This window comes from Nostoc cf. commune SO-36 (assembly GCF_023734775.1).
GTDB lineage: Bacteria > Cyanobacteriota > Cyanobacteriia > Cyanobacteriales > Nostocaceae > Nostoc > Nostoc commune_A.
In genome coordinates this window covers 5,037,143-5,094,813 of sequence record NZ_AP025732.1, presented here as the reverse complement: position 1 = coordinate 5,094,813, position 57,671 = coordinate 5,037,143, and the positions used below count along the sequence as shown (strand labels likewise).

General features: G+C 42.1%; 46 protein-coding genes and 5 pseudogenes (1 of these 51 cut by a window edge). 24 read left to right on the top strand and 27 right to left on the bottom strand.

The window, feature by feature from the left end; genetic code table 11:
* Positions 1 to 29 precede the first annotated feature (29 nt).
* A pseudogene (locus tag ANSO36C_RS23075) lies at positions 30 to 282 on the bottom strand (ISKra4 family transposase); the annotation flags it as partial.
* Between the two features lie 546 nt (positions 283 to 828).
* On the opposite strand from ANSO36C_RS23075, the gene ANSO36C_RS23070 reads away from it, so the two are divergent.
* On the top strand, positions 829 to 1,263 hold the full coding sequence (locus ANSO36C_RS23070) for a pyridoxamine 5'-phosphate oxidase family protein (protein WP_251956399.1): 435 nt from the start codon (positions 829 to 831) through the stop codon (positions 1,261 to 1,263).
* A 108-nt stretch (positions 1,264 to 1,371) separates the two neighbouring features.
* On the opposite strand, the pseudogene ANSO36C_RS23065 reads toward ANSO36C_RS23070, so the two are convergent.
* Positions 1,372 to 4,110 (bottom strand): annotated as a pseudogene (locus ANSO36C_RS23065) (cation-transporting P-type ATPase).
* 161 nt (positions 4,111 to 4,271) lie between these two features.
* Positions 4,272 to 5,063, bottom strand: coding sequence for an ion transporter (locus ANSO36C_RS23060; RefSeq protein ID WP_251956398.1), 792 nt, complete (start codon positions 5,061 to 5,063; stop codon positions 4,272 to 4,274).
* 88 nt (positions 5,064 to 5,151) lie between these two features.
* Between ANSO36C_RS23060 and ANSO36C_RS23055 the strand changes: the two genes are divergently transcribed.
* Complete coding sequence (locus ANSO36C_RS23055; RefSeq protein ID WP_251956397.1) at positions 5,152 to 5,577, top strand: nucleoside deaminase; 426 nt, start codon at positions 5,152 to 5,154, stop codon at positions 5,575 to 5,577.
* 21 nt (positions 5,578 to 5,598) lie between these two features.
* Here ANSO36C_RS23055 and ANSO36C_RS23050 read toward each other — a convergent pair whose 3' ends face one another.
* Together ANSO36C_RS23050 and ANSO36C_RS23045 are read right to left on the bottom strand one after the other, a co-directional pair.
* Positions 5,599 to 6,261 (bottom strand): response regulator, encoded by a 663-nt coding sequence (locus tag ANSO36C_RS23050; protein ID WP_251960422.1) that lies wholly within the window; start codon positions 6,259 to 6,261, stop codon positions 5,599 to 5,601.
* Positions 6,261 to 7,525, bottom strand: a pseudogene (locus ANSO36C_RS23045) (sensor histidine kinase). The gene ANSO36C_RS23050 and the pseudogene ANSO36C_RS23045 overlap by 1 nt, the downstream one beginning before the upstream one ends.
* Before the next feature lie 346 nt (positions 7,526 to 7,871).
* On the opposite strand from ANSO36C_RS23045, the gene ANSO36C_RS23040 reads away from it, so the two are divergent.
* The 4 genes and pseudogenes from ANSO36C_RS23040 to ANSO36C_RS23025 all read left to right on the top strand — a co-directional run bounded on the left by ANSO36C_RS23040 (position 7,872) and on the right by ANSO36C_RS23025 (position 11,128).
* Positions 7,872 to 8,369: a Spy/CpxP family protein refolding chaperone gene (locus ANSO36C_RS23040; protein WP_251960421.1), complete on the top strand. Its 498-nt coding sequence runs from the start codon at positions 7,872 to 7,874 to the stop codon at positions 8,367 to 8,369.
* Positions 8,370 to 8,881: 512 nt separating this feature from the next.
* Positions 8,882 to 9,124 carry a regulatory protein SipA gene (sipA, locus tag ANSO36C_RS23035; protein ID WP_251956396.1) on the top strand — a complete coding sequence of 81 codons (243 nt, stop codon included), beginning with the start codon at positions 8,882 to 8,884 and terminating at the stop codon, positions 9,122 to 9,124.
* A 57-nt stretch (positions 9,125 to 9,181) separates the two neighbouring features.
* Positions 9,182 to 9,737, top strand: a pseudogene (locus ANSO36C_RS23030) (peroxiredoxin).
* Positions 9,738 to 9,961: 224 nt separating this feature from the next.
* On the top strand, positions 9,962 to 11,128 hold the full coding sequence (locus ANSO36C_RS23025) for a calcium-binding protein (RefSeq protein ID WP_251956395.1): 1,167 nt from the start codon (positions 9,962 to 9,964) through the stop codon (positions 11,126 to 11,128).
* Between the two features lie 298 nt (positions 11,129 to 11,426).
* On the opposite strand, the gene ANSO36C_RS23020 is transcribed toward ANSO36C_RS23025, so the two are convergent.
* From ANSO36C_RS23020 to ANSO36C_RS23005, 4 genes and pseudogenes are all read right to left on the bottom strand, one after another.
* Complete coding sequence (locus ANSO36C_RS23020) at positions 11,427 to 12,338, bottom strand: cation diffusion facilitator family transporter (RefSeq protein ID WP_251956394.1); 912 nt, start codon at positions 12,336 to 12,338, stop codon at positions 11,427 to 11,429.
* Positions 12,339 to 12,463: 125 nt separating this feature from the next.
* The gene (locus tag ANSO36C_RS23015; RefSeq protein WP_251956393.1) at positions 12,464 to 12,601 is read right to left on the bottom strand and encodes a hypothetical protein; all 138 of its coding nucleotides are present in this window, start codon (positions 12,599 to 12,601) and stop codon (positions 12,464 to 12,466) included.
* Positions 12,602 to 12,614: 13 nt separating this feature from the next.
* Entirely contained in the window at positions 12,615 to 12,893 is a 279-nt protein-coding gene (locus ANSO36C_RS23010) for a LapA family protein (protein ID WP_251956392.1), read from the bottom strand.
* Between the two features lie 138 nt (positions 12,894 to 13,031).
* Positions 13,032 to 14,459: pseudogene (locus ANSO36C_RS23005) on the bottom strand (phosphoglucomutase/phosphomannomutase family protein).
* A 146-nt stretch (positions 14,460 to 14,605) separates the two neighbouring features.
* Here ANSO36C_RS23005 and ANSO36C_RS23000 point away from each other — a divergent pair.
* Complete coding sequence (locus ANSO36C_RS23000; protein ID WP_251956391.1) at positions 14,606 to 15,481, top strand: PD-(D/E)XK nuclease family protein; 876 nt, start codon at positions 14,606 to 14,608, stop codon at positions 15,479 to 15,481.
* 149 nt (positions 15,482 to 15,630) lie between these two features.
* Here ANSO36C_RS23000 and ANSO36C_RS22995 read toward each other — a convergent pair whose 3' ends face one another.
* Positions 15,631 to 17,307, bottom strand: a complete 1,677-nt coding sequence (locus tag ANSO36C_RS22995; protein WP_251956390.1) for a transglutaminase-like domain-containing protein — start codon at positions 17,305 to 17,307, stop codon at positions 15,631 to 15,633.
* A 492-nt stretch (positions 17,308 to 17,799) separates the two neighbouring features.
* Here ANSO36C_RS22995 and ANSO36C_RS22990 point away from each other — a divergent pair, with 492 nt between their 5' ends.
* The gene (locus ANSO36C_RS22990) at positions 17,800 to 20,658 is read left to right on the top strand and encodes a cation-translocating P-type ATPase (RefSeq protein WP_251960420.1); all 2,859 of its coding nucleotides are present in this window, start codon (positions 17,800 to 17,802) and stop codon (positions 20,656 to 20,658) included.
* A 272-nt stretch (positions 20,659 to 20,930) separates the two neighbouring features.
* Here ANSO36C_RS22990 and ANSO36C_RS22985 read toward each other — a convergent pair whose 3' ends face one another.
* Positions 20,931 to 21,278 carry a hypothetical protein gene (locus tag ANSO36C_RS22985; protein WP_251956389.1) on the bottom strand — a complete coding sequence of 116 codons (348 nt, stop codon included), beginning with the start codon at positions 21,276 to 21,278 and terminating at the stop codon, positions 20,931 to 20,933.
* An 81-nt stretch (positions 21,279 to 21,359) separates the two neighbouring features.
* Between ANSO36C_RS22985 and recF the strand changes: the two genes are divergently transcribed.
* Positions 21,360 to 22,481: a DNA replication/repair protein RecF gene (recF, locus tag ANSO36C_RS22980; protein ID WP_251956388.1), complete on the top strand. Its 1,122-nt coding sequence runs from the start codon at positions 21,360 to 21,362 to the stop codon at positions 22,479 to 22,481.
* Between the two features lie 25 nt (positions 22,482 to 22,506).
* Here recF and ANSO36C_RS22975 read toward each other — a convergent pair whose 3' ends face one another.
* Positions 22,507 to 22,956: an MgtC/SapB family protein gene (locus ANSO36C_RS22975; protein ID WP_251956387.1), complete on the bottom strand. Its 450-nt coding sequence runs from the start codon at positions 22,954 to 22,956 to the stop codon at positions 22,507 to 22,509.
* A 340-nt stretch (positions 22,957 to 23,296) separates the two neighbouring features.
* Here ANSO36C_RS22975 and ANSO36C_RS22970 point away from each other — a divergent pair, with 340 nt between their 5' ends.
* Together ANSO36C_RS22970 and ANSO36C_RS22965 are read left to right on the top strand one after the other, a co-directional pair.
* Complete coding sequence (locus tag ANSO36C_RS22970) at positions 23,297 to 25,627, top strand: putative PEP-binding protein (RefSeq protein ID WP_251956386.1); 2,331 nt, start codon at positions 23,297 to 23,299, stop codon at positions 25,625 to 25,627.
* Positions 25,628 to 25,771: 144 nt separating this feature from the next.
* Positions 25,772 to 26,980: a baeRF3 domain-containing protein gene (locus tag ANSO36C_RS22965; RefSeq protein WP_251956385.1), complete on the top strand. Its 1,209-nt coding sequence runs from the start codon at positions 25,772 to 25,774 to the stop codon at positions 26,978 to 26,980.
* Positions 26,981 to 27,130: 150 nt separating this feature from the next.
* On the opposite strand, the gene ANSO36C_RS22960 is transcribed toward ANSO36C_RS22965, so the two are convergent.
* From ANSO36C_RS22960 to ANSO36C_RS22940, 5 genes are all read right to left on the bottom strand, one after another.
* A complete protein-coding gene (locus ANSO36C_RS22960) occupies positions 27,131 to 27,787 on the bottom strand; it encodes a DUF1361 domain-containing protein (protein WP_251956383.1) in 657 nt (218 codons plus the stop codon).
* A gap of 551 nt (positions 27,788 to 28,338) precedes the next feature.
* Positions 28,339 to 28,818 carry a hypothetical protein gene (locus tag ANSO36C_RS22955; RefSeq protein WP_190942174.1) on the bottom strand — a complete coding sequence of 160 codons (480 nt, stop codon included), beginning with the start codon at positions 28,816 to 28,818 and terminating at the stop codon, positions 28,339 to 28,341.
* A gap of 163 nt (positions 28,819 to 28,981) precedes the next feature.
* Positions 28,982 to 29,746: an energy-coupling factor ABC transporter ATP-binding protein gene (locus tag ANSO36C_RS22950; RefSeq protein ID WP_251956382.1), complete on the bottom strand. Its 765-nt coding sequence runs from the start codon at positions 29,744 to 29,746 to the stop codon at positions 28,982 to 28,984.
* 11 nt (positions 29,747 to 29,757) lie between these two features.
* Entirely contained in the window at positions 29,758 to 30,411 is a 654-nt protein-coding gene (locus ANSO36C_RS22945; protein WP_251956381.1) for an energy-coupling factor transporter transmembrane component T family protein, read from the bottom strand.
* Positions 30,404 to 31,327 carry an energy-coupling factor ABC transporter permease gene (locus ANSO36C_RS22940; RefSeq protein WP_251956380.1) on the bottom strand — a complete coding sequence of 308 codons (924 nt, stop codon included), beginning with the start codon at positions 31,325 to 31,327 and terminating at the stop codon, positions 30,404 to 30,406. Before ANSO36C_RS22940 ends, ANSO36C_RS22945 begins: the two co-directional genes overlap by 8 nt.
* A gap of 1,092 nt (positions 31,328 to 32,419) precedes the next feature.
* On the opposite strand from ANSO36C_RS22940, the gene ANSO36C_RS22935 reads away from it, so the two are divergent.
* A complete protein-coding gene (locus tag ANSO36C_RS22935; RefSeq protein ID WP_251956379.1) occupies positions 32,420 to 33,658 on the top strand; it encodes a glycosyltransferase in 1,239 nt (412 codons plus the stop codon).
* A 136-nt stretch (positions 33,659 to 33,794) separates the two neighbouring features.
* On the opposite strand, the gene ANSO36C_RS22930 is transcribed toward ANSO36C_RS22935, so the two are convergent.
* Positions 33,795 to 34,118, bottom strand: a complete 324-nt coding sequence (locus ANSO36C_RS22930) for a DUF4278 domain-containing protein (RefSeq protein WP_251956378.1) — start codon at positions 34,116 to 34,118, stop codon at positions 33,795 to 33,797.
* A gap of 577 nt (positions 34,119 to 34,695) precedes the next feature.
* On the opposite strand from ANSO36C_RS22930, the gene ANSO36C_RS22925 reads away from it, so the two are divergent.
* Complete coding sequence (locus ANSO36C_RS22925; protein WP_190943372.1) at positions 34,696 to 34,950, top strand: hypothetical protein; 255 nt, start codon at positions 34,696 to 34,698, stop codon at positions 34,948 to 34,950.
* A gap of 3 nt (positions 34,951 to 34,953) precedes the next feature.
* Positions 34,954 to 36,180 carry a murein transglycosylase A gene (gene mltA, locus ANSO36C_RS22920; protein WP_251960419.1) on the top strand — a complete coding sequence of 409 codons (1,227 nt, stop codon included), beginning with the start codon at positions 34,954 to 34,956 and terminating at the stop codon, positions 36,178 to 36,180.
* A gap of 97 nt (positions 36,181 to 36,277) precedes the next feature.
* Here the strand turns inward: mltA and ANSO36C_RS22915 are convergent, their stop codons facing one another.
* On the bottom strand, positions 36,278 to 37,147 hold the full coding sequence (locus ANSO36C_RS22915) for a DUF5895 domain-containing protein (protein ID WP_251956376.1): 870 nt from the start codon (positions 37,145 to 37,147) through the stop codon (positions 36,278 to 36,280).
* Positions 37,148 to 37,630: 483 nt separating this feature from the next.
* Positions 37,631 to 38,314 (bottom strand): haloacid dehalogenase type II, encoded by a 684-nt coding sequence (locus tag ANSO36C_RS22910; protein ID WP_251956375.1) that lies wholly within the window; start codon positions 38,312 to 38,314, stop codon positions 37,631 to 37,633.
* 119 nt (positions 38,315 to 38,433) lie between these two features.
* Here ANSO36C_RS22910 and ANSO36C_RS22905 point away from each other — a divergent pair, with 119 nt between their 5' ends.
* From ANSO36C_RS22905 to ANSO36C_RS22890, 6 genes are all read left to right on the top strand, one after another.
* Entirely contained in the window at positions 38,434 to 40,197 is a 1,764-nt protein-coding gene (locus ANSO36C_RS22905; RefSeq protein WP_251956374.1) for a ScyA-related TPP-binding enzyme, read from the top strand.
* Between the two features lie 26 nt (positions 40,198 to 40,223).
* Positions 40,224 to 41,372 carry a 3-oxoacyl-ACP synthase III family protein gene (locus tag ANSO36C_RS22900; RefSeq protein ID WP_251956373.1) on the top strand — a complete coding sequence of 383 codons (1,149 nt, stop codon included), beginning with the start codon at positions 40,224 to 40,226 and terminating at the stop codon, positions 41,370 to 41,372.
* A 41-nt stretch (positions 41,373 to 41,413) separates the two neighbouring features.
* On the top strand, positions 41,414 to 41,716 hold the full coding sequence (locus tag ANSO36C_RS34390) for an SGNH/GDSL hydrolase family protein (protein WP_323374483.1): 303 nt from the start codon (positions 41,414 to 41,416) through the stop codon (positions 41,714 to 41,716).
* A 64-nt stretch (positions 41,717 to 41,780) separates the two neighbouring features.
* Positions 41,781 to 42,065 (top strand): SGNH/GDSL hydrolase family protein, encoded by a 285-nt coding sequence (locus ANSO36C_RS34385; RefSeq protein WP_323374482.1) that lies wholly within the window; start codon positions 41,781 to 41,783, stop codon positions 42,063 to 42,065.
* A 146-nt stretch (positions 42,066 to 42,211) separates the two neighbouring features.
* Positions 42,212 to 42,472 (top strand): hypothetical protein, encoded by a 261-nt coding sequence (locus ANSO36C_RS34380; protein WP_323374480.1) that lies wholly within the window; start codon positions 42,212 to 42,214, stop codon positions 42,470 to 42,472.
* Between the two features lie 30 nt (positions 42,473 to 42,502).
* On the top strand, positions 42,503 to 43,186 hold the full coding sequence (locus tag ANSO36C_RS22890; protein ID WP_251956372.1) for a class I SAM-dependent methyltransferase: 684 nt from the start codon (positions 42,503 to 42,505) through the stop codon (positions 43,184 to 43,186).
* A gap of 46 nt (positions 43,187 to 43,232) precedes the next feature.
* Here the strand turns inward: ANSO36C_RS22890 and ANSO36C_RS22885 are convergent, their stop codons facing one another.
* Entirely contained in the window at positions 43,233 to 46,808 is a 3,576-nt protein-coding gene (locus tag ANSO36C_RS22885; protein ID WP_251956371.1) for a WD40 domain-containing protein, read from the bottom strand.
* 448 nt (positions 46,809 to 47,256) lie between these two features.
* On the opposite strand from ANSO36C_RS22885, the gene ANSO36C_RS22880 reads away from it, so the two are divergent.
* Positions 47,257 to 47,436 (top strand): RepB family protein, encoded by a 180-nt coding sequence (locus tag ANSO36C_RS22880; protein WP_251956370.1) that lies wholly within the window; start codon positions 47,257 to 47,259, stop codon positions 47,434 to 47,436.
* Positions 47,437 to 47,845: 409 nt separating this feature from the next.
* Here ANSO36C_RS22880 and ANSO36C_RS22875 read toward each other — a convergent pair whose 3' ends face one another.
* The 6 genes from ANSO36C_RS22875 to ANSO36C_RS22850 form a co-directional block, all read right to left on the bottom strand.
* Positions 47,846 to 47,992 (bottom strand): ribbon-helix-helix protein, CopG family, encoded by a 147-nt coding sequence (locus ANSO36C_RS22875; protein ID WP_094348756.1) that lies wholly within the window; start codon positions 47,990 to 47,992, stop codon positions 47,846 to 47,848.
* A gap of 136 nt (positions 47,993 to 48,128) precedes the next feature.
* Entirely contained in the window at positions 48,129 to 49,301 is a 1,173-nt protein-coding gene (locus tag ANSO36C_RS22870) for an RNA-guided endonuclease InsQ/TnpB family protein (protein WP_251956369.1), read from the bottom strand.
* A 53-nt stretch (positions 49,302 to 49,354) separates the two neighbouring features.
* Positions 49,355 to 49,891: an HNH endonuclease gene (locus ANSO36C_RS22865; protein WP_251960418.1), complete on the bottom strand. Its 537-nt coding sequence runs from the start codon at positions 49,889 to 49,891 to the stop codon at positions 49,355 to 49,357.
* Positions 49,892 to 50,301: 410 nt separating this feature from the next.
* Positions 50,302 to 52,593: a 1,4-alpha-glucan branching enzyme gene (gene glgB, locus ANSO36C_RS22860; protein WP_251956367.1), complete on the bottom strand. Its 2,292-nt coding sequence runs from the start codon at positions 52,591 to 52,593 to the stop codon at positions 50,302 to 50,304.
* Between the two features lie 165 nt (positions 52,594 to 52,758).
* Entirely contained in the window at positions 52,759 to 53,091 is a 333-nt protein-coding gene (locus ANSO36C_RS22855; protein WP_251956366.1) for a hypothetical protein, read from the bottom strand.
* Between the two features lie 505 nt (positions 53,092 to 53,596).
* The gene (locus ANSO36C_RS22850) at positions 53,597 to 53,785 is read right to left on the bottom strand and encodes a hypothetical protein (protein ID WP_251956365.1); all 189 of its coding nucleotides are present in this window, start codon (positions 53,783 to 53,785) and stop codon (positions 53,597 to 53,599) included.
* 504 nt (positions 53,786 to 54,289) lie between these two features.
* On the opposite strand from ANSO36C_RS22850, the gene ANSO36C_RS22845 reads away from it, so the two are divergent.
* From ANSO36C_RS22845 to ANSO36C_RS22835, 3 genes are all read left to right on the top strand, one after another.
* Positions 54,290 to 54,964 (top strand): hypothetical protein, encoded by a 675-nt coding sequence (locus ANSO36C_RS22845; RefSeq protein WP_251956364.1) that lies wholly within the window; start codon positions 54,290 to 54,292, stop codon positions 54,962 to 54,964.
* 311 nt (positions 54,965 to 55,275) lie between these two features.
* Positions 55,276 to 57,111 (top strand): peptidoglycan D,D-transpeptidase FtsI family protein, encoded by a 1,836-nt coding sequence (locus tag ANSO36C_RS22840; protein ID WP_251956363.1) that lies wholly within the window; start codon positions 55,276 to 55,278, stop codon positions 57,109 to 57,111.
* 189 nt (positions 57,112 to 57,300) lie between these two features.
* Positions 57,301 to 57,671 carry the 5' end (the start) of an iron-containing redox enzyme family protein gene (locus ANSO36C_RS22835; RefSeq protein WP_251960417.1) on the top strand. It continues 727 nt past the right edge of the window, so 371 of the gene's 1,098 nt are visible here — the first part of the coding sequence; its start codon is at positions 57,301 to 57,303; its stop codon lies beyond the right edge, outside the window.

Below are 57,671 nucleotides of genomic sequence, written 5' to 3'. Positions count from 1 at the left end.
GCGTAGCGTCTCGTAGAGAAGGCGCAGAGGACGCAGAGAGAAGAAAGAGAAGGAAAAAATTGCTTAACTGAACTGTATTGCGTTATTGGTAACTCTCCAAGGATGCTTTTGAGTCGTCGTTGGTATCCTGCGGTTGTCTCTGTAATCGTTTCAATAAAAAAACCCTACTTCTGGCATAACGTACTTCTGCATTTGACTCAGTACTGCTTCTTCAATTCCTGCAAAATTTGTGAGCTTTTCTTTTGACGTATCTTCGTACAATATTTGAGCAATTGCCTGAATATGTTCTTGAAGAGCTTGCTTTTATTCTGGGATCATGGTTAAGTAAATACAGTCATCTTAACTATACTGACTGATTTTCGCCTTCTTTGCAAAAAACTGGGATGCTCCCAGCAAATCTTCACAAGAATTGCTGTTCATAATTCACTTATGTGTGTCTAATTATAGATAACATTCTAATCAAAACTGTTTCTAGCTATAGATGATACTTAAGTATTTTAAGACTAATCTAATATTTAAGGATAAAAAAATAGAATAATTATTTAAATCTATTCTGAAAGTGTGCTGAGATCGGCTGCCTATATTTTCTTAGGTCATGCGCCGATCGCCAAAATTGTCTTTCCATAATTCAATACAGACACTCAATATATAAGTGTCTTTTTATCAGGGTTGTGATCGCGTTTTTGCACAATTTTTTGTACTGGAAACCGTTGCCCGTGTACCCTATTTTGCGAGTTACAAGCCGCGCAAATTATACAGGAAGCAGAAAAAGAACCCGTTCAAATATCGTAATTGCCAAGGAGAATAACTGTGTTAGATATTGATGAAATGAGTACAAAAGAGATCCATGATCTCTTGAAAAAGGTAGGACATGGGCACTTAGGTTGTGCCCTTGAAGGACATCCCTATGTTGTGCCTATGCGCTATTATTTCGACGACTCAGATATTTACATCTTCACAACGGTGGGGATGAAAACTAAGTATATGGATGCCAATCCAGAAGTCTGTTTGCAAGTTGAAGATGTCCACAACCTACAGCATTGGCGCAGCGTTACTGTGACGGGTCGAGCCGAACACATCACAGAGCAGCCAGACATCGATCGCGTGATGCAATTTATCAAAACGGAAAATCCAACGCTTTCGCCTGCTATTAATCGAACCTGGATTGATGCCTGGGGTCGTGCGGAGGAAATTGCAATCTACCGCATTCATCCCAGTGAGATGAGTGGACGAACCACTGATGGAGTCAGCAGTAAGAAGTAAAAAGTAAAAAGTAAAAAGTGCCTAAAGTCGCAGCGAAACACTTTTCAAACAACCTCTTAGAACTAAAGTTTTCATTCATACTTCTTTCCTTCTGCCTCCTCTTGTAAATCAGTTGAGAGGATCAAAACGATTTACCATAATTGATACTCCAATCATTGGCAATCCTATGAGGAAGCAAATTAACCATTGGTTTAAATTCAGTGGAGCAGTAGAAAATAAGCTATTCATTAAGTTCCACTGACTAAAAACAATCTGCAAAACTATTGTAGTAGCAATACCAATTCCCATTGCTGAAGCATCACTAAATGTCTGTCTGACTCCCCGAATCGTATTAACTAGAGCCATTCCTAATTGACTAATACTTAAAAGATAAAAAATTCTCCCAGCTACCAAAGCCTGAATTGCCATTGTTCGGGCTAAATCGATATTTCCTGTAGTTTGTCGTATCCATTCAAATACACCAAAAATCAAAATCCAGTTAAAGAGAGAAACTGTCAGAATCCGCTTGACTAAACTTTTAGAAAGTAACGGTTCGCGGGGGCTGCGTGGTGATTGTTGCATTACCCGTTCAGACTTTGGCTCAAAGGCTAAGGGTACAGTCATGGCAATAGAATTCACCATATTCAGCCACAAAACTTGTAAAGATAAAATGGGCAATTCTCTGGCAAATAAAACACTAATCAAAATCGTCATCGATTCGCCACCATTAACGGGTAGGATGAAGGCGATCGCTTTGAGCAAATTTCGATAAACAGTCCGCCCTTCCTCGACGGCAGCTTCTATTGAGGCGAAGTTATCATCAGTCAAAATCATATCTGAGGCTTCTTTGGCTACCTCCGTACCAGCGCCTCCCATTGCAATACCAATATCTGCTTGTTTCAGGGCTGGTGCATCATTAACACCATCCCCAGTCATGGCAACAACCTCTCCTTTAGCTTGGAGGGCTTCAACGATGCGAAGTTTCTGTTCTGGTGCAACACGGGCAAATACTGCCCCATCTTCTATCGCTGTAGCCAGTGCTGATTTATCCATTTGAGCCAGTTCACTGCCTGTAAAAGCGAGAACTTCACCATTTTTATTAAAACCCATACTTTGAGCGATCGCTCTTGCAGTCACAGCATGATCGCCTGTAATCATTTTGACTTGAATCCCAGCATTTTGACAGGCTGCCACTGCCTTGATAGCCTCGCTTCTGGGTGGATCAATCATCCCTTGCAATCCCAAGAAAACCAAATTCTTTTCGATATCTGCATGATCGAGTGAATCTTGAGCATTGGGTACAGATTTATTCGCAAAAGCTAGCACCCGTAAACCAAGATTCGCCATAATATCAACTTCTTCATTTATGGTTTCTGCATCTACAGGAGTAAGGTTTCCCTCAGCATTTAACATCTGCTGACAACGTTTCAGAATTGCCTCTACCGAACCTTTAACGTAAATAGTTTTAACTCGTGAAGAATTTTCTCTACTCCCATCTTCATGCAAAGTTGCCATGTATTGAAACTCAGATTCAAATGGGATGACATCAAGCCTGGCATTTGGGCTTCTAAGTTATTGCGATTCAGTCCAACTTTATCAGCAACGGCGATCAATGCTCCCTCTGTCGGATCGCCAAAAACCTGCCATTGTCCTTCCTTTTGTTCTAAATACGAGTCATTACATAACAAACCGGCTTTCAGACATTCTGCTAAAGCCGGGAGATTCTGCCAATCTATTGGCTGTTCATCTAATAAAATTTCTCCTTTTGGTGCATATCCCGTACCAGTGGCTGTATATTGTTCACCGCCTACATAAATTGCTTGTACAGTCATCTGGTTTTCAGTTAGCGTACCAGTTTTGTCAGAGCAGATGACTGTAGCACCGCCAAGAGTTTCCACTGCTGGTAATTTCCGAACGATCGCATGTCGTCGCGCCATCCGCGAAACCCCGATCGCTAGTGTCACCGTTACTACAGCTGGCAATCCTTCAGGAATCGCACTCACAGCAAAGGCAATAGCCGCTTCAAACATTCCTGCCCAGGTATTGCCGTATCCCAATCCGACTGCAAATGTCAACGTCGCGATGCCGAGAGATGATGTACAGCAAGGTACGGCTAAATTTATCAAATTTTCGAGTTAAGGGAGTTTTCAGGCTCGTTCCTTGCTCAATCAGTTGGGAAATGCGCCCGGTTTCCGTGGCTTCTCCGATCGCCACCACAATTCCACTACCAGTACCAAAGGTAACAAAGCTACCAGCATAAGCCATATTGAGGCGTTCGGCTAAGGCTGTATCTGTATTCAATGGCTGTGTATTTTTTTCAGTAGCGACTGACTCACCCGTGAGTGCTGATTCATTCACTTGCAGATTTCGGGATTTTATCAGACGTAAATCGGCTGGTACTTTATCGCCAGAAGCGAGTAGTACCAAATCCCCCGGTACTAACTCCATTGAGGGAACTTGTACCTTTTGACCGTTGCGAAGGATAGTTGCATTAGTTTGTACTGAAGAAGCCAAGGCTGCGATCGCACTTTCGGCTTTTGATTCTTGAATAAAACCAATAATCGCATTAATTAGGGTTACACCCCAAATTACCCCAGCATTTACCCATTGTCCAATTAAGGCTTTGATTGCACCCGCAATCAGCAAAATGTACAATAACGGTTGGTTAAATTGCAACAAAAATCTTAATACTGGGCTGGTTCCACGTTTACCCTTAAGTTCATTAGCGCCAAAACGTTCTTGCCGTTTTACCACCTCATCTGAAGTTAAACCTGTTTCTAGATTTGCGTCTAAATGTTGAGCTACCTTAGATGCAGGTAAATTGTGCCATTCATGTGGCTGGATGCTTTTTTCAGATGTTGCTGTCATTTTCTTTACACCAAGATTAATTATTAGCTATTTGGTGATTAGCTGATCAGCAAAATTATGAACAATAAATGTGATGGAAATATGAGCGAAATGCAGCGTTGCATTATTTGCAGGAATTTGGAGCAGATGTAAGAGGATCTCAACGTGGATGCGATCGCATTTCAATCAACCCTGCGACTAGGTAACTTAGTCCCGCACCTTTTACAAAAACCAGCATCTACATCATGGAAAGTCAAGCCACAACCTGAACAAACTGTTTCCACCTGATTAGCAGTTTTCACCACACGCTTAATTAAATCCCCTACTTGCCAAGGAATTAGTGCAATTCCGGTGAAAATCATCAATACTGTTAGCAAACGCCCTAATTCAGAAATTGGAACAACATCGCCAAATCCTACAGTTGTCATGGTGACAACAGAGAAATAAAAGGCATCCAAAAATGTGCCGTAATTTTCAGCATTAACCGGATGCTCGACTTGATAAATTAAACCAGAGTAAATAAAAACAATTGCAAATAACGTAAATAGTATTCGCGCAAAAATCATTCCATCTTCGGTGCTGATACTGGCGAATAAAAACTTTCTATCAATAAATCTAATTAATCGTAAAATCCGAAACCATCTTAGTAGGCGAATAAAACTAATATCCACCATTCCTAGAAAGAAAGGCAAAATCGCCATTAAGTCAATAATCGAATAAAAGCTAAAAATATATTTAATTTTATTTTCCGCACTCCACAAACGGAGTGAATATTCCACCGCGAAGATGATGACGATCGCAGTATCAGCCACATTCAACTGAAACCGCGTAGAATCAGGAATATTATATGTTTCTGCCACAAAGATTCCTGATGATATTAGCACCAAAAAGGCTAGTGTTAAATTAATTGCTTTACCGATTGGTGTTTCTAAGTCTTTTAAGTAAAATTCTGTTTCTTGTCTGCTCAGTAACATATTCGATCATTAATACACCTTAATTCCCAGTTATAGCATTAGAAATACGATATTATTAACCATTATCCTTACGTTAACCTCAGCTTATATGAATCCAGAATATTTTATGCGTTTAGCATTGGCAGAAGCAAAAAAAGGCGATGCGCCTTATGGTGCAGTGATTGTTAAAGATAACGAAGTTGTTGCCGTAGCTCATAATACTGTTAATAGAGACAACGATCCATCAGCCCATGCAGAAATTAACGCCATTCGTAGTTTAACAGCTAAACTTAAAAATCTCTCTTTAGAAGGTTATAGCATATATACAACTGGCGAACCTTGTCCAATGTGTGCAACCGCTTGTGTTTGGAGTGGTTTATCAGAAATTGTATATGGTGCTTCAATTGAAGATTTAATTAGCGTAAATCAATCACAAATTAATATATCTTGCGAAGAAGTGATCGCTAAGTCATTTAGAAACATCAAAGTCACCAAAGCCATTTTAAAAAATGAATGCTTGGATTTATTTAAATAAGCATGATAAATTACAAATTATTTAACTTGATTCATTCAAATAAGATAAATAGGTATTTGCCCAAATTGCAGCTTGAGTGCGATCGCGCAAATTTAACCTGTTTAAAATATTAGTAACATGATTTTTTACCGTCCCCTCAGAAATGTAGAGTTCCTGAGCAATTTCTCGGTTACTAGCACCTGTTGCAATTAACCGCAAAACCTCTTTTTCTCTCGGAGTGAGTTCAGCTAAACTAGACGGTACAGGCGGTGTATGGGTTAGTGTACCATTAGAAAACTGAGTCAATAGTTTTTTAACTATACCTGGCCCTAATTGAGTATATCCTTTATAAACGGCACGAATAGCAACAGCTAATTCTTCTGAGGGTGTATCTTTCAATAAATAACCCATTGCACCATTTTGCAAAGCTGCTGATACATATTCATCATCATCAAAAGTCGTCAGTACTAAAATTTTAGTTTTGGCGAAACGTTTTTGAATCTCCCGCGTGGCTGCAACTCCATCCATAATCGGCATTCTGATATCTAGCAATACTACATCTGGCTGAAATTCAGCAACTAAATTAATCGCCTGTTCACCGTTTTCTGCTTCTCCCACTATCTCTAAATCTGATTCTAATTCTAATAACGCTCTTAATCCTTGACGAATTAAACCTTGATCATCTACCAGCAATACTTTAATCATCATGTCAACCTCGTTAAAGGAATATTAACTGTTATTTTGCAACCAGAACCAGGAGAGCTATTAATGTTAAACTCACCTCCCAGAGCTAAAGTGCGATCGCGCATACTATGAAGCCCAAAACCAGTAGTATTTTGCCCTAAATCAAAACCTCTACCATTATCCTGAATTATTAATCGTAAATTGCCTCTTGTGGTAGTCAGTTCTAATTTAACCTCAGTTGCATAAGCATATTTAGATATATTTGTCAAAGATTCTTGAGTAATCCGGTAAATAGCGGTATTTATTTCAGGTGGTAGAGGATATTCCAGGTGATTTGATAAATTGGTAAAATACCATTAGAGCGATGAAAATTTTCTGAAAGACTAGCGATCGCACGTTCCAAAGACTGTTCTTGTAAGGGATTAGAACGCATAGTAGAAACAGATTGACGGACATCTTTTAGCGCCTTTGAACCTAATTCCTTTGCAGCTGCTAGAAATGTTTCAGCCTTACCTGGGTTAGATTGCCACAATTTTAAAGCAGTTTCTAATTGCAAATTTAAAGCAGTTAGAGAATGTCCTAATGAATCATGAATTTCACGAGCAATGCGGTTGCGTTCTTCTAAAGTAGCTTGATTTTCAACTCGCGTGGCATATTGACGGAGTTTTTCATTAGCAAGAGCTAGCTTTTCTCGACTTTGCCGTTCAGACAATACTGCATTCATCATCAACAACACAAAAACTAAACTCAAGCCAAATACCAGCGACGAATTCAAAATTAAAAATCGATATCGTTCTTGTGCCTGTGGCGATGCTTGAAAATTAAATAACTGATATTTTAGTTGTGTAGTTACTAAAAATAATGCAAATGACAAACTTGTAACGAATAAACGCCCAGGTAACTGAAAAATTAGACAACTACGAGTCACTAAAATTATGTAAAGAAAGGGAAAAAGACGAGAAAATCTCTCTCCAAAAAGCCCAATTATTAAAATTAATAAAAACTCAATCCCTGTGTATATTAACTTAGTTGTCTGGTTCTTCCTGGGTAACTTTAAGCCCATTGCCGCAAAAATAATCAGACTAAAAATTGATAGTTCTGGCAATATACTACAAGCTGAAAAGTCTGGAAATGCACCACAAATTGATAGTTCTGGAGGCTTAGAACGAAAACGACGTAACGGAGGTGGGATAACGGCTGTTAATGCGGTGATTGCTAGTAATGACCACTCCAGATAAAGCAGAGATGGAAAAGGATGCTTCTTAATTTGAATTGGACGACTCATTAGTCGTATTGCTCCATTTATAATTTGTTATACGTTAGATAGAAATTCCGAATATTTGAGTAACAGCTTCTGCCACTTCAATTTTTCGCTGTGTGAAAAATTAAAAGTACGTTACAAGAATAATACCGTTAAGTAATAAGCTAAGTACTGGCTTATAAATTAATCATAATCAAAATTTTCGTGCTTCCTAACTTCTACCTCCTAACTATTTATTGTCAATCATGTTTGTCAAAATTCAATCATGACTTTAGTCATGGGTAAAACCATGACTTTCTCCTCATGTAACTACTAAAGATAAATTCTTATGATGGTGACATCCAACCAGGAAAACCTACAAAAACAAATAATGAAACTCAAAGCATTATCGCTAGTCGCTGGAGCGATCTCTCTAACTTTAAGTGCAACTTCCTTTGCTGTTCACGCCCAAACAGCCTCTCCTTCACCCGTGTTACTGGCACAAACTCCACAAAGACAAAAAGGCCCTTGGAAAGACTTAAATCTAACAGATGCCCAAAAAACTCAAATTCAGACAATTCGCCGCGATAGTCGCACCAAATTTGAAGCAGTTTTGACCCCAGAACAAAAGGCAAAATTAGAGGCGGCAAAGCAAGCACGTCAGGCTCAACGGCAAGCAGGTCAAGGTCAAAGGCAACCCGGTCAACGTCGAGGAAAGGGTGGTTTTGCTGACTTAAATCTGACTGAAGCACAGAAAACCCAAATGCGACAAATCCGCGAGTCTGAAAAACAACAGATTCAAGCAGTCTTCACTCCAGAACAACGGCAAAAATTAGAGCAATTACGTCAAAATGCTCCTTCACGCCGTCAGCAAGGCAACCCCCAATAATCCCGCATTTCTCACAAGCTCAAGGCGTTTGATGGAGCAGAAGAGAAGTAATGAGTAATGAGTAATGAGTAAAAACTTCTTACTTCTTACTCATTACTTATTACTTATTACTTATTACTTCTCCCCGGCACTTGCACAGGCTTTAAGAGGTGTGGTGAGAAATCCGGGTAATAACTTTTCAAAAAATAGTTAACTTAGGGACTTCCAAGTAAAAAAATATTCCATTGCTATTGTTCACTGTTGACCGTTGACGCTTCATGAGTTTTCAGTCAACAGTGAACGACTTTAAGTCGAATAATTTATTTTTTGGAGTTCCCTTAACTAATGTCCAAGGATTGTAAACCATAGTTAAAAATTACATAGACTTCTTGCAGAAGATGCGGAAAGGGGAAAAACTTCATCCCCTTTCCCTTTCCCTATTTATACCAACGCCCATGCCCCATGACCAATTTAGTAGACTTTCAAGCTGGTTATGAGTTATGAGTTAATTCAAAACTCCTAGCTTGATTAAAATGTCCAAAGAATTCGCAATTGGTAGTAAAGTTCGTGTTGTGGCGCTACCAGCTTATGTCAAAACTGCTGAACCTATGCCCATGCTGCGCCCACCTAATGTAATTCAGATTGGTGAAGAAGGTATAGTCATTGACCGCAGACCTGGGGGATATTGGGGTATTCGCTTTGCTAGAGGAGCCTTTCTCTTAGATAGCCAATACATCGAAAGCGCAGATACCCCACCCGAATCTTATTTAGAGTGAGATTTTTCGCAACCAAGAATTGTAAACTTGTGTAAAGTTGTGATTCTGGTTTGCATGATGATTTCCCGCCGCACTTTTTTAAGCATATTATTTGCCAGCTGTATTTCTCTCATCAGCTGGCTGAATTTTATTCCTGCTGCTGATGCTATGGGTGGCAAGCTTCCTACAATTAATCAACCCGCACCAGAGTTTACTTTGCCAACTAACACAGGTGATGGCAAAATTTCTCTCTCTGACTTGCGCGGTAAATGGCTAGTCTTATACTTTTATCCTAAAGACTTCACCTCTGGTTGTACTATAGAAGCTCGTCGTTTTCAGCAAGACTTACCCCAATACCTCGAAAAAAACGCCCAGATTATTGGCGTTAGTGCTGATGATATTGATTCCCACGCTCAATTTTGTGATTCAGAGGGGCTAAAATTCCCTCTGTTAGCTGACACTGATGGTTCAGTGAGTAAAGCTTATGGTTCATGGCTCGCTTTTATCGATGCGCCACAGTTTTATCATCGATCCTCAAGGTGTCTTGCGCGAGACTTTTGTCAAAGTCAACCCCACTATTCACAGTTCAGAAGTACTAGCACGATTAGAAAAATTGCAGTCAACAGCTTCTTAGTACAGAATTTCCTTAATTCGTAGCGAATTAAATTTGGCAATACCCTGCAATGGCAATGAATGCGTCGGCTTGCATTGATTAATGCATCTCAATGCAATGCCAATGCGTTCCCCTGCATTGAAAACGCTACGTTTTTACGCACTCAGCTTCATCTTTCTTTATTGATAACAGGTCACTATAACGCTACTATACAGCAGTTACTTACAAGCAAGTAAAGCAAGATTATGGCACTAATTATAGGCAGTGATGGAGACGACATTTTAGTCGGAACTGATGAAAATGACACATTTATCGCCAGTGGTGGTAATGATACCATTACCGGTGGAAATGGTAACGATATCATTGATTACAGTGACTTAGAACAACCTGTAATAGTCCAGCCAGTGGTTATCCAAAAAGGTGCAATTGGAACTGATACGTTTAAAGATTTCTTTGAAGGTGTGATTGGTGCTACGGGACAGGCTAACAGTATTGATGGTACTTCTGATAGCACCAATGTATCAATAGTAGCTGATTTATCTAAAGAAATATTAGAAATCAAAGTTGTCGGTTCACCACCAATAGTAGTCACGGTGAAGAATTTTGTAAATTTAATTGGTACAAATCAAAATGACGCAATTACTGGTAACGCTCAGGATAATCAATTATCTGGCAGTGGCGGCAATGACATTATTAGAGGCAGTGCAGGCAACGATACTTTAAATGGTGGAGATGGTATTGATACGGCTGATTACAGGAAATTGGGTCAAAGTTCTACCATATTCATTGATGGAACTCTTAGAAAAGGTGGTGGACTAGGTACAGATAACCTTGGCAATATTGAAAAGCTTGTTGTTGATGCTAATGCTGTAAATAATACTATAGACGCCTCAACTGCTCCTTCAATACCTTTTTCATTTTTATCTAATCTCTCAGTCAACGCCAACTTAGAAACTCAAAGTTTCGTAGTAAATAATCTGCCTGGTGGAAACACAGCTAATTTCACATTTATTAACTTTGATAATATCAAAGGTACAAATCAAGGTGACACCCTTGTTGGAGATGGGCAAAATAATCTGTTATTTGGTAATGGTGGTGACGATACGCTTTCTGGCAAAGGTGGCAATGACATACTCTCTGGTGGAAATGGTAACGATACTCTCACGGGTGGAGTAGGTGCAGATAAATTTGTTTTTACCAACGTATTAGAGGGTGTTGACATTATTAAAGACTTCAAAGCTGTTGAAGGTGACAAAATCCAGGTTTCTCAAGCAGGGTTTGGCGCTATTTCAATCAGTGAGTTCAGTTATGATTCCCTAAGTGGTTCTTTGTTCTTCCAAGAATCTAGATTCGCCATTGTTGAAAATAAGTCTGTTGGTTTTCAAGCTAATCTAGACATTCAACTTGTTTAAAAATGCCCTGTTTTAATGTCAAGAAAGAGGAGGCGGAGCTTCCCAGAATGGGTTTCCAGCTTCTAGGCTGGCAATACTTGATCGTTGTTAATGTTGGGTTTCACTGCCGTACCCCTGCGGGGAACTAAGCTAGAACCCAACCTATATTGATAATATTGATAAATTTTATTATAACTAATCACCCAAACTTGATATAATCGCCCCCTGGAAGCGATCGCAAGTTAACCAACTTGCTTGAGTTTGGAAATTAGCGATCGCTAATCGGATGATTGAGCTTTGATCGTTTCGGCCATCCCGTTTACTGATTGCTCGAACGCTCCAACTCCAAATCTTGCCAAGAAACTGGATCTTCTACAGGTTCCAGGTGAGTTGTAACGTTGGTTAAAGGCAGCACCCGAAGAATAGCAAGCTCAATTGCTTCACACAAATCATGCCCTTGTTGCACTGTCCAAGATCCAGGCACAAGAACATGAAAGGAAACAAAGCGGCGGGTTCCAGCAGTGCGGGTTCGCAAGGCATGAAACTGGATATCATGACGTTTATACTCGTTAAGGATGCTCTTGATTTCGTCAATTTCTTTTTTAGGCAAAGCTGCATCCAGTAACGCGCTACTGGTTTCGCGCAGCAAACGAAATCCTGTCCAAGTAATATTTGCTGCTACTATCAGTGCAATAATTGGATCAAGTACGAGAGCGCCTGTTAGCTTGACGAGTAAGATTCCCACTATCACACCACCCGAAGTCACCACATCGGTAAACAGGTGGTGAGCATCAGCCCTCAGTGTAATGGAACGCAACCGTCGCCCTGCCCCTAGCAAGATAAAGGCAACAACGCCATTGATTGCAGTTGCAAGTAGTGAGAGTGCTAACCCTAATCCAAGCTGTGTTAATGGTTCTGGATGCAACAAGCGTCCCCAAGCTTCAACAGCAATGCTAATGGCTGCCACTATAATCAACGCACCTTCTGTACCACTAGAGAAGTATTCGGCTTTAGAATGCCCAAAGGCGTGTTCGGCATCGGCTGGTTTCTCAGCATAGGTCAATGCCCATAGAGCGACCAATGCTGCTACGAGATTTACAATTGACTCAATAGCATCTGAAAGCAAACCTACTGACCCGGTTAGCTGGTAAGCGCTAAATTTTATGCCAATAGTGACGATTGCCGCTGCAATCGATAAGAAAGCGTAGGAGCGGGCTGTTGGACGACTCATCTCGGTAACAAATGTAATTACAGTGATTCCGAGTTAAGAGTACCAAATTTTACTTGACTTATCATTAGTCCTGAGACTTCTACTGATTTGTTTTAGCTTATCATTGCTGCGGATAAACTTCTTGCTCATACTGGTAATATAGCGATCGCCAATCGTGTGATTGAGCTTTTATCGTTTCGGCGATCGCAATTCATTGCAATTGCGATCAAAGCCACAAATAAACTTATCAAATATCGCTTTGTAATAATGTTTTGATACTGCACAGCTATTCAAACCTCAAAAGTCTTCATCATCAACAAAAAATTCGGCATCCTCTTCTAATCGAGAATTACGCTGCCCAATACCAGCAAGTCCCCACAGAGGTTGCAGCAGTGCCATGCCAATTAACCCGACAACGGCACTAAATGCCAGCACTAAACCCATTGGTATCTGAATCGATTGGAATGTTAAGAATTTTAACGATACGGGCGTGGCATTTTGGACTGAAATAACTGCGATCGCGATTACCCAAACCGCTATAACTAGAGATGTCAAAAAAGGAGCCAAAGTTTTCATTCTTGGATTGAAGTGAGGACTTAGAAGTTAGGAGTTATATTTTGCTCGAAATTAAAAATTAGGAGTCAAGAGTTGTAAATTAACAATTCTTAACTCTTAATTAATAAGTCTTAATTTTTAATTCTTAATTCTGATAGATTAAACTGCAACTGCTTCTAGTTTAGCAATGACACTTTTTAACTCTTGGGCGATTTGGGTGAGTTTTTCGGGAGTGTTGGTTTACGAGGTAGACGCGCAACCAGTGGTTCTGTACCGGAAGGACGCAGTAAAACCCAGCTACCTTCTTCTAAATAAAGCTTAATACCGTCTTTACGCCCGACTTCCTTGACTTTAATTCCTGCTACCTCTGTCGGTGGATTGTTAGTAAAGGAGTCGATGACGGCGGTTTTGTGCGCCTCTGTGAGGTGCAAGTCTAGGCGGTTGTTGTAAAGTGGGCCATCGGCTTGGGCGATCGCTTCCTTAACCATCTGACTTAGCGGTTTACCTTCATAAGCGATCGCTTCTGCCACCAGCATATCGGCTAATACCCCGTCTTTTTCGGGAATATGCCCAATAATACTCAAACCACCTGATTCTTCTCCACCAATTAATACGGCAGTTTCCCGCATTTTTTCGCCGATATATTTAAAACCTACTGGTGTTTCATAAATTTGCAGCCCATTTTTAGCAGCGAAATTATCCAGCAAGTGGGTTGTAGCCACAGTGCGGACTATCGCGCCAGTTTTACCTTTATTTTTAATTAAATGACTTGCTAAAACTAACAGCACAGTAATTCGGACTGAGGACAGTTCCTTGTTCATCAACGATACCAAAGCGATCGCTATCTCCATCCGTTGCCAAACCCAAATCAGCTTGATCCCGAATTACTGCTTCCACTAATTCAATTAATTCTTCTCCTTTGGGTTCTGGCATTCCACCCCCAAATAAAACATCCCTCCAATCGTGAAAACTTTCTAACTGAACGCCACTATGTAGCAAAACTTCATCTAAATAGCCGCGAGAGGTAGAATACAAAGCATCGTACTTTACCTTTAAATTAGCGCTTTTAATTTTTTCTACATCAAGTAAGGTGTAAATAAATTGTAGGTAATCAGGTTTCGGATCGAAAATTGAAATTGAACCTGATGGGTTGTTCCCAGGCAACTCATCCGATGCACTTTCTATATTTGCCACAATAGTATCAGTAATCTCTGGAGTGGCAGGCCCAGCATAATCGGGTATATATTTAATTCCACAGTAGGGTGCTGGATTATGGCTAGCAGTAAACATCAACGCTCCTGCCGAATTTAGGTGGCGAGCGTTGTAGGCAATTACTGGTGTGGGGCAATCCCGATCGGTAATTTTCACAGTCCAACCCAAGTCTGCCAATACTTGGGCTGCTGTTTGGGCAAACTGGTCAGCTAAAAAGCGAGTATCGTAGGCAATAAGTACTGGTCTATTTTTTGTGTAGGCTGTTTCCAAGTAAGTGGCGATTGCCCTTGTTACTTTCCGCACATTGGGAAAAGTAAAGTCATCGGCAATAATCCCTCGCCATCCATCAGTACCAAACTTTATCTTGCTGGACATCTTTGCCACTTGCTCCCGTACATTATCAGTACTATTAAAGCTTCCCGCAAAGCGTGTGTAGCAGCAAGTATTCACCGAAGTTCTTTGCTAAAAAAGCCTTAGCTTAAACTTCTACCCACCGTATTTTCTCTCACTGTTTCTGAGCAATGTCAACCCCCGATCGACCTTTTGCCAGTTATCACCTTTGGTCTCTAGTTGCCCCAGCGACCGGGCAAGAACGCTGGCATTGCCAGATGAGACGGGGGTTTATCAAAGCGCGGCAACATGAACCACAAATTAAAGCGCTTTTAGGGCAAGCCACTGCGCCCCAGCGAATTGGCATACTCGCCCAAAAAGGCATTTATGAGTTTCATCATCACAGGTATCTGTTGAAGCAAGCCGATGGTGTAGAAAGAGTTGCACAGCTGCTTAAGTTAGGCAACTCAAGCGAGCAAGTCCAGCAACGCGTGCTGCAAATTCTGAAAAAATATCACGATGCGCCGTTGCTTTTGGATAAAGATATTATCCAATTAACTCCGGGTGATGAAGGCTTTCCCAAACCGATAGTAGTTGAACAAGAAGATTATTGCTTTCGCTTATACGCGGCTATGGACTGTGTTTTTATTGAGTCTGATAGCACTTTACATATTTTGGATTTCAAAACTGGTAAATCAGCTTTTGACCGACGACAGGCATTAGTTTACTTGTTAGCTGCTCGTTATCTTTACCCTGGACGAGAAGCTGTTGCATCATTTTATAATTTAGAAATATGTAAAAAGTCTGAGTTAATTAGCATCAATAATAGTGAATTAGAATCCTTAAAATTTGAGTTAGCTAATGTTGCTCACAAGCACCAGCACGATTTACAAAAATATCAACAAGAAACTAGTAATTTCAGTAAAATTTTCCCTCCTAATCCTGGCTCTCACTGCCGTTTTTGCCCATTTAACTCAATCTGTGAATTTGCCGATTTTAAGCAGCATCAATCGTATCCCCTGCCAAGTTTAAGAGCTAATGTTAATTTAAATCATCTCTCAAAATAAAAAGTTATCTTCAAATTTCTTCATTGGTGAAGATTTTTATCTCGTTCCCAGTCAGATGCTGGAAACGAGGTTTGAAAAGGGTTTTGCTTAAGTTAACGCCAATGGGAGCAAGGGAGAACTTTCTCAGCGCCTTTCCCTAATGCCCTAATTCAAAAAGGCGGTAATTCTTTAAGAATTGTGAACCGGATATGATTAATCGCCAAATCACCGATGGGGATATCTTCTTTAGTTAACCGCACACCTTGGCTAGTCACAGTTTCAAAGGTGATACCTTTGCCAATTTCAATGTGATTCCAGCATAAGCCCATAAAAAAGCGCGTCGGATAAGGGCCACCTTCACTCACATCATCGGGATTTGATTCCATTGGCAACCAGCCAAAATTCGGGACGTAGAACTCCAGCCAAACATGATTAAAATCGGGTTGTAGCGGCACTCCTAGTAAGTCACTATGGGGAGGACATTTATACCTACCTACTGTGCGGCAGGGGATGCCATTTAAACGAGATAAGGCAAGTAAAACGCCGACATATTCGCCACAGGAACCAACGCCCCGTTCTAAAACTATATCTGGCGTGTCAATGTAAGGTTTAATACCGTAGGATAACTGATCGTAGACATAGTTACGGATGCTGTGCATTTTCCGCAGCACATTGGTTTCAGAACCAATCGCTTCTCTGGCGGCACGGCGAACAATGGGAGTATCCATTGCTAAATCGTCGTCATCCACTAAGTAGCGTGTTTGTAATTCTGGCGACAGTTTAGGAACGTCTTCGACATCTCTGGGTGTGATGCGATATTTAATGCCTCGAACTTCCAAAAGTGCTTTCCAGCCAAATATATGCCGTTCGCCTGGGGCAAGAGAATCAAATTTAAAGACTGCTACACGTTGTCCCCCTATCACTTCTTCGGTAAAGGGCATACCAATGTGTTCAACGTGTTTCACCTTTTGACGCTCAGTTTCCGATGGTAGGGCAATGCGCCATTCCACATCAGGTAAATAAACCTCGTCTAAGGGAGCAATTTCCTCAGCATAAGACATTTCGATGAGATAGCCATTAGAGAGGGCGTAGCGCTTATCTGGCTGGTAATGATAATACAGAGGATGAATAAAAGTGCGATCGCGGAATGTTAGCTCATGACTCGGATCAGCGTTGGGATTGTCCCGGATATAAGGCTCCTCTGAGGCGTAGGCGACATAAATACTTTCTTTGCCTGTTTCGTCATTTTTATGGATCGCTATGCCTGTAGGACACTCAAAGGGTGTCAGAACGCTGAATTGAAGTTCTCCGGTGGCTCTATCCATCGCATAAACTGATTGTTCAGTGCGATCGCAAATCCACAGCATTTCTTGACTAACTGCCAAATTCTCTATCCCAACTCCAGGGGCATAAAATCTGGTAATTTCTTTTCGCGTTTCCCGGTCATAAACCAGAATGTAGCCTAGCCTTTGGCAGCTAACATAAACTGTTGTTTCCCAAACAGCAACACCGTCAGCCTGATAAGGCAATGTTACAAAATGTTCTAAACCCAAAGCATCGAGCTTGCACAAGTAAACACTATTTTCTCGGCTCACCCACAGGGTATCATCCCATGCAGCTAGACCAGTGACATCAGTAAATTCTTTTACTTGATGGGCATTGAGAATTTTGCTGTTGTCAGAGGTGGGATCAATCTCCAGTAGATGCCCTTTAATACTGTCAATGGCAATCAGTCTATCTTTAATGAAAGTAATGCCACACAGGGTAGCAGCAGTAAGCGGTCGAATTGTTTTTTGCCCAAACATCTGGCTTGCGATCGTGGGGAGTGTAAAACTCATATTAAGCATATTTATTCAATGGTTTAGCACGCCTGGACAATTCAATATTCAAAATTCAGCTTAAAAAGTTTGCTAGGTCGGGAAACCCTACTGGCTACCTAGTTCACTTGAGCGGGTAAATACGCAAGCGACTGGCTCAACTTTGGGCAAAATTCAAAATGTTCGCGTAGCGTCTCGTAGAGAAGAAATGCAATCGTACCATGCATCCTAGCTATTGGCTAAATGAAAAGGAACGCAATGGCAGCCTAAAATTAATCGTGGCATCAGGTCTTTAACAAAGCTTCAAAGCTTTATTACTTACAATTATCGGTAGAATATCTTCCGAAAAACTCTTTCGTGAGAAATAATACTATGTCAAAAGAGGAAGAATTTACAAATGTTAAGAATTACAGATAGAAGGAGTGCAACTGGGCGATCGCCTTAATGTAACTTTAGAAGATGGAATTCTTGCCATCACTAAATTATGATCGAGTTTTGTAACCATTTGCTGTGACCTACACGATGTCTGCTAATTCTCTGCCTGAAGCTGCCGCCGTTTGGCATAGTTTAGAAGTTGATAAAGCGCTAGACCTGCTTGATAGTAATGCAGACAGTGGCTTAACATCCCAAGAAATTGAACAGAGATTACAAAAATACGGCCCCAACGAACTTGAAGAAACGGCTGGCCGTAGTACTTGGGAAATTCTGCTGGATCAGTTCAAGAACATTATGTTGTTGATGCTGATTGGCGTCGCTCTGATTTCTGGCTTAATAGACCTATGGGGTTGGCGGACGGGCACTTTGAAGCCCGGTGAAGTGCCATTTAAAGATACGATCGCGATTTTAGCAATTGTCATCCTCAATGGCATACTCGGCTACGTCCAAGAAAGCCGCGCCGAAAAAGCCTTGACAGCTTTGAAAAAAATGACCTCTCCTTTAGTGCGGGTGATCCGCGACACCAGACTGGTGGAGATAGCAGCTAAGGAGCTAGTTCCAGGGGATGTAATGCTGCTGGAAGCTGGGATGCAGATAGCGGCAGATGGACGCTTGATCGAACAGTCGAATTTACAAGTGCGTGAGTCGGCAATGACGGGTGAAGCGCAATCTGTAAATAAACAGGCAACATTAAAATTGCCAGAAGAAACCGATTTAGGCGATCGCATCAATCTGGTATTCCAAGGAACCGAAGTCATCCAAGGACGGGCGAAGGTTCTGGTGACAAACACCGGCATGACAACAGAACTAGGCAAAATTGCCACTATGTTGGATGCGGTGGAAACTAAACCAACGCCCTTACAGCAGCGGATGACTCAACTGGGTAATGTCCTGGTTACGGGTTCTTTAATTCTCGTGGCGATTGTTGTCGTTGGCGGTGTCATCAAGGACGGAGGTTTTAAAAATATTCAAGAACTCTTGGAAGTTTCCTTGAGTATGGCGGTTGCTGTAGTACCAGAAGGTTTACCTGCTGTAATTACCGTAACCTTGGCACTGGGAACCCAGCGAATGGTGCGCCAAAATGCCTTGATTCGCAAATTACCCGCAGTGGAAACGTTGGGTTCTGTAACCACCATCTGTTCTGATAAAACCGGCACGCTGACGCAAAATAAAATGGTCGTGCAATCGGTTTTCACAAACAACAAAACCTTTCGTGTTACCGGCCAAGGTTATGCTCCCACAGGGGACTTTCAGTTAAACGATCAAAAAATTTCCCTAGAGGAATCTCCAGAAATTTCCGCTTTATCAGTAGCCTCTGCTGTTTGTAATGATTCAGTATTGCAAAAAGAACAAGGTGAATGGGCAATTTTGGGAGATCCGACAGAGGGGGCATTACTCACACTGGCGGGAAAAGCCGGAATCGAAAAAGACCAGTGGAACAGTAAGTTACCTCGCGTTGCCGAGTTCCCCTTTTCCTCGGAACGCAAGCGGATGAGCGTAATTTCTCAGGTTGAAGGAATCGCCACAGGTGAAGCATCTTCGAGAGGTATTGACCCGGCGATCGCAGGTTTTCTCCAATCAGAACCTTACTTAATGTTTACCAAAGGTTCTCCAGAGTTAATCTTGGCACGTTGCACTCAGATTCATTTGGGTAATGATACGGGTACTATAACCGAAGCCCAACGCCAGCAAATTTTGGCAGAAAATGACAAAATGGCGAGTAAAGGTTTACGGGTGCTAGGTTTTGGCTACAAACCTTTGTTAGAGATTCCACCAGAAGGTTCAGATGAAGCATCTGAGCAAGGTTTAGTGTGGCTGGGATTAGTGGGAATGCTGGATGCGCCACGCCCAGAAGTAAGGGCAGCCGTGCAAGAATGCCGAGAAGCCGGAATTCGCCCAGTGATGATTACAGGCGACCACCAATTAACAGCACGAGCGATCGCTACTGATTTGGGAATTGCCCAAGAAGGCGATCGTGTCCTCACAGGTCAAGAATTGCAACGGATGAGTGACCAAGAATTAGAGCAAAACGTTGATCTGGTGAGCATCTATGCCAGAGTTTCCCCAGAACACAAACTGCGAATTGTCCAAGCACTGCAACGCCGGGGTCGATTTGTGGCAATGACAGGCGATGGTGTCAACGATGCCCCAGCCCTCAAACAAGCTGACATCGGGATTGCAATGGGGATTACTGGCACTGATGTCAGTAAAGAAGCCAGCGACATGGTGTTACTTGATGACAACTTCGCTACTATTGTCAGCGCCACCAAGGAAGGTAGAGTTGTTTACACCAATATTCGCCGCTTTATTAAATACATCCTGGGCAGTAACATCGGTGAAGTTCTCACCATTGCAGCCGCGCCCTTAATTGGTTTGGGAGGCGTTCCCCTTACCCCTTTACAAATTCTGTGGATGAATTTGGTGACAGACGGTTTGCCAGCTTTGGCATTAGCTGTGGAACCTCCAGAACCAGATGTAATGCAACGTCCCCCTTTTAGCCCCCGCGAAAGTATTTTTGCCAGGGGATTGGGTTCTTACATGATTCGCATTGGGATCATTTTTGCCATTATCAGCATTGCCTTGATGTGGTGGGCTTATCAACATACCCATGCCCCTGAGTATCAAGGCAATCCCGAAGCTTGGAAGACAATGGTATTCACTACCTTGTGTATTGCCCAAATGGGTCATGCGATCGCCATTCGCTCTAACAACCGACTGGCCATTGAGATGAATCCCTTCTCGAATGTCTTTGTATTAGCGGCTGTTGTCGTCACGACGATTTTGCAGTTGATGCTAGTTTACGTCCCACCCCTGCGAGATTTCTTTGGTACTCACTACCTGAATATGCAAGAATTGGGAGTTTGTATTGGCTTCAGTGCCTTAATGTTCGTGTGGATTGAAGCGGAGAAAATATTTCTGCGGATTATGGGCAAAAAAGCTGTGTAAGAGCAGAAATGATGGAGATTGAGGCGTTGCAATGCCCAGCAACGCCGAACTTCGGAGCATACTTGTGGCTACGCAAACTTTCCGGCAAGCTTTAAATACAGGACGAACCATTTCTATTATTAGAGTAGTGTTCTGTCCCAAAAGTTTTGAGAGGTTAGTGGTGTTCAGATCCCCGACTTCGCGGAAGTTGTCGGGGATCTAGCAGCCCCGCAAAATTCATGGGACAGACCAGTAGTCTTTAAGATGCGGTGGTTAACTCCAACGATCGCATTTCAAGAATTATTTCTAATCAACTGCAACAAGATAGACTCAAGACTTTGTAATGCAGCATTTGTAGTGCGCTGATTTTCTTCAAAATTACGCTGATGTTCTTCATGGCTATCACGTAACTCAAGTAACACATCGTCTAAAATCGCACTACTACCCAGAACACGGTCAACGTTACTGGTAAGCTCTCTCAAATCCTTGCTTAGTTCATCCAGTTGTGCCTGAGTGTTAGCTTGTCTAATAGTTAAATTATCTAATTGTTGTTGTGTACTAGTTTGTCTTTCAGCCAACCCCAAGATTATTTGTTCAATACGGTCTATTCGGTTAGGGAAGTATTCAGATGTGTCAGTCATTTTCCTTGTGTTGAACTTCTACAATTTTACTTCTATAACCGTGTCTAACCTTTGTAGCGTTCTCCTTTCCTTCTGTTCCCTATGTATCTTAAAACTCTAAACCTCCGACAATTTCGTAATTATCAAGACCAAAAGGTTGAGTTTACTGCTGCCAAAACAATTTTGGTAGGTAATAATGCTCAGGGAAAGTCGAACTTGTTGGAGGCGGTAGAGTTGCTGGCGACATTGCGATCGCACCGAATGACCCGCGATCGCGATTTGGTTCAAGAAGGGGAAGCTATAGCCCAAATTAATGCCACCCTTGAGCGACAAACAGGCATTAGTGACCTGACTTTAACGCTGCGCCGCAATGGTCGTCGTAGCGTTGCTCTCAATGGTGAATCTATCCGCCGTCAAATGGATTTTCTCGGCGTTCTCAATGCAGTCCAATTTTCCAGCCTTGATTTAGAACTAGTACGCGGCGGCCCGGAAGGTCGCCGCAACTGGTTAGATACACTCTTAATCCAACTCGAACCAGTTTATGCTCACATTTTGCAGCAGTATAACCATGTTTTACGCCAGCGCAATGCCTTTTTAAAAAGCCATGTAGAGATGTTAGATGCAACCTCGTTACACTCAGAACTGGCGGTGTGGGATGCACAGTTAGCTACTACAGGAACCAGAGTCATTAGACGCCGCGATCGCGCTATCCAAAGATTAGCTCCTATTGCTAGTGCTTGGCACGCCAGTATTAGCGGCAGTACAGAAGTTCTGCAAATCAAATACGTGCCGAATATTCCTTTAGAAGATAGCCGTCCAGAGGAAGTGCAGCAAGCTTTTTTAGCAAAAATTCAGCTACGAGCGATCGCTGAAATGCACCAAGGCACTACCCTTGTCGGGCCACATCGTGATGAAGTTGAGTTAACCATCAACCAGACACCCGCTCGTCAATACGGTTCTCAAGGTCAACAACGAACGCTAGTTCTAGCCTTAAAATTAGCAGAATTACAGTTAATTGAAGAAGTGGTCGAAGAGCCACCATTGCTATTACTTGATGATGTTCTCGCCGAACTAGATTTATCCCGCCAAAATCAATTGCTTGATGCCATTCAAGACCGCTTTCAAACCCTAATTACTACCACTCACTTGGGTTCTTTTGATTCGCAATGGTTGAAGTCCTCCCAAATTCTTTTTGTGAAAGCAGGAGAAATAATCCAACAGTGATTATCAATTATGAATTATTTTGATATTATTCAAACCTTTTAAAAACGTTGAGAATTACAAGAGTCAGCACAGAACTGATTAATGCTAACTGCCATAAACCACAGCCAGCAGCAATTCCCAATGCAGCCGAAACCCAAATGGCTGCTGCTGATGTGAGTCCATGAATTTCAAATCGCTGTGATTCTTGAGGAGATTGGCGCACAATTTCTCCAGCACCGAGAAATCCTACACCAGTTGCAACTCCCTGAATCACGCGGCTCAGTGCATCAGAACTATCTTGCAGTTCTTCTGTTTGCATAATTATCAAAATAAACATGGCTGAACCGAAACTCACCAGCATATGAGTTCTTAAACCGGCTGGTTTGTTCCTAATTTGGCGGTCTAAGCCGATAATTGCTCCAATAATCAATGCAATGCATAGCCGGAAGCTTATGTTCAGCCAATCATTAGTTGCAAGGTAGTAAGTGTTTAACAATGCTTAGTCTGGTGTATAAGTAAGTGAGGAGTATAAAGTTCGATATTAACTTGAATAGCTCATTAATCATCTTCTGAATTCGTAGCAATTCAGATGTGAAAATTACCTCATTGTTTATTAAATAGAATAGATTTTTAACTACTCAAAACTACTAAACTATAAAATTATACCTAAAATTGCTAAATTTAACCCATACACTTAATAATTAAATATGATACCGCCATGTACAATCTCGATAAAGAACTAAACTCCCGGTTTTAGGGAAGGGAGGCAAATGAAGGCAAAAATTTGATTTCCATAGCTGTGGCTACAAATAGACAACTGACAACTAACAAATTGAGTGGATATCTACTGGCTAGACCAAATTAAACTACAAGACCGCGCCAAAGTAGGTGACAAAGCGTTTTACTTGAGCAAAATTATCCAGCGTGACTATCCAGTGATACCTGGTTTTGTCGTTTCGGCAGAGATTTTGCGACAATTTCTGGAAAATCTCAATAGTTCAGAGTCATTAGTGGCTGACTTACCCCATTCTTCGTTACACCTGGATGTCACTAATTGGCGGCAACTTCAGCAGGTGGCTAGTCGCTTGCGCCAAGAAATTCTGACTGCGACTGTGCCACAACAGTGGATAGATACAATTTTCCAAGCAGCTAGAGAATTGCAAACTGGCTGTTTGATTCTTCGGCCTACTTTGGCAGTATCAACTGCTAACCCAGGCATGAAGAATACATCTGGGTTGCTGGAGTCGGTGTTTTGCCAGTGCGAACCAGAGGCGATCGCATTGGCTCTAAAGCGTACCTGGAGCCAGATATTTCGAGCCAGAAGTCTATTATATTGGCAGCACTCAGGTATTAATCTCCAACAAATAAATCTCGCAGTTTTGGTGCAACCTGTTGAAAATGCGATCGCCAGTGGCTTGCTCACAGCCAACTCCTCTCGGTGGGAAATTGAAGCTACTTGGGGATTAGGAATTGCGATCGCTCTGGGCGAAGTACAACCAGATATCTACTACATTGAACCCGAAACTGGGGCTGTGCTTGAGCAACAGTTGGGCAATAAAATGCTGGCTTATGGTGTTGATGATGCAGCTTTTTCGCAACCCGTGCCGAACTTAGTACTTACAACAGACCACACTTGTCTGATTACCTATCTACTTCAGGAAGCCCAACAAAAACAGTACGCTTTAAAAGAAGAATACTTACAACAAATAATTGCTCTAGGAACTCAACTGGTGAGTGAACTAGGTAAAACCTTTACCGTTAAGTGGACTATCGCTCAACAAACGACATCTAGCAAGCTCTACATTACACAGGTTAGTCCTTCCCAATCAATTTCCCACACACACTTTATTAGGGGACTAGGAGCAGCAGGGGGACGCGTGGTAGCCAATGCCTTGGTAATTGTTAATCCGCAACATAAACCCGAACAACTACCGAAGGGAGTGATTTTAGTAGTACCAACAATTACACCTGATTGGTTGCCATTATTGCAACAAGTTGCTGGTATTGTTACAGAACATGGGGGATTAACTAGCCACGCGGCAATTCTAGCTAGAGAATTAAGTATCACAGCAGTAGTAAACGCCACATCTGCCACAACTTTAATCCAAACTGGCGAACGACTGCTGCTTGATGGCGACAGAGGAGAAGTTTATCAGATCAAAGGAGACTCACAGGAGGAGATGGAAAGAGGGAAAGAAGAAAATCTTTTTTCCCCTCATCGCCCCAACCCGAAAGCGCCTCATCCTGCTGTTACGTCTCATTTACCTATGATTGCTACACAACTGCTGCTTAACTTGAGTCAGTCTACTTTAATAGAACAAGTGCAAAGCTTACCTGTGGATGGGGTGGGATTATTGCGCTCAGAATTGATGGTATTAAATATATTGTCGGGGCAACATCCTAATAGTTGGATTTTAGGCGGGCGTCAGGCAGAATTGTTAGAGCTATGGTCTGACGAGATTATGCAATTTGCCCGTGCATTTGCACCAAAACCAGTTTTTTATCGTTCTTTAGATTGGCGATCGCCCGATTTACCATCATTGAGTGATAATTTACAATCTTCGCTCCAGTCGATGTTAGGTGAACGTGGCACTTTTAGCTATTTACGAAATCCCGCAGTATTTGAATTAGAACTGCAAGCTTTGGCGAGTGTTCAGCAAGCTGGCTATACCAATGTCAACCTACTATTGCCTTTTGTGCGGACTGTGGAAGAATTTGTTTTTTGCCGTCGCAAAGTTGAGCAAGCTCTTTTAACTGAGGTAGCGCAGTTTCAATTGTGGATGATGGCAGAAGTGCCAAGCGTCCTGTTTTTACTACCAGAATATGTCAAAGCAGGTGCAGCCGGAATTTCTATTGGTACAAATGACCTGACCCAGTTATTGCTAGGAGTGGATCGAGAACAAGGACAGCTAGCAAAAGTATTTAATGAACGTCATCCGGCAGTTATGAGTGCGATCGCTCAACTGATCCAAATGGCTAAAAGTGCCGGTATCCCTTGTTCAATCTGCGGTCAAGCACCAGCCCTCTATCCAGAAATCATCGATAAGTTAGTGGAATGGGGTATAACTTCCATTTCCGTGGAACCGGAAGCAGTGGAGCGAACATATCAAGCGATCGCTCGTGCTGAACAACGCTTAATTTTAGCAGCTGCACGACGTCAACAATAGGCACACGGGCATAAGAAAAACCTAATTAATTAGTTTATTAAGAAATGGTTCATAGTCTTCGCTAGATATACTCCTTCTAAACAGTCAAGCTTTTTCTACCATTCGGCAGGGGCTTCAGCTTGGAAAATTTTTTACGATTGTTATGTGCAAAACCTGCTTTTACCTCTCTTTAATTTCACCTTAATAAATAATATGAGCTTCCTTTCGATTGAAGAACTGAAAGAACTCGTCGAACAGCCGCAAGGGATATGTGTATCGATCTACATGCCGACCGCGCAGCTTGGGTCAGAAATTCAACAAAACTCTGTCCGCTTTAAGAATCTCATTCGGCAGGCGGAAGCAGCGTTAGAAAAATATGAATCACCTCCGGCTAATCCAGAGCAATTTCTTCAGCCGGCAATGATGTTGGATGAAGATGACTTTTGGCAGCATCAGGACGGAGGTTTAGCTTTATTCATTTCAGAAGGATTCTTCCGCTTCTATCGTGTGCCGATCGACATGATTGAATTGGTGGTCGTGAACACTAGCTTTCATCTCAAGCCGTTAATTCCTCTGTTGAGCGGAGATAACCGCTTCTATATTCTCATGCTTGGTCAGCGCGATGTGCGGCTTTTGGAAGGCAATCGTTATGGCATGACGCGTGAAGTTGAAATCGAAGGCATGCCGAAGAGTATGGATGAGGCCTTGCAGTATGACGAAGAAACGTCGAAAGATGAACAGCGACGCCAGGGCGCGGGCGCAGGTCGTTCAGCTTTGCAAGCGGGTGGTTCCTATCACGGACACGGCGGCGGGCGTGAAAACGTCAAAGAAGAGTTGCTGCGATATTTTTATCTAGTGGATAAAAGCTTGCATGACTTCTTTCGCAATCGTCGATCGCCACTTGTGCTAGCTGGGGTTAACTATTTACTGCCGATTTACCAAGAGGCGAATACCTACAATTTCATTGTGGAAGAAGGAATTCAACACAACACAAAGGAGCGAACAGCACAAGAACTTCATGCAGAAGCCTGGGCGATCGTGGAGCCGCTATTTCAAGTAGACCAGCAAAAAGCGATTGATTACTATCATGAGTCGATAGCCACTGGCAAAGGATCAAACGACTTGGACGAAGTTATTCAAGGCGCGTTTTATGGTCGTGTAGAACAGCTTTTTGTTCCGGTAGGTGTGCAAAAATGGGGATATTTTGATCGGGACTCAATGCAGATTGAAAGGCACAATGAGGCTCAACCGGGCGATGAAGATTTGCTGAATGCAGCAGCAATTCAAACGATCTTTCATGGGGGAACAGTGTACGCCGTTGAACCAGGAGCAGTGCCGGATGAAGCACCTGTTGCAGCAGTCTTTCGCTACTAATTGGCCCAATGTCAGTAGACCGAAAACTTTTGCGATCGCTAAAAAATAGTAGTTTGTGATACCGTTTTTGGAGAAAAGTGCAAAAGCTGATAATTTTGAAAAATGATAAGTTTAGCTTATTAATAAACTCCAAAAACCAACCAACATCTATCAAATATTTGGCGTATTAGAGTTTGCGCTTCCTGAGTTTATACCTATTTTACTGTCTGGTCGGCTCAGACCTAAAGTTACTCGTTTCATAATCCAGTACAAACCGGCAAGTACCACAAAGGTGATAGCAATAATCACTAGGGGCTGTTTACCAAGAATTTCTTCTACCCCTTTGGTTAGTACAGCATCAGGTTGAGTGATAAAATCCCAACTGTTGAAGCGCAAAAATCGTCCCCAATATACACCAACAGCACAGAGAAAATGTGTAATCAACTCAACGCGCCAAATCCATTGGCTTTTACCAATGCGATGTAAGTAGTGACCCCAATTAATTAAGGATATTACATAAGCTTCAAATCCACCGAGAATTACTAACAAATACACCGGAATGAGTACCAGAGTAATCATCCATACTGATTGAATGGTACGGATATCATCTATCAAGTGAATTACATCGGTCAACAAATATGGTGCGTTTGGTAAGAAAGCATAGAAAACTAAAAATCCTAGCCACCAAAGCCAAGAGCCACCACGCTTAAAGCGAAATAGCCATACACTCAAAGCTAAAGGTATAAAAGCCAGAAATAAATTCCAAGTCATCCATTTCATATTAATTTGCAAGACCTGTACAACTCTGGCTATCAATTCTTCTTTCATAGGTGCTTACTCGGAAGATGTTTGATTGATATAAATTCACTCTGTAGTGTTAGTGCTAAATTCAATGATTTATCGAGTTTTTGTAGTCTCCGAAAAAATTAATTTACTCCAGTATTAGACAATATTTTTGTCTCACTTAAAAGTCAAGAAACACTGATATATATCCAAAACTTAGAGTTTTTGTATATTTCCTGCTGGCAGATAAGATTTATCAATCAGCTTAAGCTACTAGTGCCGCAACGCGGAAGTCAAAAGTCAAAATTAATACATAGTAAAAGTTTGATTGATTTAGAATAGGTGGTTTATTTACGCTGTACTAGTATAGCCAGAAAATCATTAAGGTAAAATTTACTACCGAAAGGAAGTCTGAGCAAAAAAAACGCCGCGAATAACTTCTGGTGGACTGTTTTTAATTGTAATGCTGGAGTTGAGAGATTGAGGCGACTTAAAACATTTGATTAGGCGATCGCAGTGTCGGTGGCAAGTGGGGATGAGGAAGCAGGGAAAGAAAAAATAACCCCCAGTTCCCAATCCCCAATGCCCCAGATAGATTATTCTGGCTGGCGACAATACTTATTCATTTCATTTACTAGCGTGTCTGACTGCTTGCCAACAGTTGTAGCTGCTGTTGTCAATGTTGAATCAATTTCGGCTCTAGCCTTTTGAATTCTTTCTCTACCAGATGTCGAAGCCTCTGCTGTCTTAGTTGCACCAAGTGCCCTACCTGCCTTAGCGATCGCTTGGCTGAGATTCTGAAAAATCTTGACAAAACCGCTTTGAAATTCTTTCAACTTGGGGTCTGTTAAGTTCAGTTCTTTAATCGATTTAGTCACAAATTCTAAATCTTTAGACAGCTGGATGCTGGTTATGACTTGTGTCCCCTTATTGTTATCAATCAAAGAAGTTCCAGTATTTACAACTTTAATCAGTCGCTGGCACTGGGAGACTTTATTTTCGTTGCAACTAGTAATGAATAAAGCAATGCTCAGGCTAACAGGAGCAATAACCATATATTTATGTAAAACAGACATTAACACCCCACCAGCAATAAAGCCCAGAATATCGTATCCAATATTACGAGCAAAAAAGGTAAATAAGGTAGAGGGCATGGGGTGCTGGAAAGAGGCACAGGGGCAGGGGGCAGGGAGAAAGAGCTAAGTTTGTATTCTCTCGCTGCCCCCTCATCTGGTGGAATTACCAATCTATCGGCAAACCCAACTGGTCTAAAGTCGCACCATCTTGCAAAAGTGGCTGAATATCGCTGTCTATTTGAATGCGGCCAGCAGACAGTACCAACGCACGTTGCGTAACTCTGCCCAACCAATGTAGGTCATGAGAGGCAATTAACATCACCTGTATGGGTAACTTTAACAATACCTGCGCCAAATGTCGCCGCCATGCTGGATCAAGACCGTTAGTTGGCTCATCCAAAATTAGAATTGTCGGTTCTAGGGCTAAAATTGAGGCTAGAGCGGCTAGGCGTCTTTGTCCACCAGAAAGTTCGTGGGCGGAACGATTAGCATAGGCTTCTAGACCAAAATCAGCTAATAATTGTCGGGCGCGATCGCTAGCCTCTGCTGGTGACATCCCATAGTTACGTGGGCCGAAAGTAATATCTTCCAGGATGGTGGGCATAAATAGTTGGTCGTTGGCATCTTGGAAGCTAAAGCCAATTTGACGACGCACTTGGGGCCAAGTTTGCGGTTCTACGGGAATGCCACTAATGGCAATTTTCCCAGATTGCGGTTGTTTTAAGCCGATTAGGTTCTCTAGCAAGGTGCTTTTTCCAGAACCTGTTGCTCCCATCAATGCCACGCGATCGCCTTTCTTCAAGGTAAAAGAAATTTCTTGTAATACTGGCTCTTGGCGGGAATATGCATACACCAGGTTTTCAACCTCAACCACGGCTGTGTTGGGGTTACTGGTTGATGTTTGGGGATTGGAAGTTAATGATTTCAAAATTTACAAACTCAATATTTGTAAGAAGTTAGGGTAACAACAGCTGCGATCGCCCAAGCTAGTAATAGGGCAAAACGTTCTTTTGGTCTGAAGCTAGAATCTATGGGCAATTGTCCGTTGTAACCACGAGTTACCATTGCCGCATAAACTCGCTCTGCCCGATCTAGACTACGGAGATACAAAGCTCCAATCATGGCAGCACTGGCATAGCGCAACCATCCCCCTGTTCCATTCAGACCGCGTAATTGAGCGCTGCGTCGCATCCGCGTTACTTCTGAGAGCAAAATTTCCATATATTGTCCAGCTAACAACAAGTTTTCTTTTAAAGGTGCTGGTACGGGTAAGCTTTTGAGGGCGATGCCGAAACTGTGGGGCGGTAAGGTTAACAAAAAACTATTCATAGTAACCAGACAAACCAGCGAACGAACTAGCAAAAAACTGGCTCGTTCCCATCCCAAGGGCAATGCTAGCAATGACAAAAAAATCAATTCTGTACCGAGTAATCCTCCTAATTGGCGAATTGGTACACGCAAGAAGCAAGCCCATAAAAGGGCGATCGCGGCATATACACTTAGTCCATACCAAGCATGATGCTTTAATAAAGCTGCCCCCACCACAATTACGAGAGACAGTTGCAAGCGTAACGGCAAGGAAAGTTTAAGCATTCTTCGGTTTCACTACCTTAGCAATTCCAAAGGCCACAGCAAAGCAAACCCCAGCTCCCAGCAGTCCAGCGATACTAGTGCCAATTAGCCCCAAACCCTCAATACCATAGTCAGCTAAGGGAGTCGGCACAATTACCCGTACTTTCTCGGCTAAGTCGATGAAGCCGGTGTTTTCGGCGACTTTCTCCAAACCATCAGGCCATGCTGAGGCAAAGAGTGATAGCACTCCTGCAATCAAGAAAATGGTGACAACAGGCACTGACCAGCCGCGAAACTCGTGCTGTTCCCCTGGTAACAAATCTGGCCGGGCGGTGGCCAGATAAGTCAGCACACTTCCGGTAATCAGTCCTTCCCCAACGCCAATCAAAATATGCACACCAGTCATCGCTGGTAAAACTATGGCTATGGGTGCAGTTCCTGAGAGAGCTAATTCGATGGCACAAGCGATCGCAGCCACCACTACACTTACACCCGCTGCGATACCAGCAGCCAAGGGTAAGCGTCCTTTTGAACCTCCAAATAGTCGTTGTAAGGTTTCGGTTAAAACCCAGCCAACCCAAACACCAATGACTCCCATGTTTAAAATGTTTGCGCCCAAAGCTGTAATGCCACCATCGGCAAATAGCACAGCTTGAATAATTAAAACTGTGGCGATACACAATGTTCCTGCCCAAGGACTGCCCAAAACGACCGCAGCCAAGGTTCCCCCCAACAAGTGACCACTAGTACCTCCTGCTACCGGAAAATTGATCATTTGGGCGGCAAAAATAAAAGCGGTGGTTAGCCCTAGTATGGGCGCACGACGAGTACCAAAAGCCTCTTGCGATCGCCCGAAGGCAATAAATAGTGCTGCCACACTTGCTAAACCAGTAGCGCCTGCCACGGGAACAGAAACAAATCCATCAGGAATATGCATGATCTAACCTGTATTTTAGATGTTCATTTACCCAAATCAAGCAATAAAATTACGTCATCATTTTAATAACAAACAAAACTTTTCTCTTTTTGACAATGCCCTAATGGGGGATTTTATAGTGTTACTTTTGACATATTTACAATACAATATCTACTTAATATACACTTATTCCTTAATTCGTTAATTTTTGCTAAGTTTATCATAAATTTAAGGGTTTAAGACCAGTACGGCTAGACATAGCCTCGGTTTCAGCCAAAATTTAAATTTTTTGAACTTGCCCCAACGCTCTTAACCTGCTTCAGGCACTTCTTTCTATCTAGGACTTACGCATTGACAGAAAAGCCGAAATGACAGGTATGCTTTTCAAAGCTTTTAGCTAAATTTTTCAACTATCTTTTTGCGATCGCAACTAATAAAGGGTGGTTTGGAAAAGGCTGAAACGACCTATTTACGTTAATACACAAGATCATTCGTTTGTACAGTGCGTAAGTCCTACTATCTTAAAATATCTTTAATTTGGAGTTTCTAATTTAAATTATTAACTGTATTGTGGTGTTTGATTAATTCAAAACTCATCACCTCCACAAGTAAGTTTTTTTATAGTTACAACAAGTTCATGTAATTGAAATTTGTTCTTTGTTTATTCTTACAAGATTTAACAACAATATCAGAAAAATATTTTTACCTTAGAGAATCTTTTGTTTATAAATTTATTTATCAAGAGAAAAATACATTACCAAATTTTAAGATATTTTATATTCAATTAAGATTATACTTATCAATATTAAAAAACCATAATAGGCTTTAAAACTTATATGTTTTTGATTTATTTAGCTTAGAGATCAGTTGATTTTTAGAAAAACATATAATGGACAAAACAATACTATAAAAATAAGTTGCTAAATATAAAGTTTATATTAATTTTGGGAAAATACTGGTATCGAACTGCTGGAATTACTAAACTCTTAGAATAGGTAAATGTAAAAAAAGTACTACTCAAATTTTGAGTAACTAAGTTCAGCCAATAAAATCAGCAGATATTTAGCTTCCTGTTCCACAGACTTTACACATCCTCGTTCTGCAATTTGCAACATGAAGACAAACTCATCCAGCTCACTGTTAACAGTACCAACTGGGCTACTCAAGATTTCAGAGTTGCCTCCTAATGATACAAGTACAAGTGCTGAATCTATCTATCTATCTCTAGTAATTCCTACTTATAAAGAGCGTGACAACATCAAAAATGTAGTCAGCATATTGAGTCAGTTACTAGATGAATCCATTCTAGGAAACTATGAACTAATAGTGGTAGACGATGATAGCCCAGACCGAACTTGGGAGATAGCACAATCCTTGATGACAGAATACCCACAGTTGCGGGTGATGCGTCGCCAACAGGAACGCGGGCTATCTTCAGCAGTGATTCGTGGGTGGCAAGCAGCTACGGGGAACGTGTTGGGGGTGATTGATGGAGATTTACAGCATCCACCAGAGGTGCTGACGCAGCTGTTGCGTAGCGTTGAGCAGGGAGCAGATTTGGCAGTAGCCAGCCGCCATGTGGACGGAGGTGGTGTCAGTAGCTGGAGTGTTGTTAGACGTTTGTTGTCTCGTGGCGCTCAGATGTTAGGCTTGGTGATTTTACCGGGGGTAGTGGGCAGAGTTTCCGACCCCATGAGTGGTTATTTTATGGTGCGCCGGAGTGCGATCGCCAATGCAACACTCAATCCTGTAGGATACAAAATTCTCCTAGAAGTAATTGGGCGGGGAAAGGTAGACCAAGTTGCTGAGGTTGGGTACGTGTTTCGTGAACGTAAAGAGGGCGAGAGTAAAGTGACATGGAAGCAATACATAGATTACATCCACCACTTAGTGCGATTGCGACTTTCTACAGGGAGAGTAGGACAATTGAGGAGAAATGTCAATTTCCCCGTTGGTCGATTCTTCCGGTTTGGGTTGGTTGGCTTTAGTGGAGTATTTGTGGATCTAACGGTGTTTCACTTGCTGCGTACTGTGATTAACTTAGGTTTAACTCGTAGTACGATTCTTTCGGCCGGAGTGGCAATCATAAATAATTTCTTATGGAATGATTTATGGACTTTTGGTGATATTTCTCAGAGGCAACGTAATCCGCATCAACGTTTCAAGCGATTCTTGAAGTTCAGTGCTATCTGTTTAGCAGGAGTTATATTACAAGCTCTAATAATCAACTTTCTCTATAATGTCTTGGGGATAAATCAGTATTTAGCTAAGTTGATAGCGATCGCAGTTGCTACGATCTGGAATTTCTGGGTTAATTTGAAACTTAGCTGGCGTGTCACCGATGTGAAATAATCACAACGAGGGATTTAAGATTTTGATTTTTGTTCTTAGACTTTAGAAGTAGCTAGGTAGTGCTTAAATTTCAAGGTTTTTGAGGATTTTACTACAAGTTTATGACTCCTAGACTCCAAATCGGCTTGCAGCAATATTATTGTTCAAGCCTTAATTCCTTAGAAATCGGCAGTGCCTCAACTTTTAAAGTAGTTGCTGGTTGAGAGACTATGCTAACTTCTCCTAGTGGAGTTTTATTTACAAAATAGGTGATTCCCCTAAAGCTCAATTTATGGGCTACTGGTGCTAGAGGAGTTTCCGCTGATTTGGAATTTGGATCAACACAATAGTTAATGCCACGGTACATCAGATTATAAGCAGGCCCGATTTGAGGAGTTGGTCGAAACGGCTGCTGTGTTTTTTTACTGCCAACTTTGTTGGGGCCATATTCATAGCTCAGACCACGATAGTAAAGTTTCATAATTTTCGCCTTCTAAATAACTGTTGTTCAACAATGACAATGACTTATCAGAGGTTAATTGGAGAGTTATGCATCGCAAAAACTCACGGGATTATGTGATTACTTCTCTACGAGACGCTGACGCGAACGCTCCGTTATCACTGCGCTCGTAATGACAATTTAAGGGGTCTATAACGCCTGAAACCCTTTCAGATAGTACTTGTGTGTACACCATAGCTTTTTTAGGGGGGCTAGGGGGGATCGAATTCTATGCAGCTTCATAAAGAATTGGTATAAGAGACTTCCAACTAAAAAATGTCCCATCGCTGTGTAAGCAGGGCGAGCAGAGGAAGCAGGTGAGGAAGAATCTGATCATCATCTTTGCTCTAAAATTGGATAATTTAATTTCAGCAAGCCCTAAAGTAAATTTGTACTTTTTAAGGAACTGGTTAAAGGATTAGTCGTCTAGAGTGAAGAGTTATTGGGCATTGGAGTTATTCTTCCCGTGCCTCTTCCCCACCTCCCGTATGCTTACCCTTTTCATTCGGGGGTTACGTGGTTAACAATGGGTTGAATGTTTTTTAAAGGATTCAACCTCATGGCTAGAACTCCAAATGAATATGCCGTATACCTCCTATTGGAAAGCGGCCACCGAGAAGAAGTACGTTTTCCTACTATTCAAGAGTTTCAGAAGTGGTATAGTAGCGAACTTGTGCCAAAATCTGCTTCTAATGACTTTATTAGCGTGCCGATCAAAAATATTCAAGGGGAATATATGGTGATACGCCCTTCTCGGATCGTGGCAATCCGAGTAGAACCCGTTTTTAGTTCCAGTGTTGAAAGATTCAACTAAATGATGAGAAAAACCCTTGCTTTGCTTTCCTTAAGTCTGGGAATTGCCGTTGTAAATCCTATTTGGTCGGCTGTTGCTCAGGTTCCTATTTTACTGCCCCTGCCAATACCGACTACTCCTGAGATAACGCCACCGCTAAGACCAATCGCTATCGGCAGCGATTGTACGCTTCAGCAGAATTGTTTGGGATGGGATGACCAAATTTGGGATCAAAGGGGTAAAAGAGGCGATCGCAAGGCGCTGTTGGCTTCCATTGATAACAGTCTGCTTTATCTAACAAAAAAAGAGGCGATCGCAGCATATCAAAATTATCCGATGAAGGAAATTACCCTTGATCGCGTCCGTCGGAGTTTGCTACGTTTCCGCCAACTGGTTCTCAGTTCTAAGTCAGCAGCGCAATTACAAGCGGCTGTCCGCCGAGAGTTTATCTTTTACCAGTCTGTAGGCAACGATGGTAACGGTACTGTTAAGTTCACTGCTTACTACGAACCTGTTTACACCGCTAGCCGTGTCAGAACTGCAATATATAAATATCCTCTTTATCGGCTACCACCTGATTTCAGCCAATGGTCAAAACCCCACCCAAAACGAATTGATTTGGAAGGGAAGGATGGTTTACAAGGGAATAAGAGCAAATTGCGCGGTTTAGAACTGCTTTGGTTCCGCGATCGCTTAGACGCATACATGGTACATATCCAAGGTTCTGCCCAAATCAAATTAACTAATGGCAAAACAACATCAGTTGGCTACGCAGGTGGAACTGATTACCCCTGGACTAGTATCGGTAAAGAACTAGCGAAAGATGGCAAACTTCCACTAGCAGGATTGACAATGCCACGTCTAATTAGTTATTTCCGGGGAAAGCCGCAAGAGTTGAGCAATTATCTGCCACGCTGGGAACGATTTATTTTCTTCCAAGAAACAAGCGGTAGACCAGCTACTGGTAGTATTCATGTGCCAGTAACAGCAGAACGTTCCATTGCTACAGATAAGTCTCTCATGCCACCGGGAGCGCTAGCGCTGATTTATAACTCATTTCCCTATCCTGCCAGTGGTGGCAAACTAGAGAGGCGTACTGTCAGCCGCTTTGTGCTTGATCAAGACACAGGAAGCGCCATCAAAGGCCCGGGCCGGGTGGATTATTTCATGGGGTCTGGTAAACTAGCAGGCGATCGCGCTGGCATCACAGGTGGTAATGGTTCACTATATTATTTGCTGCTTAAGGAATAGGGCAATTAAATTTTGGATTTTAGATTTTCAATTTTGGATTAAATTTCAATCTAAAATCCAAAATCTAAAATCTAAAATTTTTAGTACCCAATCCCAACTAATACGGTGGATAAGCAAAATCATCTTCATCAGCATAAACGTAAGAGTTGGAAACTCCTGCCATTGCCAATTTAGGCGTTTCTGATTTTACAGGTTCCTTGCCAAAATCTTTGTATTCTTCAAAAGTCTTGCAAATCATTGCAGACTCAAGAGAATCGGAAGCAATTAAATATTGCGTTAAAGTCCCTACTGTGGGATGTTTATAGTCTACGGTTGAAGCTACCAGAACTGTATTTGGTTCAATCCCTCTTTCTTCACACTCAATAATCGGGCAAAAAATCCCGTGAGCGTGGAACAATGGCCCTTTTGGTGTCAAAGGTTGCTTGCGGTAAATAGCATAAGTTTTTTCTAGTTCAGCGACAAATCCACTAGCTACTTTGCCTTGTTGATATTCGCAGTAGGTTTTGCTGAAACTCGCTCCGGCAGCACCATTAAGTGTTAGTTGTAGTGGTGATTCATGTAAAAACTTTTGATTTTCACCCACTATAAAAATTAGATAGCGAGTAAAGGTTTTAAATTTAAGTTTGTCGGCTAAAAAAGCATCATAATTCTCTTTGAGCGTACCAAGTTTAAGACCACTTTCCCGGTCTTTAACAGACAATGGCCCCCGACGCACTATAACCAAGCGTGGAGTAGGGGTAATAAAGACTGTTTCGACTCCAGAGGTAAATTCATGCTCCACTTGCTGCCAATTATCATCCGGCACAAAGCCGACGGCATTAGCATTATCTAGCTTAATTGCCAAACCGTGTGATTGTATCCCATCTGTGCCATACCGAGGATTAATCATCTGACACCAGGGTATGACTTGAGAAGGCGGTGCATTGAATTTCTCGTCTTCAAAGTCGAAATTAGCAGATGCTTTCATCGTTTTAGGCTATCAAAGTGTTTTATTGAACAAGTTTATCGGCAGAAGGGCAAGTGTGCCGTCAAACTGGCGTAGTAGTTTTTCCAGATTAAGGCAGAATCAATGTATGTTGCAATCCCTATTTCATTTGTAACAACAAATCCTCATCGAAACAGTGTTGGACACTCAGCACTTATTGCCCAGTATTATCAAACAGAATTCAGGAGTCAGGAGCCAGAATTCAGAATGAATTCTGCGCGACTGGCGGATAGCGCAGCGTATACCCTTCGGGATGCTTCGCTTAGAGCGAGTACTCGATAGCGTAGCGTTAGCGAGTATTTTCGAGTCGCGTCTGAATAAATGGGTTTAAGACCCCCACCAAATTGAAAATTTGGTGGTCTACAATGAGTCAATGAGTGGCGGGTCTGAATCCCCCACTCATTGATTCTGACTCCTGTTAGCGGTAGCGGGGCGTTTAGCCCATTCTGGCTTCTGAATTCTTCTTCAATTCGGTGAACTCAAAACAGCCAGAGTTTTCAAATCAGGCACTTCTAAATCAGGCTGACTTACTGCTGATTCTCCTTTGTGATTTCCTCGACGGTTTACCCAGACTGTTGATAGTCCCAAAGACTTGGCTGTAGCAATATCGTGATACACACTAGCAGCAACGTGTAGTATCTGCTCTAGCGGCAAATCAATTCTCTCAATAGCCAGTCTAAAGTTGTTTAAAGAGGGTTTGTAGCTTTTTGCCTGTTCTGCTGTGATTATCTGGTCAAATTCTACCTGCAAGTGCTTTGCCGAGAAAGCAAAGAGATCGTCATCTACATTTGAGATAATTACCAGCTTAAACTTTTGCTTTAAAGCTCTCAGTGCCTTAACTGTATCGGGGAAAGGCAACCAATTTTGAATGGAATCAGCCAGTAAATTTAGTTCGTCACCAGTTGGCTCAAAGTCAAATCGTTCACCAAATTTCTGGACTACTCCCTTCAAAACTTCCCGATATTTGATATAATCTCCTTTTTCCAACTCTGCTTCAAATTCAGCAAAAAGTTCTAGAATTTGATTGTCATCCAAATTAGTGTTGTGTGCCAGCAAAAGTGGCTTTAGCACTCCTAAGATACCATTCTCCCAATCAATCAGGGTTCCATAACAATCGAAAGTTAAAGCCTTATATTGATTGAAGTTCATCACTTTTTTGTAGGCGTTATCCAAAAAAATTGATATTACATTGATATTACGATATTACTAGGTTTAGTGTGTGGGATAATATTACTCCCCAGGGGCAATTATTCCTAAGTATAGTTTCTATGGATATTCAATTTCAGGATACACAAGCCAATACCACTGAACCATTAAACTCAACTAAACAGCTATTTGATAGCAAGTTATCCGTAACTTTTTCGGTAGCAGAGGCAGTGGTAAAAATCCTGAAAGATATGGGAGTGCAATATGCCTTCGGTGTTTCGGGAGGCGCGATCGCGCCAGTGTGGGCTGCATTACATCAAAGTCCCATCCAGGTGCTGCATTTTCGGCATGAAGCCGGAGCAGCTTTTGCAGCCATTGAGGCGCATTTTGCTAGCGATCGCCCAGTTGTGATATTCACTACCACAGGGCCAGGGATCACTAACGCTTTAACAGGGCTATTAGCTGCCCGTTGGGAGGGTGCTAAGGTGATTCTGGTGTCAGCTTCAACATCAGCACCACAAAGGGGACGTTGGGCTTGCCAAGAAACTAGCACTTACACTATGCCTAGCACAGGTATTTTTACTTCCGGGCAAATATTCCATTATGCAACTACTCTCGAATCCAGTGATGAACTCACAGAGGTTTCTCGAAGGCTTGTTCTTGGGCTAGAACAACCAGGAGGGTTCGTAGCTCATATAAGTATTCCCACAAATATCCAGACAAGTTCACTAAAAACTTTGTTGCCACGAGTCACTCTGTCTCAGAGTCTGGCAACAGCAACTGAAGAAACAATCGCAGAATGTGTCCGGTTACTGTCTGAGGGGCCCTTTGTCATCTGGGTCGGTTTCGGGGCACGGGGTGCTGCAAAAGAAATTCGTCAGCTTGCCGAGAGAACAGGGGCTGCGGTGATGTGTTCACCACGGGCTAAAGGTATTTTTCCTGAAGATCATCCTCAGTTTATCGGTGTCACCGGCTTCGGTGGGCATGAGTCAGTTTTTAGGTATATGCAGGACTACCGACCCTTACGCACTTTAGTTCTGGGAACACGCTTAGGCGAACGCACATCATTCCTGCTCCCCATAATGGTACCCTTGCGAGGCTTTTTACACGTTGACATCGACCCAGAAGTTCCAGGAACTGCATATCCATCTGCTGAAACTTTTGCCATCCCGTCTGACATCAAAGTGTTTGTAAAGGGTCTGTTGAAACACTTTTCGCAGCATTCTGTTGAGTTGACAAAACCGATGCTACTTAGACCTGAACACAGTATAATCAATCCACGTACACACGGGAAAGTTCGTCCCGTAGTGCTTATGGATGCTATTCAAAGACTAATTGTTGAGGGAAGTGATGTATTGGTGATGACCGAGGCCAGCAGTTCCTCTGCTTGGGGAAATTATATGCTGCGGTTTGCCAAGCCACATCGTTACCGAAACTGTAGCGGTTTCGCGTCTATGGGGCATATTACTACTGGCGTTGTCGGTGCGGCACTAGCTCGTGGTGGTAAAGCGATCGCCATTGTTGGTGACGGTGCCATGCTGATGAATAATGAGATCAGCACAGCTGTGAAGTACCAAATTCCAGTTGTCTGGATAGTACTTAATGACGGACACTACAATATGTGCGATCGGGGGATGGCAATGTTGGGCTTCCAAGGTGTAGATGCAGAAATTCCACAGACCAACTTTGTCAATATTGCTTGCGGGATGGGAGCCGATGGTATCCGTGTCGAGAGAGAGACTGACATCGAGGCTGCTCTAGAAAAAGCAATGGTGGCGATCGCTCCGTTCGTGATTGATGTGGTCATTGACTCTACTCAGCCTGCGCCAATTGAAAGTCGTATTTGGAATTTAATTACCCAGAACAGTACAAATTATTACTGTTAACTTACCGAGAATATAAAAAGTTATTTATGGCACAACACGCAGTAGGTATTCGCTCACTGGCGGTGAGTTTACCCAGCATTAGACATAACAACGATTACTACAGAGAAAAATACCCCGAATTGGTTGCTCAAGCAGAGCAAAAAAGTTTAGGAAAATGGTTCTCTCTAGATGGCTCCATCCCTAGAAATGAGTTTGACTTAGAGATGGTGCCCTATTTATCAGATCCCTTTCGGGGGACTGTCCAACGATGGGTACTCAGTACAAAAGAGTCACCACTGATGCTACAGTGCCGCGCAGTAAAAGATACCCTTGCGGCTGCAAAGCTTTCTTTGGAAGATGTCGATCTGATGCTTGTTGCCTCGGTCTGGCCTGAACAAATCGGATTTGGTGATGCTGCCTTTCTGGCGCGTGAACTAGGTTTCCAGGGTGCGGCTTGGAATATTGATGCAAGCTGTGGTAGCACTCTAATCGCGTTGCAGACTGCTTATGCTTTGGTTTCGGCAGAACAGTATCACAAGGTACTAGTAGTTATTTCATGTTCTTACTCTCACTTTGTCCCCGAACATGATACCGCCTCATGGTTTCTTAGCGATGGTGCTGGAGCTTTTGTGGTAAGTAAACTTGAATCAAATCAGGGTATTCTTGGTATTAAGACTGTTCATGCTGGTGCGCTGTGCGATCTAATTTACCCTGCAATCGTCAAAGATATACACGGCAACTTGCAGGTTCGTATGCAGGTCAGCAAGGATGCAAACAGATTAACTCGCGAAACGGCTGTAGAGTTTCTCCGCACTTGTTGTGAAGGCGCTATTAATGCAGCAGGTGTGACCCTTGAGCAAATAGACTTTTTTATTTTCAACACACCTACGGCTTGGTTCGCACGCTTTTGTACTAGCGTACTGGGTATTAATCCAGAACGTACAATCGACCTCTATTCACAATATGCAAACATTGGGCCAGTACTGACTGTAGTTAATATGTACCATGCTGTACAGTTAGGAAAAATTGGCGAAAACGACTTAGTTCTTGTTTATGGATTTGGTGCAGCAGGTGCTGCCTCTGCAAGTGTGATGCGTTGGGGCAAAGTAGCGCTAGGTTCTGCTCCTATCCATAAAATAGAATCTGACTTAGCGGTGACAAGTTCTAGAGACAGAAGCAAAGCTTTTTCTTTTTAAGGGTGTTTACTAAAATTTAAAGTTTACCTAAGTAGTTGGCTGTGAAGAAACAAATTCTTGCAATGGGAATTTTTATTTTATCTCTCATCGTTCCGCTCAAGGTTTCAGCGCAGAATAATGATGAGATTTATGTGTTTGGTGATAGCCTCTCTGATATAGGCAATGTATTCAATGCCACAGGCGGAATCATTCCTCCAAGTCCAACTTACTTTAACGGGCGTTTTTCCAATGGGCCAATTTGGGTAGAATATCTCGCCTCCGATTTAGGATTAAAGTTGAATCTAAACACTAACTTTGCCTATGGTGGTGCAACCACAGGGTCTAAGAATATCGCGTATTGCTAGTTTACCAGGATTGCAGCAATACAGATTAATAGCTTTACATTAACAAATTCTTCTGCAAAACCTAATGCCCTCTACGTTGTACTGGGCTGGTACGAATGATTATTTGAGATTACTTTTTGATGCTATTCCTAATCCTACCCAAACAGTCAACAATTTATCAATGGCAGTGACATCACTTGCTGCTGTTGGTGCTAAAAACTTTGTAGTAGTTAACTTACCAGATTTAGGAAAGTTTCCAGTTACAGGCGGCAATAATCAATATTCTAGCTTACTAAGTACTTATACTAATGTACACAACTCCAGTTTGACTGCAAATCTCAGCTTTTTTGAGCCAGCAACTCAGCCCTGATATCAATATTATTCCTCTTGATGTTAATTCTTTATTCAATAGAATCATCGCGGCTCCAGGAGAATTCGGTTTTACAAATGTTACCGAATCTTGTGTTGGAAATTTATCGGTAGTGCCTATTAATGTTCCCAAGGAGCCAGTTGTTTGTGAAACCAGATAAGTTTTTATTTTGGGATCAAGTCCATCCTACAACCTCGGCTCACAAACTAATTGGAGAATTAGCTTTCTCAGCCGTGAAGCCAATACTTGTATCCGAACCTTCTCCTGTATTAGGAATGTTAGCGCTTGGTGTTTTAGGTGCAGTTGGGTACGCGGTTGAAAGATACAAAGATGAGCGTCAAGTTAGGGTAAAAATTCTACTTCTGCCTGTTTTAGAAGTTCTCGATAGCCAAAGTTCAGAGTCCTAAATTAATAATGTAACTCTTAGGATAAAAGTTATGGGGATTAAGTTTGAGAAAATCCTTATATGGGGGCGTTCTGCTGAAGAATACACTAAAATGTTTGGTTTAACTCTTGAAGATAACAAACTGAAAATTATTGATTGTGCAGGTGGGCCTGCAAGCTTTAATGTTGAGATGACCCGTAGAGGAGGCAACGTTGTTTCTTGCGATCCCATTTATAAATTCAGTAAAACTGAGATTGCTCAACGCATCCAAGAAGCTAATCGTGAAGTCATGAATGCGGTGCAAGGAAATCCAGATAATTTTGTTTGGCAGGATATTCAATCGCCAAACCAATTACTAAACATTAGAAGATCCGCAATGCAGGAGTTCATTGAAGACCTTTCTTTAGGAATTCAGGAGAAACGTTATGTTATGGGTGAACTGCCTACTTTACCATTTGCTGATCGGCAATTTGATTTAGCCTTATGCTCTCATTTTTTATTCATTTATTCTGAACACCTATCTGAAGAGTTCCATCTCGCTTCTATTGTAGAAATGTGTCGCGTTGCTATAGAGACACGCATTTTTCCATTGCTAGACACATCTGGGAAGGTATCTCCATTTTTGCTCCCAGCTGTCAACCAACTGCTCAAGCAAGGATATAAAGTAGAAATTAGACAAGCATCCTATGAATTTCAGAAGAGTGGAGACAAGTTCTTGAGTATATCCAAAAGCTAAGTCTTGAAAAAATGATTTAGTTTTTTCTATAATCATCCAAATTTTTTCAGCTTGTAACTGTAGGATTGTCTTCTCCATAAATAACTGCCCCTAAAGCTTTCAGAGAGGCTTTTTGAGCTTCAGTTATACCTGTAATGCCAGTGGTGTTCATGCCTTGATAGGGCCTATCATTCCTCAAAATTTTTAGACACTCTCCAGTCTCCACATCCCATATTCTAATCGTATCGTCTTGGCTACTACTAGCCAGGGTTTGATCATGGGGACTGAAGGCAAGTGACCAAACCCACTTGGTATGCCCTGAAAAAGTTTTGAGGCATTGTCCAGTTCTGACATCCCATAACTTCACCATTTGGTCGCCACTCCCACTCGCTAGAAGGCATCCATCCGCACTAAAGCTGACTGAGTAGACAGAACTGGTATGACCTTGTAGAGTTTTAAGGTGTTTACCTGTTCTCGCATCCCATAACTTCACCGTTTGATCGCTACTGCCACTCGCTAGAAGTTGCCCATCAGCACTAAAACTGACTGACCACAGCCAATCAGTATGTCCTTGTAGAGATTGAAGGCATCGACCAGTGTTGACATCCCACAACTTTACTGTTTGGTCATGACAACCGCTAGCTAGGATCTGACCGTCCGGGCTGAAGGCGATAGACCAGACCCGATGGCTTTGTCTATTCAAGGTATTAATGCATTTACCTGTACTGGTATCCCATAACTTTATTGTGCGATCGTCGCTGCTACTAGCCAAAATCAGACCATTTGGACTGAAGGTAACAGCTAATATACGGTTACTGTGCCCATTTAAGGTTGTGAAACATTGACCAGTGTTGACATCCCACAATTTTACCATTTGGTCTTCACTACCACTAGCTAAAATGCGACCATCTGGGCTAAGAGAAACTGATGTAACCCGATTATTGTGTCCCCGCAAGGTTTGAATGCAAGTACCAATGCTAGCATCCCAAAGCCTTACAATTTTGTTAGACCCACTACTAGCCAACACATAACCGTTTGGGCTGAAGGCGACAGACCAAACTCCATCACAATAACCCTGAAAAATCCTGATACAACGGCCAGTACTGACATCCCACAGCATAACTTTTTGGTCATCACCGCCACTGGCCAGAATATAGCTATCTTTGTCGAAACTTAATGCAACTGTCCATATTCTGCTGCTGTGTCCTCTCAAAGTTTTAATACATTTACCTGTGGCAACATCCCAGACTTTCACCGTTTGATCATCACTACCGCTAGCAATAATATGTCCATCCAAACTGAAGGTAACAGAATGTACTGAGTCAGTATGACCTTGTAGCGTTAAATAGCATTGTCCTGTATCAACATTCCATAGCTTTACTGTGTGATCATGACTAGCGCTAGCCAAAATGTGACCATCTGCACTGTAGGTAACGGAATGTACTCTATTGGTATGTCCTTTCAATATTTTAATACATTGACCAGTGTTGATATCCCATAGATTGAGGGTGTGATTGTCGTTTCCAGTTACCACTGTGTCACCATCGGGGCTGAAAGCGATTGACCATACACTATAATCATCTACCGATAAAGTCTTAAAACACAGACCAGTATCGATATCCCAAAACTTCACAGTTTTATCCTCACTGCTACTCGCCAATATGTGACCATTGGTACTGAAGGCGATAGATTGGATACCACTACTATGCCCTTGCAAATTTGCAACACACTGACCAGTGCTAACATTCCATAACCTCACTGTTTGATCGTCACTGCCGCTAGCAATAATATCTCCATTAGGACTGAAGGCAACTGATCGAACCCAAGCAGCGTGACCCCTGTAAGTGAGCATCTGTTGTCCATCTGCAACCTGGTACAGGCGAATCTCATTATTAGTATCGCCCGTAGCTAGAAGTTTGCCATTGGGGCTAAAGGCTACCGAAAAAATACCACCGAGGGTTTCAGCAAAAACACACTTAGCTAGATCAGCATGAGCAAAATTTGTATTGTGCAAATTTATACTACTCATATCTGCTTGCCAAACAGTCAGATAAGAAAAATCATAGCCAGTTAAATCTGTTTCTAAATAACAAAGCAGATTCAGAATATTGCCAGCCGTATACCCTGGTTCTAACGGCGATGTTTCTCGGAGTTTTACTAAAAGTTGAGTTAATTTATTTTCAATATTTCTTTTACTTCTTAAAACGTTAAGCAATCCATCTATAACTGGTTTGATTATGAGACGAAGTTGAGTATCTTTAACATAGTCTTTACCCGTCGCCTTCATCAGGGCATGACATCTAAATAAATCAATATTCTGAGTGACAATCTCTTCACAAACCTTTTCTATCAAGCTACTAGTCATATACTCCATCACTACAGGCTGGAGCGTAAAGGACGATCTAGTTTTTTCAATGAGCGTAGGCGTAGCCTTCTCGATTAGCGATCGCCTTCCTAAAGATTCGACAGCCTCTAGTAATTTAGCTTGAGGTATTGATGATATAATATCATCTCTCAATTCTGAGAGTGTAATCGGCTCACGATTAATCGCTAGCCAATACATTATTTCCTTTTCTATATCTGACAAGCGCTCAAACTGCTGCTCTAAAATATCGCGAATATCTCCAAAAACAGACGTATTTTGTTGCAAAAACTCAGTCACATTACCATCAAAGATATCTTGAACGGTTGTGGCAACTATCTTTAAGGCTAATGGATTGCCTGCATAACGTTCAATCATTACTTTCCATTCATCCTCTGCCGCTGATAGCCCCTTGAGTTTTAAGATTTGTTGCCCTTCTGCAAGCTTTAAACCATTCAGTAGTAAAGAGCGAACAGGCAGTGCTTGTCCTTCTAGCAATGCCACTTCTCTAGGTTTTTCCCGACTAGTCAGCAGTAAGCAGCTTTGGTGAGTTGTTTCTCCTACCCGTCTTAAAAGCTCACCATATTCTTCATATCCTTCTCGATAAATTCCGGCGCGGCTAGCACTGCGGAGAATTGACTCTACATTATCAAGGATTATTAAACAGCGATGATTTTCTAAATAATAGAGTAGCCGCGACACCCTCTCACTAAAGCTTTCTGGTAAGTTCCCTTCTGTTTCGTGTTCGTCAGATAAAAATTGGATTAGATTACCGAGAATAATTTTAGCAGGGGGGGCTTCTCGTAGCGATCGCCAAATCACATACTCAAAGTTACCCTGAATTTGTTGAGCAAATTTTACAGACAGCGCCGTTTTACCAATACCTCCTATTCCCAATAGCGCTACCAATTGGCAATGTTCATTAAGAATCCATTCTTCTAGGATATTAAGTTCTTCTGTACGTCCATAAAAAATTGAGTTAAAGATAGCTTCTCCCCAATATAGACGGGTATTTGAGCTTGAGTAGTCGCTTTTTTCTATTTTTAAGTTAAAAGCTAAGAAAAGCTTTTCAATAGTCTGTTTATCAACTCCTCCTTCCCGATTCATTACTTTCGAGATAGTAGCGGAATATAAGCCAGAGAGTGCGCTCATTTCTTCAAGAGTGTATCTATTTCCAAAATTTTCCTTTGCTTCTGACTGATGCTTTGCTTCTTTAATTTTTTGTAAACCCTTGTTAGTAAGTGCAACGCCACGCTTGCGTCTCCAATTCTGTAAAGTCATGTATTAACTCACTGTTCGTGTAATCATCTTGAATTAAAAAAATTATCTCCTAGGTTGCTATAGACATGAGGTGATAGTTATAACAAACGAACAATCTTATGTTGCAGAAAATTTAAAACAGGTATATTACCAAAATATTCACTAATGAAAACCACTTTTGGCAATCCACTTGTCTCGACAATTCAAAACCGCCTGCTCAACAGGCAATCTGGTCTGTAAGGCATTGTTGACATCATCTCTTCAGCTCTTCAGCCGAAAGCTTCTTGAACTTGAGTAGTGGTAGATTCATTACGTATGGCGTTAGTTATTTAACACCTTGAGCTTTCAGTAATAAACTTGGCGCGTAAAGCTTAAGTTCAATCTTAAAATCTTGATTTTCACTGGTAAAGACAGTTAAGAATTGGCAATCTTGATAAAGAAAGCTTGTATATATCTACCCTATCAATCAATGAATAAAACTGCCGCACTTAAATTTCCCCGTTTGGCAACCTCCAGTAAAAAAAAGGCGCTTAAGCGAATTACCTTAAACTTGACATCGGATGAAGCCCAGAACCTTGAAAAGTATTGTGAACAGACTGGCATACCAGCAACGGATGTGATTCGGGAACTCATTCAAGCCTTGCCTTGACCTAGCTTCTCACGCCTAGCCTGAAAAGCCGTAGTCCAGATAAGTCATGGTTAAACTAGAGGAGAGGCTACTTTAATACTGTTGTTTTTTGCGAAAATACTAAAAAAGCAGGGTTCGAAATTATTATTTCATCAAAGTGACAACAAATTAAACATAGTCACCAACCAGAGAAATATTCTCTTGCTGCTAATTGTGCAACTCAATAATAACTCTCATGTCATCTTGTTTTCGGCGGGCTGCGCTCTCTTTCGGCGTGCTACGCCCGCCGAAAAGTAAATTTTTACGTCTTTCTCAATCTTTACAAAAAATTAACACTCGTTAACTTAACACCTCCAATTTCACCAAATTTTAATGCTTATATCTTGAGAATGAACCAAGATAAATGATTTTCAAGTCTACTTTTATTTTGTTATTTTGTCAGTGGCAAAGCTCGAATCAGTTCTCGAATTACATCCGTTGCTGGTCTGCCTGTCTGTTCACAATACTTTTCAAGGTTCTTGGCTTCATTTGATGCCAAGTTTATAGTTATTCGTTTGACCGCCCATTTTTTGTTCATGCTCAAACAGATAAATCGTGTAATTATAGCTTCAAACCCTGATTTTACCTTCCCAACTCGAAAGTAACCTAAACTTGGGAGATGCTGAAATACCCTTTTAATAAGACATATTGTAAATAAATATTGCAACTATGCATTACTGATTTACTAACTTGTTCATAATTGACACTCTCAGCCCCTTTAGGGTCTGAGATTCTACAGACAGAGTAAACTTAGGTAGTGTCCAAAGCCTAACTCTCGTTGCGGTCGTCAAACACCGCCTACCCAGTAAGCCTAAGTCTAAGCTTAGATTGCTGGCTACTTTTCGCATTATATTCGCGCTACCGTTCAAGTCCGCGTTCACAATTGAACCATTCGCGCTCCTATACAGCCCTCTTTTAACTCGCTTTCCAGATGCTTTCCACCCTTCTGGCTTTTGACCATAAACAGGTAGGGAGTCTCCATCTAAAAAGCTCGACTTGCTCGTGTAGGATTCCTCTGTTTCAATAAATCTAATGCTGTGCAAATCACACAGTTGTTCCAATCGTTTTTTTAGCTTACCCAAAGGCATTTGAACAAACTTTTGATTATTAACTCTACCCATGTTGGCAGAGTATTTAAAGCCTTCGTTCCACCCAATTACTAGAGTGCCAATGCCATGTCTAAGGCAGTGGTTAATAATTAATTTTGCTGCTTTGTTGATACCATCCCGCATTTGGTGATTGCGTTTACGGGTTACACGGTCTAACCAGTTGTCCCAATAGGCTTCTGGCTTGTTCTCTTTACGTGTTGATACCTTTTTATTCCATAGTTGATTCATCGCTTTCATTGCACGAGCATCAATCAACAAGGAATTACCCAATGTATCAACACAAGCAGCTAAATTGTCAGCAGTTCCAAGGTCTATAGACAACGCCTGATTGATGTCTAGTTCGTGTTTTTGCAAGGCTTGTTCATAGGACATTTCCAGGTAAAAAGCACCATTCTTGGGTAGAATCGTAAACTCTTTTACCTTTGAGTAGTCAATGTTTGATGGCATTGGGAGAAAAAACTCAGACACTCCAAACCATCTTCTAACTGTTAGCCCTAAAGAAAATCTAATCTGCCCATTAACAATCAGTGGTCTTTGACCTCCTGAATTGGGGTAAGCAACTTTGAACAACTTTGACCCTTTTAGGTAGCTAGGCGGTTTTGGTTTGAAAGGTAATTCACCTTTTAAGTATAAGTTTCTCAATTCTTTGAAAGACTTAAATGCCTCGGTGGTTAAAACTACCCGTGCCGCTTCCCTAGTAAACTCAACGAGGTTGTCACCAACCCCGTTGGTCTTCAAAACCGTGCTTAATAGTTTCCCATTACACGGCTCCTCAATGATTCGGCACATTGTCATGTGTACTTCACAACTGAACCATCCTCAGTTGTCTTTTCATCGTGGCAGTGTCTGTGTAATATCTGGAGATTTTTATATTCGTCTTTGCCTCCCAAACTTTTGGGGGTTATGTGGTCAATCTCAAGTACATCTTCCTCTCGGAAGTACATTCCGCAGTGGGTACATTTCCCTTTTTGTGACTTTAGGAGCGTTGCCATTCTTAAGGTCGTTTCGGGATGTTTTCCCATTCTTGAACTCCAGTAAATTAGGTTTCCATCGTAGGGACTGGAATCGCCTTTAACTTTCACATGACGGATAATCTTTGTTTCCGTGTGTGACCGTAACCGCATCGGGTTTTTACCCTTCTGCCTGGTTGCGAATACCCAATTATCACCGCCTATAGTTTGCCAATATTTCTTTGACACCCATCCCCCGGACTTCTGGGGGTGGCGGTGTTGCGCCCAAGCCTTTAGCTTTGGATACATGAGATTATCTAAGTCAGAAAAGATAACCTTACTTACAACTGTTGAGTAGTAGTTAGACCATCCTGTTATTACCGAATTTAATCGGTTGATAAGAGGCAGGGGGAACCAGCTTAGGCTGCCAGTTGTTCCTCCTTTTCATCCCGCTTTACGGATTGATGGCTAGTCGCTACCGTAGGGATGATGCTGTTACCGTTGCACCTATGGAGAGGGACTTTTCATAGGAATAACCATGAGGGTGATTCAGTTATCATCTGAGAGAGATTAAAGTGCGGACTCCACCCATTAAGGGTTATCTCTCAAATGTCACTCATCCCTGAACATTTCTATTCATTTCGAGTGAACGAATCGCACCTCAGGTCTGAAGACGCTGAGTTTCCCGCATCCCGCGAACTCCTATGAAGAAGGGGAAGGGGAAAAGGTAAAAACCTCGCCCGCAATTGGCGCGACCTGTTCATCCCTTTAACCTTTTCCCCTCTTGTTTATCCCATCATCTCAGCAGTCTTCTTCTTATCCAACTTGAGAATCAACACACCCAAAGGTGGCAAACACAAATCCAAAGAATAAGGACGACTGTGCGAAGACCAATCATCTGTCCACTTACCGCCTAAGTTGCCCATATTGCTGCCGCCATACTGACGCGCATCACTATTGAACAACTCCGTATAAAATCCCTTTTGTGGTACACCGATGCGGTAATGAGAATGGGGTTGCGGTGTAAAATTGCAAACGACGATCGCAAAATCATCAGAATCCTTGTCGCGACGAATGAAGGAAACTACACTATGGCGGTTATCGCTACAATCAATCCACTCAAACCCCGGTTCAGCAAAATCCTGGGTATACAAAACTGGCTCAGAACGGTAGAGATGGTTCAATTCCCGGAAAAATGTTTTTAACTGTTGGTGGCCTTCATGCTGCAATAAATGCCACTCCAGATCAGCCCAAGCATTCCACTCACTCCACTGCCCAAACTCCATGCTCATAAACATGGTTTTCTTGCCTGGGTGAGCAAACATATAGCTAAATAAACAACGGATATTAGCTAACTTCTGCCATGTATCCCCCGGCATTTTGCCGATGATATTGCTCTTACCATGCACCACTTCATCGTGGGAGAGAGCCAGCATGAAGTTCTCGGTGTGGTTGTACCACATACTAAAGGTGATGTTGTTTTGATGGAACTGGCGGAACCAAGGATCCATGCTGAAGTAATCCAGCATATCGTGCATCCAGCCCATATCCCACTTCAAGTTAAAGCCCAATCCGCCTGTATAGGTAGGCCAAGATACCATTGGCCAAGAAGTGGATTCTTCAGCAATTGAAAGAATACCGGGGAAATAGCTAAAGATAATGTGATTTACCTGACGGAGAAAATCTGCTGCTTCTAGGTTTTCTCTACCGCCGTACTTATTGGGCAGCCATTCTCCTGGTTTGCGGCAATAGTCGTTATAGAGCATCGAGGCAACAGCATCGACACGAATTCCATCAATGTGGTACTTGTCAAACCAAAAGAGGGCATTGGCTGCGAGGAAGTTACTAACTTCATGGCGACCATAGTTGAACACCAAAGTACCCCATTCTTTATGTTCGCCTTTACGGGGGTCAGCATGTTCGTACAGGTGGCTACCATCAAAGAAAGCTAAACCATGTCCATCTTTGGGGAAGTGACCAGGAACCCAATCTACAATTACCCCTATATCATTTTGGTGACATTTGTCAACAAAATACATGAAATCTTCGGGAGTGCCAAAACGGGAGGTGGGGGCATAGTACCCAGTTACTTGATAACCCCAAGAGCCATCAAAGGGATGCTCTGCAATGGGCAGCATTTCTATATGCGTGTATCCTAATTCTTTGATGTATGGAATTAGTCGGTCAGCTAGTTCGCGGTAGGTAAGGAAGCGTGCGCCCGGTTTCAATTCAGAAACGATAACTACCGGTTCAGTTTCACCATTTGGTAGTTTAGCTGGTTCGGCACTTGAAGCGTGTAACCAAGAGCCTAAATGCACTTCATAGACAGAGACGGGCTGGGTGAGGGGGTCAGTGTGACGCCGCTTTTCCATCCAGCTTTCATCATCCCAACTGTAAGAATCTAAATCAGTGACAATGGATGCGGTTTTCGGGCGGGGTTCTTGCTGAAATCCGTAGGGATCGGATTTTTCATAAATGTGTCCTTCAAAATTTTTGATTTCATATTTGTAATGCTCTCCCACACCGATTTCAGGAATAAACAATTCCCAAACTCCAGTGGGGCCTTTACGCATCTGGTGTTTGCGCCCATCCCAGAGGTTGAAGTCTCCTAGCAATGAAACATTACGGGCGTTGGGTGCCCAAACTGCAAAATAAACGCCTTTAACGCCGCCTATTACCGTGGGGTGCGCTCCCAATTTTTCGTATATCCGATGATGGTTGCCTTCACTAAACAAATGCAAATCAAAGTCTGTCAAGTTGGGAGAACGGAAAGCGTAAGGGTCATAAGTGACACGCTCATGTTCCCCTTCTTTAATCCGTAACTGGTAGTTTGCCAGTTCTGGAGTGTCAATCGTGCATTCAAAAAAGTGAGGATGATGCACTGTTTGCATGGGGTATTCCTTGCGTTGTTCAGGAAGAACCACCCATGCTGCACTTGCATTTGGTAAGTAGGCCCGCACAGCCCAGACAGTTTTACCGTCTTGTTCTATGGGATGAGAACCTAATATTTCAAAGGGATCGTTATGCTGATTCCAAACGATGCTGTTAACCTGTTCAGGGGCGATCGTGGTCATGGACATGAAGCTACCTAAGTGAAATAACGTGATTGACTAAATCTACTTTTTTAATATCTATATATATTCTTTACATTTATTTGCAATTTTGTCGTCACCGTTATCCTACATCAGAATGGGGAATCGGGAATGGGGCATTAGGCAGAGGATGAATGACAAATGACGAATTTATCAAAAATTTAAAAATGGGAAAAACTGAAGTAAGGTTTTACGTAGGCGAAGCAAGAAAATCTGATCCCGAATTTTGGGGTCTAGTTTTGGGGGCGGGGCAAGTTGGAGCTGCGCTTGTAATTGTATGTATTCGGCAGCTGTTAGTAATTTTCCATCAATAGGCGATCGCGCTTCTATGATAATCTTTGTCCGTAATATTTCTTCTGGGGTATCCTCTGGTGGCGGTAACGCTATTACCTCTGATCCCCAATTGCTACTTAAGATAACTAAAGTTACAGGAATTACAACCAAACTCAGTAATTTTATCGCCTTTCTCGTTCTAACTCTCCCCATCTTTTAAACTCCGTTCACAACGCCGGATGAGAATCTGTTTTCCCATACCGAAATTTTTCCAATAAAAATCTGGCAATATCAACGGACATCACCAGGTCTTTTCTGATATGGAATAGACTACAGGGAATGCTCAAAAGCAATTGCCAGCGATCGTGATAAATTGTTTTGCCCTCTCAAAATTTAGTAGTCTAAGCAATTTAAAATACCAAACGAGGGAAGTATCTTGCCTACAAAATAGCTTAGATTCACTCAACTCCCTTGTATTAGAAACAAGGCTTGATCAGGTGGGAATTTCAGGCGGACACTTGGTTGAGGAAATAAGCCTCTTTACCAGTGTCCTCTACTTCCTGCCCTACTTAGCTGATTTTAGGAAACTTTAGGCTCCAATGTACCAATACAAAAATGCAGGTTTTTACGTGAACCTAATTAATTCAAGCTATGTAGTGAGAAAAGCTGTAACCAAGCAGTTCTGGGCGTGATTTAAACTAAAGTTTAAAATGCCTTATCAAGGAGTCGTAGTAGGAGTCGCTACGGGAGTAATGACAGGAGTAGACCCACCAGCAGGTGCATCAGTTGGTTCACCTGTAGCCGCTGGGGTAGCAGTACCAGCACCATCACCACCACCACCTTCACAGGCTCCGAGCATTGCAGCCAGACTTAACATTAGAGCAAAACCAAAGATTTTTGTTTTCATAACTCCTCTTTCACCAATTGTGGCTAAAACAATTTTTCGCCTGTTGAATACGATACCGTATTTATTGCTTTTTTGAAATTCTGCGAGATTACATACTTAAAAAAACAATCCTTTGGGGTATTGTTCTTGAAATTACGTATCATACAGCCATCTAATTAGTTTCTCTTAACTCAGCATCAAGACGGAAATTGCTAAATAATTTAGCAAACGGGGCTATGATAGCAAAAATTTTATTTTTTTCACAGAGTATTGCACCTTGCTACCCGAAGTTGCCATACTTTAGGTGCGATGCCTAAAGAGCAAGCTATCCAGTTTCTAATCACTAGATTGCAAACATTGCATATCTAGGGGATGCAAACAGTGGTACAGCTACCTATCAGAAAAGTTAAAAGGGTTATAGTCTGTTAGGTGTGCTTGTTGCACAGAAGGTGATTTTAACCTCATCAAAAACAGACAATAAAGACAATCAATCTAAAGTACAGTATTTATCATCTAAAAAAATTTATGGTAGTTGCTCGTAAATCTACTGTTTCTACAAGGGGTAATTGGTTCGGAAATTCTATCCTTTCTTTAGGAAGGCGACGCTCTGTGCGTATAGAATCAGTAGCACGGAGCGCTTCTACACCAGTATCGTCTCAAAGACGACAGCGTTCCTCAAAAAAATTAGCGGTTTCTCCCACAAATGAGGCAGTTATATCCAAATCGGTAAAAGAGTCGGGTAGACAACAAGTTTCAAATAATGAGCAGTCGAGCGCAAAACAGAAGAGTCCGGGGCTAGATTTTATTCGCATTCCCACGATGCCTAATTCTGGAGCAACACCTTTGTGGTTACTACGCTTGTACACTTTTCATCGTTATTCGTCAGTTTTGGCGTTCTTGTTAGTAGCATCGACACTTGCTGTTTATGGCTGGACAGTATATTCCCAAGAAATGTGGGGTAAATCATATCGCAGACTGCAAAACCTTCAACGTCATGAGCGGCTGCTAACAACAACTAATGCGACGCTGAAAAATAAAATGGCTGACGAAGCAGAACAACCAGCAGCAGGGTTGGTATCGCCAACTCCTGAAGGGATGATTTTCTTATCTCCAGAATCTCAGAGTTCTAAGCCAGCATTGTCTAATACAACGCCAAATTCGGAAACCCAACAGCAGACACTCGCGCCATTGGGATACTAGTTGACTCAAAAGGCAGGGGGCAGGGGAGAAAGATATTGGAATTACCCTGGAAAAAGGGTTTCAGAGCAAACAAATTTATTATTTATGGGATTTTCCCCCTGCTCCCTGCCCCTTTTTCTCTTCGCTACTACTTGACGAAGATGTGGTTCAAATAGATGAAAAGCGCTGTAATCTGAGTTTCCAACTCTTGCATCTGTAGCTTTATTTTGCAGAATTGGTAAAAGGCTAAGAGTCATTTGTCATTTGTCATTAGTCATTACGACTCAGGCTTGTGGCTTATGGCAAAAGACAAATGACAAAGGACGAACTCAATGCAGAAGTCACCAAGCAGAACAAAATTTAGAAAGTTTCGCAATCCAGGACTCACAAGGCAACAAAGGGGTTATAAACAAAGCTTTTTGGGAAAATTAGCTTCTAATTTCCAAAACCAAACATCTAACACCAAGTCCCGGCTGTTCATAGTATGGGGCATATTAATGGCAGTAGGGCTGGGGTTGGGTATCAATTTGTATAACCTACAAATTGTCAAGGGGCCAAAGTTAACTCAGCAGGCACGCAACCAGCAAATGGTGAATTTGCGACCTTTTATGCCTCGTCGCCCGGTGGTAGACCGCAAAAGTAATCTTTTGGCGATTGACCGTCCTGTATATACTTTGTACGCTCATCCTAAGCTGTTTGATAAGTCTAATGAAGATATAGCAGAGCGACTTGCCCCAATTTTGGCAAAAGATGCTGCTGAGTTGGTGAAAACTTTTCAAAGCAAAAAAAGCGGAATTATAATTGCCCCAGCCTTAGCAGAAGAAAATATTGATCGCGTCATCTCTTTGCGCTTAAATGGCTTGGAGTGGGCTCAAAAATACTCCCGATATTATCCGCCAGACGATTTGGTTTCTGATGTGGTGGGCTACGTAAATGTTGACCGCCGTGGTCAAGCTGGTGTGGAATATTCTCAAGAGAAGTTGCTAGAACGTCCTGTGCAAACGGTGCGGCTCAGTCGGTCGGGGAATGGGACTCTGATGCCGGATTATGCGCCCGAAGGTTTTTTGCATTTTGACGATTTGCGATTACAACTCACTATCGATAGCCGTCTGCAAAGAATTGCCCGCGTTGCACTCAAACAACAGATGGAAAAGTTTGATGCTAAACGTGGGGCGGTAATTGTTATGGATGCGTTGGATGGTTCCTTACTCGCCCTCGTTTCTCAGCCTACTTATAACCCTAATGAATACGGTAAAGCTGATATCTCGCTATTTAAAAACTGGACAGTGGCGGATCTTTATGAACCGGGATCGACTTTTAAGCCTTTGAATGTAGCGATCGCTCTAGAAAATGGCGTCATCAAACCAGATGATATGTTTAATGACTCCGGTTCTGTTCGAGTAGCTAATTACACCATCAAAAATGCGATGAATAATGGTTATGGGCGAATCAGCATCGCTCAGATTTTGCAATATTCCAGCAATATTGGCATGGTGCAAATTATCCAACGTTTAAAGCCTTCAATCTATTACAACTGGCTAGAACGCTTGGGGCTAGGACAAAAAGTTGATACAGATTTACCTTTTGAAGCTGGTGGTCGGCTCAAAAGTCAAGAAGAATTTATCGCTTCGCCAATTGAACCAGCTACTACTTCTTTTGGACAAGGCTTTTCTATGACACCGTTACAGCTAGTGCAAATGCATGGTGCTTTAGCTAATGGCGGTAAGTTAGTTACACCCCATGTAGTTCAAGGGCTGATTGATAGCAAAGGGCAGATTCATGATTCACCGACTCACACCATCCCCCGCCAAATTTTCTCAGCCGCAACAGCCCAAAAGGTTGTAGAAATGATGGAAACTGTTGTTGAAGAAGGCAGTGGAAAGGCGTCACAAATTCCCGGATATCGCATTGCAGGTAAAACTGGTACAGCCCAAAAAGCTAGTCCTAATGGTGGATACATCAAGGGCGCTAGAATGACCAGCTTCGTGGCTATTTTGCCCGTGGAATCTCCTCGCTATGTAGTGTTCGCACTGGTGGATGAGCCAAAAGGAGAAAGTGCTTATGGCTCTACCGTCGCCGCGCCAATTGTGAAGTCGGTAATCGAAGCACTGATTCCTCTTGAAGAGATTCCGCCGAGTAAGGTGATTGAGCAGCAGAAAGTGCCGTAGGTAGTGGAGGGAGCAGGGGAGGCAGGGGGAGAGAAGCAACGCCCAATTCCCAATTTTCAATCCTCCTTTCGTCTGAAACTTAATTTTTCTTTATAACCAGGGAAAGAGGTAGAGAAAGCTACTGGTGTGGGAAGTTAAGTATTAGAGATGAAATTAATTTCTCACCTTTCCAATGCTACGGAAGATTCCATGCAAAGCAATTTAGTTATATTTCCTAATGCTAGGGCTGCGAAAAATAGCACGCAAACAGAAGAAATAACAATTACCAACTGCGATCGCGCCCACGAGCAATTTATAGAACTGCTAGCAATGGAGGATTTGGATCATAAACTGGCTCTAAACCCTGCAAAAGCTAGTGAGTTTGAACACACGCTCTCTATGGCAATTCGCGCCGCTTATGGAAACGATCGCTCTGATGAACAGGCTCACCGTTTTCTCCAACGGATACTTTATCGTATTAATCGGCTAAAGCTGTTTTGGTACGACGATTTGCAGAATTATACTAATGAGCGATCGCTGTATTTATCCTCTTGTCGTGACCAAATTGAAACTGCTTGGCA

Excerpts from the sequence above, each read along its gene's own strand:
- ANSO36C_RS22940 (WP_251956380.1), bottom strand. The coding sequence starts at position 31,327 with ATGCATATTCCTGATGGATTTGTTTCTGTTCCCGTGGCAGGCGCTACT.
- ANSO36C_RS22990 (WP_251960420.1), top strand. The coding sequence starts at position 17,800 with ATGTCTGCTAATTCTCTGCCTGAAGCTGCCGCCGTTTGGCATAGTTTA.
- ANSO36C_RS22850 (WP_251956365.1), bottom strand. The coding sequence starts at position 53,785 with ATGAAAACAAAAATCTTTGGTTTTGCTCTAATGTTAAGTCTGGCTGCA.
- ANSO36C_RS22900 (WP_251956373.1), top strand. The coding sequence starts at position 40,224 with ATGGCACAACACGCAGTAGGTATTCGCTCACTGGCGGTGAGTTTACCC.
- ANSO36C_RS22995 (WP_251956390.1), bottom strand. The coding sequence starts at position 17,307 with ATGCTTAATATGAGTTTTACACTCCCCACGATCGCAAGCCAGATGTTT.
- ANSO36C_RS23000 (WP_251956391.1), top strand. The coding sequence starts at position 14,606 with ATGTCAACCCCCGATCGACCTTTTGCCAGTTATCACCTTTGGTCTCTA.
- ANSO36C_RS22875 (WP_094348756.1), bottom strand. The coding sequence starts at position 47,992 with ATGAACAAAAAATGGGCGGTCAAACGAATAACTATAAACTTGGCATCA.
- recF (WP_251956388.1), top strand. The coding sequence starts at position 21,360 with ATGTATCTTAAAACTCTAAACCTCCGACAATTTCGTAATTATCAAGAC.
- ANSO36C_RS22845 (WP_251956364.1), top strand. The coding sequence starts at position 54,290 with ATGGTAGTTGCTCGTAAATCTACTGTTTCTACAAGGGGTAATTGGTTC.
- ANSO36C_RS22840 (WP_251956363.1), top strand. The coding sequence starts at position 55,276 with ATGCAGAAGTCACCAAGCAGAACAAAATTTAGAAAGTTTCGCAATCCA.
- ANSO36C_RS22985 (WP_251956389.1), bottom strand. The coding sequence starts at position 21,278 with ATGACTGACACATCTGAATACTTCCCTAACCGAATAGACCGTATTGAA.
- ANSO36C_RS22880 (WP_251956370.1), top strand. The coding sequence starts at position 47,257 with ATGAATAAAACTGCCGCACTTAAATTTCCCCGTTTGGCAACCTCCAGT.
- ANSO36C_RS23025 (WP_251956395.1), top strand. The coding sequence starts at position 9,962 with ATGGCACTAATTATAGGCAGTGATGGAGACGACATTTTAGTCGGAACT.
- glgB (WP_251956367.1), bottom strand. The coding sequence starts at position 52,593 with ATGTCCATGACCACGATCGCCCCTGAACAGGTTAACAGCATCGTTTGG.
- ANSO36C_RS22935 (WP_251956379.1), top strand. The coding sequence starts at position 32,420 with ATGAAGACAAACTCATCCAGCTCACTGTTAACAGTACCAACTGGGCTA.
- ANSO36C_RS23055 (WP_251956397.1), top strand. The coding sequence starts at position 5,152 with ATGAATCCAGAATATTTTATGCGTTTAGCATTGGCAGAAGCAAAAAAA.
- ANSO36C_RS22930 (WP_251956378.1), bottom strand. The coding sequence starts at position 34,118 with ATGAAACTTTACTATCGTGGTCTGAGCTATGAATATGGCCCCAACAAA.
- ANSO36C_RS22855 (WP_251956366.1), bottom strand. The coding sequence starts at position 53,091 with ATGGGGAGAGTTAGAACGAGAAAGGCGATAAAATTACTGAGTTTGGTT.
- ANSO36C_RS34385 (WP_323374482.1), top strand. The coding sequence starts at position 41,781 with ATGCCCTCTACGTTGTACTGGGCTGGTACGAATGATTATTTGAGATTA.
- ANSO36C_RS22905 (WP_251956374.1), top strand. The coding sequence starts at position 38,434 with ATGGATATTCAATTTCAGGATACACAAGCCAATACCACTGAACCATTA.
- ANSO36C_RS22925 (WP_190943372.1), top strand. The coding sequence starts at position 34,696 with ATGGCTAGAACTCCAAATGAATATGCCGTATACCTCCTATTGGAAAGC.
- ANSO36C_RS22890 (WP_251956372.1), top strand. The coding sequence starts at position 42,503 with ATGGGGATTAAGTTTGAGAAAATCCTTATATGGGGGCGTTCTGCTGAA.
- ANSO36C_RS22945 (WP_251956381.1), bottom strand. The coding sequence starts at position 30,411 with ATGCTTAAACTTTCCTTGCCGTTACGCTTGCAACTGTCTCTCGTAATT.
- ANSO36C_RS22915 (WP_251956376.1), bottom strand. The coding sequence starts at position 37,147 with ATGAAAGCATCTGCTAATTTCGACTTTGAAGACGAGAAATTCAATGCA.
- ANSO36C_RS23050 (WP_251960422.1), bottom strand. The coding sequence starts at position 6,261 with ATGATTAAAGTATTGCTGGTAGATGATCAAGGTTTAATTCGTCAAGGA.
- ANSO36C_RS23040 (WP_251960421.1), top strand. The coding sequence starts at position 7,872 with ATGAAACTCAAAGCATTATCGCTAGTCGCTGGAGCGATCTCTCTAACT.
- ANSO36C_RS23020 (WP_251956394.1), bottom strand. The coding sequence starts at position 12,338 with ATGAGTCGTCCAACAGCCCGCTCCTACGCTTTCTTATCGATTGCAGCG.
- ANSO36C_RS22885 (WP_251956371.1), bottom strand. The coding sequence starts at position 46,808 with ATGACTTTACAGAATTGGAGACGCAAGCGTGGCGTTGCACTTACTAAC.
- ANSO36C_RS23070 (WP_251956399.1), top strand. The coding sequence starts at position 829 with ATGAGTACAAAAGAGATCCATGATCTCTTGAAAAAGGTAGGACATGGG.
- ANSO36C_RS23060 (WP_251956398.1), bottom strand. The coding sequence starts at position 5,063 with ATGTTACTGAGCAGACAAGAAACAGAATTTTACTTAAAAGACTTAGAA.
- mltA (WP_251960419.1), top strand. The coding sequence starts at position 34,954 with ATGAGAAAAACCCTTGCTTTGCTTTCCTTAAGTCTGGGAATTGCCGTT.
- sipA (WP_251956396.1), top strand. The coding sequence starts at position 8,882 with ATGTCCAAAGAATTCGCAATTGGTAGTAAAGTTCGTGTTGTGGCGCTA.
- ANSO36C_RS22910 (WP_251956375.1), bottom strand. The coding sequence starts at position 38,314 with ATGAACTTCAATCAATATAAGGCTTTAACTTTCGATTGTTATGGAACC.
- ANSO36C_RS22960 (WP_251956383.1), bottom strand. The coding sequence starts at position 27,787 with ATGAAAGAAGAATTGATAGCCAGAGTTGTACAGGTCTTGCAAATTAAT.
- ANSO36C_RS22955 (WP_190942174.1), bottom strand. The coding sequence starts at position 28,818 with ATGTCTGTTTTACATAAATATATGGTTATTGCTCCTGTTAGCCTGAGC.
- ANSO36C_RS23010 (WP_251956392.1), bottom strand. The coding sequence starts at position 12,893 with ATGAAAACTTTGGCTCCTTTTTTGACATCTCTAGTTATAGCGGTTTGG.